50 protein-coding genes and 1 pseudogene (2 of these 51 cut by a window edge) are annotated in these 57,136 nt (G+C 72.6%); 31 read left to right on the top strand and 20 right to left on the bottom strand.

Features of this window, described 5'->3' with window-relative positions; all coding sequences use genetic code 11:
* A protein-coding gene (gene pepN / locus ACZ7KX_RS19040) for an aminopeptidase N (RefSeq protein ID WP_470327402.1) crosses the window boundary here: on the bottom strand, nt 1-311 show its 5' portion. The gene continues 2,269 nt to the left of window position 1, outside the view; only the first 311 of its 2,580 coding nucleotides appear in the window; its start codon is at nt 309-311; the stop codon falls past the left edge of the window.
* A 165-nt stretch (nt 312-476) separates the two neighbouring features.
* A complete protein-coding gene (locus ACZ7KX_RS19035; protein WP_470327401.1) occupies nt 477-2,141 on the bottom strand; it encodes an outer membrane protein assembly factor BamB family protein in 1,665 nt (554 codons plus the stop codon).
* A 623-nt stretch (nt 2,142-2,764) separates the two neighbouring features.
* Between ACZ7KX_RS19035 and ACZ7KX_RS19030 the strand changes: the two genes are divergently transcribed.
* The 3 genes from ACZ7KX_RS19030 to ACZ7KX_RS19020 all read left to right on the top strand — a co-directional run bounded on the left by ACZ7KX_RS19030 (nt 2,765) and on the right by ACZ7KX_RS19020 (nt 7,793).
* On the top strand, nt 2,765-3,943 hold the full coding sequence (locus tag ACZ7KX_RS19030; RefSeq protein WP_470327400.1) for an ROK family transcriptional regulator: 1,179 nt from the start codon (nt 2,765-2,767) through the stop codon (nt 3,941-3,943).
* A 267-nt stretch (nt 3,944-4,210) separates the two neighbouring features.
* Nucleotides 4,211-6,118 (top strand): 1-deoxy-D-xylulose-5-phosphate synthase, encoded by a 1,908-nt coding sequence (dxs, locus tag ACZ7KX_RS19025; protein ID WP_350521428.1) that lies wholly within the window; start codon nt 4,211-4,213, stop codon nt 6,116-6,118.
* Between the two features lie 148 nt (nt 6,119-6,266).
* On the top strand, nt 6,267-7,793 hold the full coding sequence (locus ACZ7KX_RS19020) for an ArnT family glycosyltransferase (RefSeq protein ID WP_470327399.1): 1,527 nt from the start codon (nt 6,267-6,269) through the stop codon (nt 7,791-7,793).
* Between the two features lie 156 nt (nt 7,794-7,949).
* Here ACZ7KX_RS19020 and ACZ7KX_RS19015 read toward each other — a convergent pair whose 3' ends face one another.
* From ACZ7KX_RS19015 to ACZ7KX_RS18995, 5 genes are all read right to left on the bottom strand, one after another.
* Nucleotides 7,950-10,097, bottom strand: a complete 2,148-nt coding sequence (locus tag ACZ7KX_RS19015; protein WP_470327398.1) for a 3-hydroxyacyl-CoA dehydrogenase NAD-binding domain-containing protein — start codon at nt 10,095-10,097, stop codon at nt 7,950-7,952.
* Nucleotides 10,098-10,099: 2 nt separating this feature from the next.
* A complete protein-coding gene (locus tag ACZ7KX_RS19010; protein ID WP_470327397.1) occupies nt 10,100-11,317 on the bottom strand; it encodes a thiolase family protein in 1,218 nt (405 codons plus the stop codon).
* Between the two features lie 232 nt (nt 11,318-11,549).
* The gene (locus ACZ7KX_RS19005; protein ID WP_402803984.1) at nt 11,550-12,794 is read right to left on the bottom strand and encodes an HRDC domain-containing protein; all 1,245 of its coding nucleotides are present in this window, start codon (nt 12,792-12,794) and stop codon (nt 11,550-11,552) included.
* A gap of 211 nt (nt 12,795-13,005) precedes the next feature.
* Nucleotides 13,006-13,722, bottom strand: coding sequence for a response regulator transcription factor (locus ACZ7KX_RS19000; RefSeq protein ID WP_030288221.1), 717 nt, complete (start codon nt 13,720-13,722; stop codon nt 13,006-13,008).
* A gap of 320 nt (nt 13,723-14,042) precedes the next feature.
* Nucleotides 14,043-14,705: a DUF3000 domain-containing protein gene (locus ACZ7KX_RS18995; RefSeq protein ID WP_350521423.1), complete on the bottom strand. Its 663-nt coding sequence runs from the start codon at nt 14,703-14,705 to the stop codon at nt 14,043-14,045.
* Between the two features lie 191 nt (nt 14,706-14,896).
* Between ACZ7KX_RS18995 and hemE the strand changes: the two genes are divergently transcribed.
* Complete coding sequence (hemE, locus tag ACZ7KX_RS18990) at nt 14,897-15,955, top strand: uroporphyrinogen decarboxylase (RefSeq protein ID WP_470327481.1); 1,059 nt, start codon at nt 14,897-14,899, stop codon at nt 15,953-15,955.
* A 49-nt stretch (nt 15,956-16,004) separates the two neighbouring features.
* Here hemE and ACZ7KX_RS18985 read toward each other — a convergent pair whose 3' ends face one another.
* Together ACZ7KX_RS18985 and ACZ7KX_RS18980 are read right to left on the bottom strand one after the other, a co-directional pair.
* A complete protein-coding gene (locus ACZ7KX_RS18985; protein WP_470327396.1) occupies nt 16,005-16,445 on the bottom strand; it encodes a 2-thiouracil desulfurase family protein in 441 nt (146 codons plus the stop codon).
* Between the two features lie 24 nt (nt 16,446-16,469).
* Nucleotides 16,470-16,796: a hypothetical protein gene (locus tag ACZ7KX_RS18980; RefSeq protein WP_470327395.1), complete on the bottom strand. Its 327-nt coding sequence runs from the start codon at nt 16,794-16,796 to the stop codon at nt 16,470-16,472.
* A 66-nt stretch (nt 16,797-16,862) separates the two neighbouring features.
* On the opposite strand from ACZ7KX_RS18980, the gene ACZ7KX_RS18975 reads away from it, so the two are divergent.
* The 3 genes from ACZ7KX_RS18975 to hemQ are packed head-to-tail and all read left to right on the top strand — an operon-like array spanning nt 16,863 to nt 19,640.
* Entirely contained in the window at nt 16,863-17,453 is a 591-nt protein-coding gene (locus tag ACZ7KX_RS18975; protein WP_470327394.1) for a Uma2 family endonuclease, read from the top strand.
* Nucleotides 17,454-17,487: 34 nt separating this feature from the next.
* Nucleotides 17,488-18,918: a protoporphyrinogen oxidase gene (gene hemG, locus ACZ7KX_RS18970; RefSeq protein WP_470327393.1), complete on the top strand. Its 1,431-nt coding sequence runs from the start codon at nt 17,488-17,490 to the stop codon at nt 18,916-18,918.
* On the top strand, nt 18,915-19,640 hold the full coding sequence (gene hemQ, locus ACZ7KX_RS18965; RefSeq protein WP_396546994.1) for a hydrogen peroxide-dependent heme synthase: 726 nt from the start codon (nt 18,915-18,917) through the stop codon (nt 19,638-19,640). The genes hemG and hemQ overlap by 4 nt, the downstream gene beginning before the upstream one ends.
* A 128-nt stretch (nt 19,641-19,768) precedes the next feature.
* On the opposite strand, the gene ACZ7KX_RS18960 is transcribed toward hemQ, so the two are convergent.
* The 3 genes and pseudogenes from ACZ7KX_RS18960 to ACZ7KX_RS18950 all read right to left on the bottom strand — a co-directional run bounded on the left by ACZ7KX_RS18960 (nt 19,769) and on the right by ACZ7KX_RS18950 (nt 23,072).
* Entirely contained in the window at nt 19,769-20,551 is a 783-nt protein-coding gene (locus tag ACZ7KX_RS18960) for a TIGR04222 domain-containing membrane protein (RefSeq protein ID WP_350521417.1), read from the bottom strand.
* Nucleotides 20,552-20,646: 95 nt separating this feature from the next.
* Nucleotides 20,647-21,732 carry a TIGR04222 domain-containing membrane protein gene (locus tag ACZ7KX_RS18955; RefSeq protein ID WP_470327392.1) on the bottom strand — a complete coding sequence of 362 codons (1,086 nt, stop codon included), beginning with the start codon at nt 21,730-21,732 and terminating at the stop codon, nt 20,647-20,649.
* Between the two features lie 30 nt (nt 21,733-21,762).
* A pseudogene (locus ACZ7KX_RS18950) lies at nt 21,763-23,072 on the bottom strand (MbnB/TglH/ChrH family RiPP precursor modification enzyme).
* 280 nt (nt 23,073-23,352) lie between these two features.
* Here ACZ7KX_RS18950 and ACZ7KX_RS18945 point away from each other — a divergent pair.
* The 8 genes from ACZ7KX_RS18945 (at nt 23,353) to ACZ7KX_RS18910 (ending at nt 31,145) form a co-directional block, all read left to right on the top strand.
* On the top strand, nt 23,353-24,273 hold the full coding sequence (locus ACZ7KX_RS18945; protein ID WP_470327391.1) for a GNAT family N-acetyltransferase: 921 nt from the start codon (nt 23,353-23,355) through the stop codon (nt 24,271-24,273).
* A gap of 117 nt (nt 24,274-24,390) precedes the next feature.
* Nucleotides 24,391-25,194 (top strand): hypothetical protein, encoded by an 804-nt coding sequence (locus ACZ7KX_RS18940; RefSeq protein ID WP_470327390.1) that lies wholly within the window; start codon nt 24,391-24,393, stop codon nt 25,192-25,194.
* Nucleotides 25,195-25,314: 120 nt separating this feature from the next.
* Nucleotides 25,315-26,328 (top strand): MBL fold metallo-hydrolase, encoded by a 1,014-nt coding sequence (locus tag ACZ7KX_RS18935; RefSeq protein ID WP_470327389.1) that lies wholly within the window; start codon nt 25,315-25,317, stop codon nt 26,326-26,328.
* A 151-nt stretch (nt 26,329-26,479) separates the two neighbouring features.
* Nucleotides 26,480-28,477, top strand: a complete 1,998-nt coding sequence (locus tag ACZ7KX_RS18930) for an ATP-binding protein (RefSeq protein WP_470327388.1) — start codon at nt 26,480-26,482, stop codon at nt 28,475-28,477.
* Nucleotides 28,474-28,905: a roadblock/LC7 domain-containing protein gene (locus tag ACZ7KX_RS18925; protein ID WP_350521411.1), complete on the top strand. Its 432-nt coding sequence runs from the start codon at nt 28,474-28,476 to the stop codon at nt 28,903-28,905. The genes ACZ7KX_RS18930 and ACZ7KX_RS18925 overlap by 4 nt, the downstream gene beginning before the upstream one ends.
* On the top strand, nt 28,902-29,255 hold the full coding sequence (locus tag ACZ7KX_RS18920; protein WP_350521410.1) for a DUF742 domain-containing protein: 354 nt from the start codon (nt 28,902-28,904) through the stop codon (nt 29,253-29,255). The genes ACZ7KX_RS18925 and ACZ7KX_RS18920 overlap by 4 nt, the downstream gene beginning before the upstream one ends.
* A gap of 139 nt (nt 29,256-29,394) precedes the next feature.
* A complete protein-coding gene (locus ACZ7KX_RS18915) occupies nt 29,395-29,955 on the top strand; it encodes a GTP-binding protein (protein WP_396547026.1) in 561 nt (186 codons plus the stop codon).
* A complete protein-coding gene (locus ACZ7KX_RS18910; RefSeq protein WP_350521409.1) occupies nt 29,952-31,145 on the top strand; it encodes a cytochrome P450 in 1,194 nt (397 codons plus the stop codon). The genes ACZ7KX_RS18915 and ACZ7KX_RS18910 overlap by 4 nt, the downstream gene beginning before the upstream one ends.
* 160 nt (nt 31,146-31,305) lie before the next feature.
* Here the strand turns inward: ACZ7KX_RS18910 and msrB are convergent, their stop codons facing one another.
* The 4 genes from msrB to ACZ7KX_RS18890 form a co-directional block, all read right to left on the bottom strand.
* Nucleotides 31,306-31,710 carry a peptide-methionine (R)-S-oxide reductase MsrB gene (gene msrB, locus ACZ7KX_RS18905; protein WP_350521408.1) on the bottom strand — a complete coding sequence of 135 codons (405 nt, stop codon included), beginning with the start codon at nt 31,708-31,710 and terminating at the stop codon, nt 31,306-31,308.
* A 39-nt stretch (nt 31,711-31,749) separates the two neighbouring features.
* The gene (murC, locus tag ACZ7KX_RS18900; protein ID WP_470327480.1) at nt 31,750-33,138 is read right to left on the bottom strand and encodes a UDP-N-acetylmuramate--L-alanine ligase; all 1,389 of its coding nucleotides are present in this window, start codon (nt 33,136-33,138) and stop codon (nt 31,750-31,752) included.
* Between the two features lie 152 nt (nt 33,139-33,290).
* Complete coding sequence (locus tag ACZ7KX_RS18895; RefSeq protein ID WP_350521407.1) at nt 33,291-33,752, bottom strand: indole-3-glycerol phosphate synthase; 462 nt, start codon at nt 33,750-33,752, stop codon at nt 33,291-33,293.
* A gap of 73 nt (nt 33,753-33,825) precedes the next feature.
* Nucleotides 33,826-34,596 carry a pyrimidine reductase family protein gene (locus tag ACZ7KX_RS18890; protein ID WP_470327387.1) on the bottom strand — a complete coding sequence of 257 codons (771 nt, stop codon included), beginning with the start codon at nt 34,594-34,596 and terminating at the stop codon, nt 33,826-33,828.
* 113 nt (nt 34,597-34,709) lie between these two features.
* Here ACZ7KX_RS18890 and zapE point away from each other — a divergent pair, with 113 nt between their 5' ends.
* The 5 genes from zapE (at nt 34,710) to ACZ7KX_RS18865 (ending at nt 40,236) form a co-directional block, all read left to right on the top strand.
* A complete protein-coding gene (gene zapE / locus ACZ7KX_RS18885) occupies nt 34,710-35,753 on the top strand; it encodes a cell division protein ZapE (RefSeq protein ID WP_350521523.1) in 1,044 nt (347 codons plus the stop codon).
* 93 nt (nt 35,754-35,846) lie between these two features.
* Nucleotides 35,847-36,074, top strand: coding sequence for a helix-turn-helix domain-containing protein (locus tag ACZ7KX_RS18880; protein ID WP_470327386.1), 228 nt, complete (start codon nt 35,847-35,849; stop codon nt 36,072-36,074).
* Between the two features lie 44 nt (nt 36,075-36,118).
* Complete coding sequence (gene uvrB, locus ACZ7KX_RS18875; protein WP_470327385.1) at nt 36,119-38,209, top strand: excinuclease ABC subunit UvrB; 2,091 nt, start codon at nt 36,119-36,121, stop codon at nt 38,207-38,209.
* Nucleotides 38,210-38,458: 249 nt separating this feature from the next.
* Nucleotides 38,459-39,037, top strand: a complete 579-nt coding sequence (locus ACZ7KX_RS18870; protein ID WP_470327384.1) for a TerD family protein — start codon at nt 38,459-38,461, stop codon at nt 39,035-39,037.
* Nucleotides 39,038-39,240: 203 nt separating this feature from the next.
* A complete protein-coding gene (locus tag ACZ7KX_RS18865; protein ID WP_470327383.1) occupies nt 39,241-40,236 on the top strand; it encodes a TerC family protein in 996 nt (331 codons plus the stop codon).
* Between the two features lie 63 nt (nt 40,237-40,299).
* Here the strand turns inward: ACZ7KX_RS18865 and ACZ7KX_RS18860 are convergent, their stop codons facing one another.
* The 3 genes from ACZ7KX_RS18860 to ACZ7KX_RS18850 form a co-directional block, all read right to left on the bottom strand.
* The gene (locus ACZ7KX_RS18860; protein ID WP_470327382.1) at nt 40,300-41,049 is read right to left on the bottom strand and encodes a GntR family transcriptional regulator; all 750 of its coding nucleotides are present in this window, start codon (nt 41,047-41,049) and stop codon (nt 40,300-40,302) included.
* A 627-nt stretch (nt 41,050-41,676) separates the two neighbouring features.
* Nucleotides 41,677-42,330, bottom strand: a complete 654-nt coding sequence (locus tag ACZ7KX_RS18855) for an MBL fold metallo-hydrolase (protein WP_470327381.1) — start codon at nt 42,328-42,330, stop codon at nt 41,677-41,679.
* A gap of 48 nt (nt 42,331-42,378) precedes the next feature.
* The gene (locus tag ACZ7KX_RS18850; protein ID WP_470327380.1) at nt 42,379-43,113 is read right to left on the bottom strand and encodes a maleylpyruvate isomerase family mycothiol-dependent enzyme; all 735 of its coding nucleotides are present in this window, start codon (nt 43,111-43,113) and stop codon (nt 42,379-42,381) included.
* Between the two features lie 280 nt (nt 43,114-43,393).
* Between ACZ7KX_RS18850 and uvrA the strand changes: the two genes are divergently transcribed.
* From uvrA to ACZ7KX_RS18795, 11 genes are all read left to right on the top strand, one after another.
* The gene (gene uvrA, locus ACZ7KX_RS18845) at nt 43,394-46,306 is read left to right on the top strand and encodes an excinuclease ABC subunit UvrA (RefSeq protein WP_470327379.1); all 2,913 of its coding nucleotides are present in this window, start codon (nt 43,394-43,396) and stop codon (nt 46,304-46,306) included.
* Between the two features lie 119 nt (nt 46,307-46,425).
* Nucleotides 46,426-46,872: a Rieske (2Fe-2S) protein gene (locus ACZ7KX_RS18840; protein WP_470327378.1), complete on the top strand. Its 447-nt coding sequence runs from the start codon at nt 46,426-46,428 to the stop codon at nt 46,870-46,872.
* A gap of 66 nt (nt 46,873-46,938) precedes the next feature.
* Nucleotides 46,939-48,972, top strand: coding sequence for an excinuclease ABC subunit UvrC (gene uvrC / locus ACZ7KX_RS18835; RefSeq protein ID WP_470327377.1), 2,034 nt, complete (start codon nt 46,939-46,941; stop codon nt 48,970-48,972).
* 118 nt (nt 48,973-49,090) lie between these two features.
* The gene (rapZ, locus tag ACZ7KX_RS18830; protein ID WP_470327376.1) at nt 49,091-49,975 is read left to right on the top strand and encodes an RNase adapter RapZ; all 885 of its coding nucleotides are present in this window, start codon (nt 49,091-49,093) and stop codon (nt 49,973-49,975) included.
* A 64-nt stretch (nt 49,976-50,039) separates the two neighbouring features.
* The gene (locus ACZ7KX_RS18825; protein ID WP_470327375.1) at nt 50,040-51,137 is read left to right on the top strand and encodes a gluconeogenesis factor YvcK family protein; all 1,098 of its coding nucleotides are present in this window, start codon (nt 50,040-50,042) and stop codon (nt 51,135-51,137) included.
* Entirely contained in the window at nt 51,128-52,108 is a 981-nt protein-coding gene (whiA, locus tag ACZ7KX_RS18820) for a DNA-binding protein WhiA (RefSeq protein WP_350521392.1), read from the top strand. The genes ACZ7KX_RS18825 and whiA overlap by 10 nt, the downstream gene beginning before the upstream one ends.
* 302 nt (nt 52,109-52,410) lie before the next feature.
* Complete coding sequence (gap, locus tag ACZ7KX_RS18815; protein ID WP_350521391.1) at nt 52,411-53,418, top strand: type I glyceraldehyde-3-phosphate dehydrogenase; 1,008 nt, start codon at nt 52,411-52,413, stop codon at nt 53,416-53,418.
* Between the two features lie 151 nt (nt 53,419-53,569).
* A complete protein-coding gene (locus tag ACZ7KX_RS18810; RefSeq protein ID WP_470327374.1) occupies nt 53,570-54,781 on the top strand; it encodes a phosphoglycerate kinase in 1,212 nt (403 codons plus the stop codon).
* Between the two features lie 6 nt (nt 54,782-54,787).
* Complete coding sequence (gene tpiA, locus ACZ7KX_RS18805; protein WP_470327373.1) at nt 54,788-55,573, top strand: triose-phosphate isomerase; 786 nt, start codon at nt 54,788-54,790, stop codon at nt 55,571-55,573.
* 87 nt (nt 55,574-55,660) lie between these two features.
* Nucleotides 55,661-55,897, top strand: a complete 237-nt coding sequence (gene secG / locus ACZ7KX_RS18800) for a preprotein translocase subunit SecG (protein ID WP_470327372.1) — start codon at nt 55,661-55,663, stop codon at nt 55,895-55,897.
* A gap of 205 nt (nt 55,898-56,102) precedes the next feature.
* Nucleotides 56,103-56,390 (top strand): RNA polymerase-binding protein RbpA, encoded by a 288-nt coding sequence (locus ACZ7KX_RS18795; RefSeq protein WP_030238413.1) that lies wholly within the window; start codon nt 56,103-56,105, stop codon nt 56,388-56,390.
* 67 nt (nt 56,391-56,457) lie between these two features.
* On the opposite strand, the gene pgl is transcribed toward ACZ7KX_RS18795, so the two are convergent.
* Nucleotides 56,458-57,136, bottom strand: the 3' portion of a protein-coding gene (gene pgl, locus ACZ7KX_RS18790; protein WP_350521387.1) for a 6-phosphogluconolactonase. 110 nt of this gene lie beyond the right edge of the window; only the last 679 of its 789 coding nucleotides appear in the window; the start codon falls outside the window, past its right edge; its stop codon occupies nt 56,458-56,460.

Here is a 57,136-nt window from a genome sequence, read left to right as displayed (position 1 = left end):
GTGTACGCGCAGTCGGCGACGATCCGCAGCTCGTTCTCGGCGGCCAGGTTCGGCAGCGGGACGCGGCTGTCGGCGAAGCTCGCCGGGTCGAGCGACGCCCCGTTGAGGGTGATCTCCTCCACGCTCGGGGCGACGAGGTCGATGAAGGTGTCCGCGCCGGGCGTGGTGGCGGTGAACCGGACCACGGTGGTGGACCGGAAGGTGCCTCCCTCGCGGGCCGAGCCGAGGTCGAGCTCGATGTCGTACGCGTCCACGCGGAGGAGATCGGCCCGGGTGCGGGCCTCCTCGCGGGTCAGGTTTGTGCCGGGCACTCGCTGCACTCCTTTGTCAGGCGGATGTTCCGAATCCTCGCATGTCCAACGCATGGGTCCGCCGAAAATTCACGGGCGGGGCGGGTACCGGCTGTTCGCCCGTACCCGCCCCGCCCGTGTGTCGTCGTGGCCCCGTCGGCCCCGACGGGGGTCATGCCCCCGGCGTCACTTCTTCCACTTGGTCAGCGGACCGTCGGTGGAGCTGTAGCGACGGAAGGCGTACACCGCGCTGCCGTCGTCGGAGATGACGTACTCGGAGGTGCTGCTGCCGATGTCCAGGCCGTTCGACATGGCGATGGTGCCGATGTCGGTCATCGAGCCGTCGGTCGGCGAGAGCGTCACCAGGCGGGCCGGCTTGTCGTAGCCCTGCTCGACGACGGCGCGGACCTTCCCGTCCTTGTCGGTGCCCGAGACCAGGCGGATGTCGTTGCTGGTCGAGGAGGTGGTGGCCGCCCACAGGCGCTTGCCGGTGTTCAGGTCGTAGGCGTTGATGCCCGGCTTGGTGCTGCTGACCTGGACGTACAGGGTGGAGCCGCTGACCACGTTCCGGGTGAGGGCCTCGTCCTGGCCGGACAGGCGCAGGCTGTCCGAACCGGCTTCCTTGACGGACATCTGGTTGCCGGGCTTGTTGTCCTTGTCGAACGGCAGGACGTAGTCGCCCTGCGGGCCGCTGGACATCAGGAGGACGAGCGGCTTGTCCGAGACGACCTGGTCGACCTGCTCGATCTGGCCGGTCAGGGTGATCGGCGTGCTGGCCGCCTTGCCCGTCTCGGCGTTGACGATGACCAGCTGCGACTTGGGACCGCTGCCGCCGTAGCAGCGGTCGCTGACGGCGATCTGGACGCCGGCCGCGCGGCCGCGCACGCTGCAGTCCTTGTCGCGGGGCTGGTACTGCCAGGCGGGCTGGCCGGTGGCGATGTTCAGCGCGCCGACCATGTTGCCGCCGATGGCGACGACGTTGTCGGTGACGCTCAGGGTCGGCGAGGACATCCGGTCGGCCGAGACCTTGGCACTCCAGAGCAGCTTGCCCTGGTTGAGGTCGACGGCGCCGACGGTGGAGCAGTCGCTGTCACCGGTGTTGAAGGAGATCGCGGCGACGCCCTTGGAGTTGGCGCCGTACGAGGCGGTGCACAGCTCCTTGACGCCGGAGGGGACCGGGATGGTCCAGGCCTCCTTGCCGTCGGTCAGGTTGTAGGCCTTGATGCCGTTGCTGTCGACGCGGACGGCGAGCTTGTCGGTGCCCCAGACGCCGAGCATCTGGTTCGAGGCGTCGGTGCTGGCGCCCTTGGGGGCGCTCCAGGCGACGTTGAAGGTGGCGCCCTTGGTGACGGGGCCGGGGGAGGAGGTGGTGTCCCCGGAAGTGCCGCCGTCGCCGGTGCTGCCGGTGGAGACGGGACCCGGGCCGGGCGTGGGCGTGGGGTCGTCCTTGAGCAGGACGACCAGGGCGACCACGATCGAGATCGCCAGCACGCCGCCGATGATCCCGCCCCACAGCATCACGGGGTTGCGCTGCTTGGGCGCGGTCGGCGCACCGGGGTAGCTGTACCCGGGCTGCTGCTGCGGGAAGTTGTAGCCGCCGGTGTTGTTGTAGCCCTGCCCGGCGTCGGGGGCGCCGTACGGGGAGCCGGGGACGGGGTCGTACGGGCCGACCGGGGCGCCGGGCGGGGGCGGTGGGGCCTGCGCGGGGAAGCCGCCGGCCGCGGTCGGCGCGTACGCCGCGTAGTCGGCGCCGCCGACGGGCGGCTGGGCGGGCGGTGCCGGCGGCTGCGCGGGCGGCGGCCCGGCGGGGGCGGCCTGGCCCGGCACGGCCGAGCCGTCGAGCTGCGTCATCTGGTCCGCGACGGCGGCCGGATCGACACCGCCGCCCGGCGGGCGTCCGAACGAGACGCCCCGGTTGTCCTGCGGACCGTTGCCGGGAGTTTCGCCTGCCCCCGGCGTAGGGTGATCCCCTGCCATCTGATTCCCCGTCATGTCTGGAAGTGCCCCCTGCCGGTACCGTCCGCGGTTCCGGTGGGACGGGTGAGAATTGGGCACCATGCTAGTGGTGTGTGGATTTCGGCCGCTGCCAGGACCGTCGAACCCCGTCCCCGCAGGTCCAGGCCGTGCAACACCTTCACCCCCCGATCACCCGGCCCCCACCCCCGACACCACGGCGTGACCCCGGCGGCCCGCCCGCCCGGCTCCCGGGCCGACCGCACCCGCCGCTGTCACCCGTCGGCATCACCCGTCCGGCTCACCCGCCCCAGGCGGCCGTCCTCGCCGCGCCCGCCGCTGCGCCGGTCCCGGACCGGCGCCCGCCGCCCGGTCGTCTCCACCTCCGGTCCACCTCCGGTCCACCTCCGATCCGCCTGCGAACCCTCCCCGTCGACATCCCCGCCCGGCCCCCGGGCCGTACCCTTCAGGAGTTGAAGGGGACACCCGGCGGAGGGGTCCCCGCCCTGGGAGGGTGGATCATGTCGACGGACACACCGGGCTCGCAGTCGTCCCTGCACCGGGCGAACCTGGAGCGGGTGCTGCGCGCGGTGCGGATGGCCGGCTCGCTGACCCAGGCCGAGATCGCCCGCGGCACCGGTCTCTCCGCGGCCACCGTGTCCAACATCGTGCGGGAGCTGAAGGAGAGCGGCACCGTCGTGGTCGCCGACACCTCCTCCGGCGGCCGCCGGGCCCGCAGCGTGTCGCTCAGCGGCGACGCCGGCATCGTGGTCGGCATCGACTTCGGCCACACCCACCTGCGGGTCGCGGTCGGCAACCTCGCCCACCGGGTGCTGGCCGAGGAGAGCGCCCCGATCGACGTGGACGTCTCCGCCCAGCAGGGTTTCGACCGCGCCGAGGCGATGGTCGAGCGGCTGCTGGCGCAGGCCGGGTTCCGTTCGGACAAGGTGATCGGCGTCGGCCTCGGCGTGCCCGGCCCGATCGACGTGGAGACCGGCGCGCTGGGCTCCACCGCGATCCTGCCCGGCTGGACGGGCATCGCCCCGGGGCGGGAGCTGGGCGAGCGGCTCGGCATGCCGGTGCACGTGGACAACGACGCCAACCTCGGTGCGCTCGGCGAGCTGGTCTGGGGTGCCGGCCGCGGCCTGAGCGACCTCGCCTACATCAAGATCGCCAGCGGTGTCGGTGCCGGCCTGGTCGTCAACGGCCAGATCTACCGCGGCCCGGGCGGCACGGCGGGTGAGATAGGGCACATCACGCTGGACGAGGCCGGGCCGGTGTGCCGCTGCGGCAACCGCGGCTGCCTGGAGACCTTCGTCGGCTCCCGCTACCTGCTCTCCCTGCTCAGCTCCACCCTCGGCCCGGACCTCACGCTGCCCCGGGTGGTCGAGCTGGCCCACCAGGGCGACCTCGGCTGCCGCCGGGTGATCGCCGACGCCGGCCGGCAGATCGGCACCGGTGTCGCGACCCTGTGCAACCTGCTCAACCCGCGCCGGGTGATCCTCGGCGGCGACCTCGCCGAGGCCGGTGAGCTGGTGCTCGCCCCGATCCGCGACTCGGTGGCCCGCTACGCGATCCCCAGCGCCGCCCGGCAGCTATCGGTGGTCCCCGGCACCCTCGGCGGCCGCGCCGAGGTGCTCGGCGCGCTGGCGCTGGTGATGAGCGAGATGGGCGAGTCCGGCGCGCTGGGCCGCGTCTAGCACCGCCGGAGCCGAGCCCGGCGGCGGCGTCCGTCGTAAAGGCGTCCGAACGCCCGTCCGTCAATCTGCGGTGACCCGCATCCCCCGGCCGACCTCCCGGAATGGCGGTAGCCGAACGGTGGCACCGGGCGCGCCGCTCGGTGTCCGGCAAGCGGACATTAGACTCGACCGGTCGGTACCGGCCGCGACCGTCGGCCTGCCGCCGGACCGGGCAGCGACGCCCGTCGGACCGCCAGCGGTCCGCGAACACTGAACGAGGAGGAACGGGTGGCCCTGCTGACCCGCATTCGGGGACCGCGCGATCTCGACCGGCTCACGCCCGGACAGCTGGCCGCACTGGCCCAGGAGATCCGGACCTTCCTGGTGACCGAGGTCTCCAAGACGGGCGGCCACCTCGGCCCCAACCTCGGCGTGGTGGAACTCACCATGGCGCTGCACCGGGTCTTCGACTCGCCGCGCGACCGCATCCTCTTCGACACCGGTCACCAGAGCTACGTCCACAAGCTGCTCACCGGCCGCCAGGACTTCTCGCGGCTGCGGATGAAGGGCGGCCTGTCCGGCTACCCGTCCCGCACCGAGTCCGAGCACGACGTGATCGAGAACTCGCACGCCTCCACCGTGCTCTCGTACGCCGACGGCCTGGCCAAGGCCAACCAGCTGCTGGGCAAGAACGACCCGGTGGTCGCCGTGATCGGCGACGGCGCGCTCACCGGCGGCATGGCCTGGGAGGCGCTCAACAACATCGCCGACGCCAAGGACCGTCCGGTCGTCATCGTCGTCAACGACAACGAGCGCTCCTACTCGCCGACCATCGGCGGTCTGGCCAACCACCTCGCCACCCTGCGCACCACCCAGGGCTACGAGCGCTTCCTGTCCTGGGGCAAGGACGCGCTGCAGCGCACCCCGGTGGTCGGCCAGCAGCTGTTCGAGACGCTGCACGGCGCCAAGAAGGGCCTCAAGGACTTCATCGCCCCGCAGGGCATGTTCGAGGACCTCGGTCTCAAGTACATCGGCCCGATCGACGGCCACGACCTGACCGCCCTGGAGTCCGCGCTGACCAAGGCGCGCGGCTTCGGCGGCCCGGTGATCGTGCACTGCCTCACCGAGAAGGGCCGCGGCTACCACGCCGCCGAGAACAACGACGAGGACCGCTTCCACGCGGTCGGCAAGATCCACCCGGAGACCGGCCTGCCGATCCAGAGCGGCGGCGGGCAGAGCTGGACCTCGGTCTTCGCCGAGGAGATGGTCGCGCTCGGCCACGAGCGCGAGGACATCGTCGGGATCACCGCGGCCATGCTGCACCCGGTCGGCCTGGCCCCGTTCGCCGAGGCCTTCCCGGACCGCATCTTCGACGTCGGCATCGCCGAGCAGCACGCCGTCACCAGCGCGGCCGGCCTGGCCACCAACGGGCTGCACCCGGTCTTCGCGGTCTACGCGACCTTCCTCAACCGGGCCTTCGACCAGGTCCTGATGGACGTCGCCCTGCACAAGCTGGGCGTCACCTTCGTGCTGGACCGGGCCGGTGTCACCGGTGACGACGGCGCCTCGCACAACGGCATGTGGGACATGTCGATGCTGCAGATCATCCCGACCCTGCGGCTGGCCGCCCCGCGCGACGCCGACCAGGTGCGGGCGCTGCTGCGCGAGGCCGTCGAGGTCAAGGACGCCCCGACCGTGGTCCGCTACTCCAAGGGCACGGTCGGCCCGGCCGTCGCCGCGGTCGGCAAGGTCGGCGGCATGGACGTGCTGCGCGCCGCCGAGGAGTCCTCCGGCGCCCACCGCGCCGACGTGCTGATCGTCTCGGTCGGCGCGATGGCCCCGACCAGCCTGGAGGTCGCCGACCTGCTGGCCGCCCAGGGCATCACCGCCACGGTGGTGGACCCGCGCTGGGTCAAGCCGGTGGACCGGGCCCTGCCCGGCCTGGCCGCCGAGCACCGGGTCGTCGTCACGATCGAGGACAACGGCCGGACGGGCGGCGTCGGCGCCGCCGTGGCGCAGGCGCTGCGGGACGCGGACGTGGACCTGCCGGTCCGCGACTTCGGCATCCCGCAGGAGTTCCTGGACCACGCGAGCCGGGCCGAGATCCTGGCCGAGATCGGCCTGAACGCCCCGGACATCGCCCGGAAGGTGACGGCCCTGGTCGCCCGCCTGGACACGGCGACGGTCGACGCCTGAGCGATGCGGGCCGACGGGGGCGTCACCCGTTCCGCCGACGACCGTTCGTCGTAACTCTGTAACAGTTCGTCACGGAACAAGCTGACAATCCTACTGAATGGCGGGACCGGCGCCACCGGCGCCGATCCCGCCCGGTAGGTTGTCAACCGTGCCGACCCCCACCCGCCTCCGCCCCGCCGGACTGGCCGAGCGCCTGCCCGAGCGTGTCCGTACCCATCTCCGGAACGGGTACTGGGCCAGGCTGGTGCCGGTCCTCGCACTGGTTGCGCTGCTCACCCACATCCCGTCCTTCGCCCGGCCCGTCTGGAGCCCGGACGAGGGCTTCCTGGCCACCCAGGCCCGGATGCTGGCGGACGGCGGGGTGCTGTACGACACCGTGGTGGACCGCAAGCCCCCGCTGCTGCCCTGGCTCTACCAGGCCTGCTTCGCGGTCTTCGGCTCCGCCTCGCTCTGGCCGCTGCGCACCCTGGCCGTGGTCGCCCACCTGGTGACCGCGATCCTGCTGGCCTCGATCGCCCGCGGCCGCTGGGGCAACCGGGCCGGGGCCGGCGCGGGACTGCTCTACCTGCTGGTCTCCATCGGGCTCTCCCCGGAGGACACCCAGGCGGCGACCTTCGAGGTCTTCATGCTGCCCGCCATGGTGGCCGCCTTCCGGTACGCCGAGCGGCGCCGCTGGCTGGCCGCGGGCATCGCGGTGGCGCTCTGCTCGCTGACCAAGCAGACCGGCGGCGCGGTGCTGCTGCCGGTGCTCTGGATGCTCTTCCAGGACGCCCGCCGCCGCGGGGTGCGCTGGCCGCCCGCGCTGTTCAAGATCGGCTTCGGCTTCACCCTGCCGATAGCGCTGGTCGCGGTGATCCTCACCAAGCCCAAGGGCTTCCTGTTCTGGGTGGTCACCGGCAGCGGCGACTACGCCTCCTTCGGCGGCGCCTGGCTGCAGATGCTCGGCCGTGCGCTCGGCAACTCCGCCATCCTGGCCGGGGCCGGCCTGGGCTTCCTGCTGCCGGTCGGGCGCCGGCTCTGGCTCAGGTACCGCCACCGCCCGCTGCCGGTGGCCGGCGAGGAGCACGGCTCGACCGCCGACCTGTGGGTCTGGCTGCTCTCCTCGGTCGTCGCGGTCAGCGTCGGTTTCCACTTCTTCGGCCACTACTACCTGCAGCTGATCCCGCCGCTGGTGCTGCTGGGCACCGGGGCGGTCGCCACGTCGGCGATCCGCTGGAAGCCCGTCCTGGCGTACACCACGGCCGCCGCCACGGTGTTCTGGGGCCTGGCGCTCGCCTGGCCGGGGGAGCGGCTCGACCGCACCACCGAGGTCGCCACCGCCGTCGCCGCCCAGACCACCCCCAAGGACACCGTGCTGGTCTGGGGCATGCACCCCGAGTTGTACTGGCTGGCCGACCGCAAGCCGGCCTCCCGCTACCTGACGGCGGGCTTCCTCACCAACTACAGCGGCGGCAAGGACGGCAGCGCCAACGTCGGCGAGCAGTTCAGCGTCTCCAACGCCTGGCAGACCTTCGACAAGGAACTGGCCAACGGCCTGCCCGAGGTCGTGGTGGACGACTCCGGCATCGCCCCGTACCAGCCGGTCATGGTCCCCCGGATCGAGAACCTGCTGGACACCCACTACGAGATGGTCGGCGTCTTCGCCGACACCGTGGTCTACCGCCTCAAGCACTGAGACGTCCGTACACGCCCCTCCGTGCCGAAGGACCCGTACACGCCGCGCCACGCCCGAAGGACCCGTACACGCCGCCCCACGCCCGAAGGGCCCGCACACGCGGAGGAGCCCCGGTGACCACCAGGTCACCGGGGCTCCTCCGTCAGGCGGCTACGCCTACGCGGGCACCGAGGCCACGCCGGGGGCCAGGAACGGCTTGCCGTTCACGCGCTCCGAGATGCCCTCACGGTCCAGGTACGGGGTGATCCCGCCCAGGTGGAAGGGCCAGCCGGCGCCGGTGATCATGCAGAGGTCGATGTCCTGCGCCTCGGCGACGACACCCTCCTCCAGCATCAGGCCGATCTCCTGCGCGACGGCCTCCAGGGCGCGGGCGCGGACCTGCTCCTCGGTGAGGACCGAGTCGCCGAAGGTCAGCAGCTCCAGCACCTCGGGGTCGAGGACCTGCTGGCCGTCCGTCCAGGTGTAGAAGCCGCGCTTGCCGGCCTTGACGACCTTGCCGAGGTTCTCGGAGACGGTGAACCGCTCCGGGAAGGCGCCGTGCAGGGTCTCCGAGACGTGCAGGGCGATGGCCGGACCGACCAGCTCCAGCAGCACGATCGGGGACATCGGCAGGCCGAGCGGCTCGACGGCCTTCTCGACGTCGGCGATCGGGGTGCCCTCGTCGATGATGTTCTGGATCTCGCCCATGAAGCGGGTCAGGATCCGGTTCACCACGAACGCCGGGGCGTCCTTGCACAGCACCGAGGTCTTCTTCAGCTTCTTCGACACGGCGAAGGCGGTGGCCAGCGACGCGTCGTCGGTCTGGTCGCCGCGGACGATCTCCAGCAGCGGCAGGATCGCGACGGGGTTGAAGAAGTGGAAGCCGACGACCCGCTCGGGGTGCTTCAGCTTCGAGGCCATCTCGGTGACCGACAGGGAGGAGGTGTTGGTCGCCAGCACACAGGTCGGCGAGACCACGTTCTCCAGGTCCGCGAAGACGGTCTGCTTGACGCCCATCTCCTCGAACACGGCCTCGATGACGAAGTCCGCGTCGCCGAAGGCGACGGCCTTGTCGAGCGAGCCGGTGACCAGGCCCTTGAGGCGGTTGGACTTGTCCTTGCCGATGCGGCCCTTGGCGAGCAGCTTGTCGATCTCGGCGTGGACGTAGCCGACGCCCTTGTCGACGCGCTCCTGGTCGATGTCGGTGAGGACCACCGGCACCTCCAGACGACGGGCGAACAGCAGCGCCAGCTGCGAGGCCATCAGGCCGGCGCCGACGACGCCGACCTTGGAGACCGGGCGGGCCAGCGACTTGTCCGGGGCGCCGACCGGGCGCTTGGCACGGCGCTGCACCAGGTTGAAGGCGTAGATGCCGCTGCGCAGCTCGCCGCTCATGATGAGGTCGGCCAGGGCCTCGTCCTCGGCGTCGAAGCCGCCCTGCAGGCTGCCCTTGTCGGCGAGGTCGGCGTCCTTGACGGCGGCGATGATGTCCAGCGCCTTGTAGGCGGCCGGCGCGGCGCCGTGCACCTTGCCGTCGGCGACCATGCGGCCCCAGAGGACGGCGTCGTCCCAAGCCTTGCCGCGGTCGATCGCCTCGCGCTCGACGACGACGTCGCCCTTGAGGACCTTGGCGGCCCACAGCAGCGACTGCTCCAGGAAGTCGGCCGGCTCGAAGATCGCGTCGGCGATCCCCAGCTCGAACACGTCCTTGCCCTTGAGCTGCTTGTTCTGGTTCATCGAGTTCTCGACGATGACCTTGACGGCCTTACCCGCACCGATCAGGTTCGGCAGGATGGTGCAGCCGCCCCAGCCGGGGACGAGGCCCAGGAAGACCTCGGGCAGCGAGAAGGCCGGGACGCCGGCCGACACCGTGCGGTAGTCGGCGTGCAGGCCGACCTCGACGCCGCCGCCCATCGCCGCGCCGTTGTAGAAGGCGAAGGTGGGGACGGGCAGCGCGGCGATCCGCTTGAAGACCTCGTGGCCGCCCTTGCCGATGGCCAGCGCGTCCGCGCGCTCCTTGAGCAGCTCGACGCCCTTGAGGTCGGCGCCGACCGCGAAGATGAACGGCTTGCCGGTGATCGCGGCGCCGACGATCTTGCCCTCGGCGGCCTCGGCCTCGACCTGGTCCAGCGCGACGGACAGCTTGAGCAGCGAGCCCGGGCCGAAGGTGGTCGGCTTGGTGTGGTCGAAGCCGTTGTCCAGGGTGATCAGGGCAAGCTTGCCGGTCTGCAGCGGCAGGTCCAGGTGGCGCACGTGGGCGGTCGTGACGACCTCGCCCGGGAACAGCTCGGCGCCGTGCTGGAGCAGCTCAGTCGTGGTGCTCATGGTCACTTACCACCCTCGAAGTGCGGGTTCTCCCAGATGATGGTGCCGCCCATGCCGAAGCCGATGCACATCGTGGTGAGGCCGTAGCGGACGTCCGGGCGCTGCTCGAAGCGGCGGGCCAGCTGGTTCATCAGGCGCACGCCCGAGGAAGCCAGCGGGTGGCCGAAGGCGATCGCGCCGCCGAACGGGTTGACCCGCTCGTCGTCGTCCGCGATGCCGTAGTGGTCCAGGAAGGCCAGCACCTGGACGGCGAAGGCCTCGTTGACCTCGAACGCCTGGATGTCGTCGATGGTCAGACCGGCCTTGGCCAGCGCCTTCTCGGTGGCCGGCACCGGGCCGATGCCCATGACCTCGGGCTCGACGCCCGCGAAGGCGTAGGAGACCAGGCGCATCTTGACCGGGAGGCCGAGCTCCTCGGCGACGTCCTCGGCGGCCAGCAGCGAGGCGGTGGCACCGTCGTTCAGGCCGGCCGAGTTGCCCGCGGTGATGTTGCCGTGCGGGCGGAAGGGGGTCTTGAGGTTGGCCAGCGACTCCATCGTGGTGCCCGGGCGCAGCGGCTCGTCCACGGTGGCCAGGCCCCAGCCGGTCTCGCCGACCTCGGGGTTGGTGTTGCGGATCGAGATCGGCACCAGGTCGGGCTGGATGTCGCCGTTGGCGTACGCCTTGGCGGCCTTCTCCTGGGAGCGCACGGCGTAGGCGTCGCAGCGCTCCTTGGTGATGTGCGGGAAGCGGTCGTGCAGGTTCTCCGCGGTCATGCCCATGAACAGGGCGGACTCGTCGACCAGCTTCTCGGAGACGAAGCGCGGGTTCGGGTCGACGCCCTCGCCCATCGGGTGGCGGCCCATGTGCTCGACGCCGCCGGCCACGACCACGTCGTACGCGCCGAAGGCGATGCCGCCGGCGGTGGCGGTCACGGCGGTCAGCGCACCGGCGCACATGCGGTCGATCGCGTAGCCGGGGACCGACTTCGGCAGGCCTGCCAGCAGGGCGGCGGTGCGCCCGATGGTCAGACCCTGGTCGCCGATCTGCGTGGTGGCCGCCACGGCGACCTCGTCGATGCGCTCGACGGGCAGGTTCGGGTTACGGCGCACGAGCTCCCGGATGCACTTGACGACGAGGTCGTCGGCGCGGGTCTCGTGGTAGATGCCCTTCGGGCCGGCCTTGCCGAACGGGGTGCGGACGCCATCGACGAAGACGACGTCCCTCGCGGTACGAGGCACGGGGGCTCTCCTCCCAGGGACCAACATTTGAGGTGGGCAGGCTGCCGCCGGCGAAGACCCGAGCGGCGCCGCATCACGGTCATGCTACCGGTCGGTAACCACCCTGCCCAGGCCTCTCGGACGGATCTGCCCGTGTGTCCCGCGACACGTCCGACCAGGAGAGCTGTTCCCGGGTACGACGAAGGGGATGCCGTCCGTACGGACGACATCCCCTTTCGAGGTCCTGCCGGGGTCAGCCCTGGACCGCGGCCGCGGCGGCGAACGCGGCGGCCACCGCGGGCGCGACCAGGTCCACCTGCCACTGCCGGGCGCCCAGTCGGCGCAGCGCGGCGGCCACGCCCTCCGGGCCGCGGTCGGCCGGGGGCTCCCAGGAGACGCGTCGGACCAGGTCCGGGGTGATCAGGTTCTCGGCCGGCAGGTGGTGCCGCTCGGCGAGCTCGCTGACCGCGCTGCGCGCGCCGGAGAGCCGGGCGGCGGCCACCGGGTCCTTCTCGGCCCAGGCCCGCGGCGGCGGGGGGCCGTCGTGCGGCGCGGCGGCCGGCGGCAGCTGGCCCTCCGGGATCTCCCGGCCGCGCTGCACGGCCGCCAGCCACTGCTCCAGCTGGCGTCGGTGCACCCGCGGCCCGAAGCCCTGGACGGCCTGCAGCGCGGGGACGTTCAGCGGCATGGCCAGCGCGGCGTTGACGATCGCGGCGTCCGAGAGGACCCGGCCGGGGGAGACGTCGCGCTCCTGCGCCATCCGGTCGCGGGCCAGCCACAGCTCGCGCACCACGGCCAGCTGGCGGCGCCGACGGACCTTGTGCAGCTGCGAGGTGCGCCGCCACGGGTCGGTGCGCGGCGCCGGGCGGGGCGCGGCGGCGATCGCGGCGAACTCCTCCAGGGCCCAGTCGAGCTTGCCCTGGGCGTCCAGCTCCTGTTCGAGTGCGTCGCGCAGCTCGACCAGCACCTCGACGTCCAGAGCTGCGTAGCGCAGCCACGGCTCGGGCAGCGGGCGGGTCGACCAGTCGACCGCCGAGTGCTCCTTGGCCAGGCTCAGGCCCAGCACGTTCTCGGTCATCGGCCCGAGGCCGACCCGGGCGAAGCCGGCGATCCGCCCGGCCAGCTCGGTGTCGAACAGCCGCCGGGGTCTCATGCCGACCTCGGCCAGACAGGGCAGGTCCTGGGTGGCCGCGTGCACCACCCATTCGGCGTCCGCGAGGACGGCGTCGAGCGCGCTGAGGTCGGGGCAGGCGATCGGGTCGATCAGGGCGGAGCCGGAGCCCGCGCGGCGCAGCTGGATGAGGTAGGCGCGCTGCCCGTAGCGGTAGCCGGAGGCGCGCTCGGCGTCGACGGCGACCGGCCCGGTGCCCGCGGCGAAGGCCGCGACCGTGGCGGCCAGCGCCTGCTCGTCCGCCACGACGGGCGGGATCCCCTCCTTCGGCTCCAGGAGCGGGACCGGGGCTGCTTCTTCTGGGATGGCTGCTACGGCGTCGGTCACCCACCAAGGGTACGACGGTCCTCGGGGCCGGGAGTGTTGTCGGACTGGTCAGACCGTCACTCGCGGGGTCGCCCGCCCGTTCTCCTCCCGGCTCCGGCTCCGGCTCCGGCTCCGGCTCCGGCTCCGGCTCCGGCCGGGCCGTGGACGCCGGCGCGGCGGCCGAGGAGGAAACGTTCCTCCTCGGCCGCCGCGGCGGTCCGGAGCGCTCGGCTCAGTGAATGATCCCGGTGCGCAGGGCGACGGCGACCATTCCGGCGCGGTCACCGGTGCCCAGCTTGCGGGCGATCCGGGCGAGGTGGCTCTTCACGGTGAGCGCCGACAGGCCCATCGCCACGCCGATCGCCTTGTTCGACTGACCCTCGGCGACCAGCCGCAGCACCTCGACCTCGCGGCCGGACAGCTCGCGGTAGGCGGCCTGCTGCGGGCCCGGCGCACCGGGTGCTCCGGGGGCGCCCGGTGCGCCGGCGGCGCCCGGCATGCCCGGCATCCCCGGGCGGCGCATCCGGCCGGCCAGCCCGGCGGCGCCGAGCGGCAGGCCCGGTCGGCCCGGCATCGCGACGTTCGTCCGGGTGCCGGTGACCACGTAGCCCTTGACGCCGCCGGCCAGTGCGCTGCGGACCGCGCCGATGTCGTCGGCGGCGGACAGTGCCAGGCCGTTGGGCCAGCCCGCGGCGCGGGTCTCGGCGAGGATGGTCAGTCCGGAGCCGTCCGGAAGGTGGACGTCGGCGACGCAGATGTCGCGCGGGGTGGAGACCCGGGGGCGGGCCTCGGCGATCGAGGACACCTCGATCACGTCGCGGACGCCGAGCGCCCACAGGTGACGGGTGACGGTGTTTCGGACGCGGGGATCGGCGATGACCACCATGGCGGTGGGCTTGGTCGGGCGGTAGGCGACCACGTTTGCGGGGTGCTCAAGAAGGACCGACACCAGGCCTCCTGCGGGGAGTGGCGGACGGAACCCCGATGGGGGCGGTCGGAGTGTTCCGCGTTCGGAAAGGGTCACAGTCTGCTTCGGCAGCTACCGTGCCCGGCTTTAGCGAAAGATCACGATCTAGTGAGTAACAATACGGACAAATCGCGCAAATGATTGATGCGACATGCCTCGCATTCGCACAAAATCGATCAGATTCGATGCAAACAAGTCGGTATCGACCGCGTTGTTGACGCAGAGCGGGTCCGAGTTCACACTCCGTCAGCCCTGGGGGTGGCGTCCGGCCGTCCGGTGCCGCCGGGCCCCGACACCACTCGTCAGTGCGACCTGGGGCGTCGCCGGGCGGGCATCGGGACCACTCCACCGAGTGACGGCACCTCGGGCGGCCCCTGCGGCGTCGGCGCGGCCGGCGGCAGGCCGGCGCTGATGCAGAGCAGGTCCGCCCAGGCCGCCAGGTGCCGTTCGAAACGGCCGTCGGCCGGCGTCCAGGAGGCCCGGATCTCGATCTCGGTCGACGACGGGCGGTCCGCCAGACCGCCGAAGTACTGGGACGCGCACCTGGTCACCGTGCCGGACGGCTCCGCGTACCCGGCGCCGTGCGCCTGCAGCGCGTCCAGCAGCCAGGCCCAGCCGACCTCGCACAGCATCGGGTCGCCGGCCATCTCCGGCTCCAGCTCGGCCCGGGTCATCGTGACCACCCGGAACTCCCCGTTCCAGGACTCCTGCCCGGCCGGGTCGTACAGCAGCACCAGCCGGCCGTCCGCCAGCTCCTCGCCGTCCACCTCGACCGCGGCGGTCACCGCGAAGGAGTGCGGGGCGAGCCGACGCGGCGCCGGCGCGGGGGAGAGCTGCACCTCGGGCCGCAGCCGGGCCCCGTCCAGGGCCGCCACGGCAGCCCGGAACTCGCTCGGCGCCCCCTCGCGACCCGTTCCGCCACCTGCTCCGCCACCCTGCGCGGGGTGCCCTCCGACCGCTGCCATGACCCGAAGACTAGGTCGAAAGCACGGGTTATCGCCGCAACTTCTCTCCCAGCGGCGTGCCGGAACGGCAAACCCCGGCAGATCTTGGAGGAACCGACGAGACCGGCCGGGAAGAGGCCCCCGGGACGCGTGCGAAGATTTGACGCGTGAGCGAGACTACGGCAGACACGACGGCGGCCAGCAACGACGGCCTGACCACCCCCGCGCGCCGCGGCGCCGCGTACGACTCCGCGTTCCTGCGCGCCTGCCGGCACGAGCCGGTGCCGCACACGCCCGTCTGGTTCATGCGCCAGGCCGGCCGCTCGCTGCCCGAGTACCTGAAGGTCCGCGAGGGCATCCCCATGCTGGAGTCCTGCATGCGGCCCGAGCTGGTCAAGGAGATCACCCTGCAGCCGGTGCGCCGGCACAAGGTGGACGCGGCGATCTTCTTCAGCGACATCGTGGTGCCGCTCAAGGCGGTCGGCATCGACGTCGACATCAAGGCCGGCGTCGGCCCGGTCATCGCCGACCCGATCCGCACCTTCGAGGACCTGCAGCGGCTGCGCCCCCTGGAGCCGGACGACGTCCCCTACATCACCGAGGCCATCGGCCTGCTGGTGGACGAGCTCGGCGAGACCCCGCTGATCGGCTTCGCCGGCGCGCCGTACACGCTGGCCAGCTACCTGGTCGAGGGCGGGCCGTCCAAGAACCACGAGAACACCAAGGCCATGATGTACGGGCAGCCCGAGCTGTGGGCCGCCCTGGTGGACCGGCTCGCCGACATCACCTCGGCCTTCCTGAAGGTGCAGATCGAGGCGGGCGCCTCGGCGATCCAGCTGTTCGACTCCTGGGTCGGCTCGCTCGCGCCGGACGACTACCGCCGCTCGGTGCTGCCGGCCAGCACCAAGGTCTTCGACGCCGTCGCCGAGTACGGCGTGCCGAAGATCCACTTCGGCGTCGGCACCGGCGAGCTGCTCGGGTTGATGGGCCAGGCCGGTGCGGACATCGTCGGCGTCGACTGGCGGGTGCCGCTGAACGTCGCCGCCGAGCGGGTCGGCCCCGGCAAGGGCCTGCAGGGCAACCTCGACCCGGCGGTGCTCTTCGCGCCCACCAAGGTCGTCGAGACCAAGGCCCGCGAGGTGCTGCACGCCGCCCAGGCGCTCGGCACCAGCGGCCACATCTTCAACCTCGGCCACGGCGTGCTGCCGTCCATGGACCCGGACGCGCTCAGCCGCCTCGTCGCCTTCGTCCACGAGGCCAGCGCGCGCTGACCCACCCGCGCTGACCCACCCGCGGTGGCGGGCCCCGTCCCGGGGCCCGCTACCCGGCGGCGACCTCGATCCCCGCGCGCCGCAGCAGCGCGGCCGTCACCCCGTCGCCGGGGCGCAGCTCCCCGGAGAACGTCCCGTCGTACACCTTCCCGCAGCCGCAGGACGGGCTGCGCGCCATCAGCACCGCCCGCCGCGCCCCCGCCGACTCGGCGGCGGCGAGCGCCGCCCGGGCGCCGGCCAGGAACTCCCCGGTGCAGTCCGCCCCGGTCGCGTCCACCACCCGCGCCCGCCCGTCCAGGACGTCCGCGCCGTCCCCGCCCACGATCTCCGCCGGCGGCCGCGGCGTCGGCAACCCGCCCGCCCCCTCCGGGCACACCACCACGGCCCGCCCCTCCTCGACCAGCCGCACGGCGTCCGCCGAGGTCTTCGCCCGCCCGTCGTACCGGCAGGGGATCCCGGCCAGGCACGCACTCACCACGATCGGTTCCATGCGGTCGAGCCTACGGAGGTGCGGTCAGTCCTCGACGAGCCCGTCCCGGCGGACCCTGAACTCCTGCTGCCCGCACACGGTTTCGAGGCCGTGCGGCCGGTGGATGGACACCGTGGCCACCCCGTCCGGGCCCGTCTCCAGCACCGTGCAGTCGATCTCGACCGGCACCGGGTACGGCGAGTCCACGTCGAGCCAGACGTCCGGCCCGAGCACCTGCTCCGTCCCGAACATCGCGGTCTTGGCGATCACGGACCACCGCCGCCCGTCCGCGTCCGCGAAGCAGACCTCCACCACACCCGGCTGCGGCTCGTCGTCCACCCACCGCACCGCCTCGCCCCACAGATACGTCATGGGAATCCACTGGCACACCGCGCGCATGGGCGGATGCCGGAGAGCCGAAGTGGCTATCTTGGGGGCATGAGTGAGCTGCCGGACTGGATGTACGCGCCCAGAGACGAGGGCTGGTTCGCCGATGACCTCGACCACCTGCCGCAGGCGCCGCGGCACACCGAACTGATCGATGGAGCACTGGTCTTCATGATGTCTCCGCAGCGCTGGTGGCACGGTGACGTTGTGACGGACCTGGTGTACGTACTTCGTCGCCAGGTGCCGGAGGGACACAGGGTCGGGCGTGAGATGTCGATCAAGCTCGACAAGCGGAACCGCCCTGAGCCGGACGTGCTCGTCGTCAAGGCCGAATTCGAGCCCGACCGCACCCAGTTCGCTCCGGACGAGGTGGTGCTTGTCGTCGAGGTCGTCTCCCCGGAGTCCGCGCACCGCGACCGCACGGTCAAGGTCCGCAAGTACGCCGAGGCGGGCATCCCGCACTACTGGATCGTCGAGGACGAGGACGATCTGCCGGTCGTGCACGTCTACGAGCTGGATGAGGCGACGAGCGCCTACGCCCCGGCCGGGATCTTCCGGGGCACGCTCGAACGTCCGGTGCCGTTCCCGATCACGATCGATCTGGACGGGCTGGTACCGGGTGCGGGGCGTGCAGCGGATTGAGGAGTCCGTGTAAAGACCTGCGAGACTGCGGAGCATGTCGGATGCACAGGTCGTCGTCGTCGGTGGTGGGATCGCGGGGCTGGCTGCGGCCGCTTTCCTGAGTGGGGCGGCCGGGGGGCCCGCGCGGGCGCGGGTGACGCTGCTGGAGGCGTCCGGGCGGGTCGGCGGGAAGCTGTGGGGCGGTGAGGTCGGCGGAGTCCGGGTGGACCTCGGGGCCGAGTCGGTGCTGGCCCGGCGGCCGGAGGCGGTGGAGCTGGCGCGGGCGGTCGGGCTGGCGGAGCAGCTGGAGCCGCCGACCACCGCGAAGGCGGCGATCTGGACCCGCGGGGCGCTGCGGCCGCTGCCGGGCGGGCAGGTGATGGGGGTGCCGGGCGACCTGGAGGCACTGGCGGCCTCCGGCGTGCTCACCGCCGAGGGGCTGGAGCGGGCCCGGCACGAGCAGCCCACCGACGTGGGGGAGGACGTCGCGATCGGCCGCTACGTCGCCGACCGGCTGGGCCGGGAGGTGGTGGACCGGCTGGTCGAGCCGCTGCTGGGCGGGGTCTACGCCGGGCGTGCGGACGAGATCTCGCTGCGCGCAGCGGTGCCGCAGCTGCTGGGGATCGCCCGGGGCGGCGGTTCGCTGGTCGAGGGGGTGCACGAGCTGGCCTCCCGGCCGCAGGTGGTCGGCACCCCGGTCTTCAACGGTCTGCGCGGCGGCCTCGGCACCCTGCCGGAGGCGGTCGCCGCGGCGTGCGCCGAGGCGGGCGTGGACCTGCGCACGGACGCCCCGGTGGACGAGCTCCGCCGCACCCCCGACGGCTGGCGGGTGCGGACCGGCGGCGAGGTGCTGCACGCGGACGCCGTGGTGCTGGCCGTCCCGGCCCCGGCCGCGGCCCGGCTGCTGCGCACGGACGCCCCGGCGGCGGCCGCCGAACTGGACACCGTCGAGTACGCGGGCATGGCACTGGTGACCCTGGCGTTCCGCCGCTCCGACCTGGCCGAGCTGCCGGGCGGCAGCGGTTTCCTGGTGCCGCCGGTGGACGGCCGGCGGATCAAGGCGTCCACCTTCTCGTCCAACAAGTGGGGCTGGCTGGAGCGTTCCGCGCCGGACGCGTTCCTGCTGCGCACCTCGCTGGGCCGGCACCGCGAGGACGAGGCGCTGGGCCTGCCGGACGAGGAGCTGGTGGCCCGCTCGCTGGCGGACCTGGGGGAGGCGATCGGGCTGACCGCCCGGCCGTACGACACCTTCGTCTCGCGCTTCGAGGCCGGTCTGCCGCAGTACCCGGTGGGCCACCCGGAGAAGGTGGCCAGGGTCCGGGCGGCGGCCGAGCGGGTGGGCGGGCTGGCGCTGTGCGGCGCCGCGTACGACGGCGTGGGCATTCCGGCGTGCATCGGCTCGGCGGCCGCCGCGGTGGCCGCCGTCGACAGACTGTTGACCCCGGAGACCGGGGAACGTTCCACGGAGAGGACAATGGGCGCATGACTGAGAGCGTTGAGCGGGAGCCGGAGCAGCGACCCGAGAAGAAGAAGGCGCGCGACCTGAACCAGGTCATCCGCTACACCATGTGGTCGGTGTTCAAGCTCAAGGACGCCCTGCCCGAGGACCGTGCCGCCCTGGCCGCCGAGGTGGACGAGCTGTTCGAGCAGCTGGCCGCGAAGGACGTGACCGTGCGCGGCACGTACGACGTCTCCGGTCTGCGCGCGGACGCCGACATCATGGTCTGGTGGCACGCCGCCGACTCGGACGACCTGCAGGAGGCGTACAACCGCTTCCGCCGCACCGGCCTGGGCCGCCGGCTGGAGCCGGTCTGGTCGAACATGGCGCTGCACCGTCCGGCCGAGTTCAACAAGTCGCACATCCCGGCCTTCCTCGCCGACGAGCGCGCGCGCGACTACGTCTGCGTGTACCCGTTCGTGCGCTCCTACGAGTGGTACCTGCTGCCGGACGAGGAGCGGCGCGCGATGCTCGCCGAGCACGGCAAGATGGCGCGCGGCTACCCGGACGTGCGGGCCAACACGGTGGCCTCGTTCGCGCTCGGCGACTACGAGTGGCTGCTCGCCTTCGAGGCGGACGAGCTGCACCGGATCGTGGACCTGATGCGCGACCTGCGCCCCTCCCGGGCCCGGCTGCACGTCCGCGAGGAGGTGCCGTTCTTCACCGGCCGCCGCAAGCCGGTCAGCGAGCTGCTGGGCGGCCTGGCCTGAGCCACCCGCACTCCGTCCGGAGGCCGGCTCCCCGCACGAGGGGAGCCGGCCTCCGGCGTTCCCGGGGGCGTCGGCTCCGTACGCGGCGCAGTCTGCCCTGATCAGGGGTGGGCGCAGCCGGATCCGGGTCAGGTGCGGTGCGGGCGCAGGGCGGCGCGGAGGCGGGCGTCGGGGAGGACGGCCGGGCCGTTCATGGCGACGGCGGTGAGCAGTTCGCGCTCCTCGTCGTCGGCGAGGCCGCGCTGGCGGGCTGGGCGGACCTCCCGCAGCACCTCCTGGCCGATCGGGGAGGCCCAGCGGGTGTAGGGGTAGACGTCCACCCGGGCCATCAGCAGGGTGCCCGAGGTGAGCACCAGCGGCAGGGAGAACCAGGCGAGCGGGGTGAGGGTGTCACCGCCGGTGAAGCCGCTGACCGCCAGCGAGGCAGCCAGCAGGACCAGCGAGAGCAGCAGCGCGTGCCGGACCTGCCGGACGACCACGACGGTGCTGCGCTGCACCAGGGCCGGGGTGGCCAGGCCGGCCAGTGCGAGCCGGGCGCCGATCTCCAGCACGGTGGGGTGCTCGGCCATCGCCCGGCGCAGCTCGTCCGTGCGGCACTGGCCTTCCGGGCCGACGGTGGCGATGATCGCCCGCTCCAGGCGGCTGCGGCCCTTGGGGTCGACCACGGTGGTCCAGCCGGTGTGCGCCAGGTGCAGCCGGCCCCGGCCGGCCATCAGGACGAGGGCCAGTTCGACCACCCGGTCCGGGCCGCCGGCCAGGTAGGCGGTCTCGTAGAGCCCGATGCCGACGGCTTCCGGTGGGCGCAGCCCGTCCTGTTCGGCCAGGGCGTCGGCGGTGGCGGTCATCCGGACCAGCCGGAGGCAGGAGAGGACCGCCGCGACACAGGCCGGTATGAGGAAGAGCAACCACATGGGCTTGTTGTATGCCTGGCCCGATGGCGCGGGGAACGCCTTCCCGGTCCGCGATACCGAACTGTGACGTCGGTCGTGGGACGAACCGGGGCCGGTCAGGAGCCGCAGCCGCCCCCGCCGCAGCTCGATCCGCAGCTGGAGGACGAGGAACCGCAGCTGGAGGAGGAGCCGCAGCTGGAGGACGACGAGCCGCAACTGCCGGAGGAGGAGCCGCAGCTGGACGAGCCGCAGCCGCTGCCCCCGCCGGAGGAACCGGAGTCGGAGGAGCCGCACCAGGCGGCGGGGCTGCCGGACGAGCACGAGGAGGACGAGGACGACGAGGACGACGAGGACGACGAGGACGAGGAGTTCGTGAACCAGGACGAGCTGGTGGAAGCCTGTCGCATCATTTCCTCCTCCTCGGCCGTCGCGCCGAGCATCGCGGCCTCCAGCTCCTGGTCCTCCAGCCCGGCGGCGGCCAGCCCGCCCAGGGCGAGCGCGCCCAGCAGCGCGCCGCCCGCCAGCATGGGCGGCACCCCCGAGCCGGGCGTCCACGGCGAGCCGCCCATCAGGGTCAGCTGGCGTGCCCCGGCCGGGGTGATCCGGCCCCTGACCGGCCAGGTGGCCAGCAGCGTGACGGCGCCCACGAACAGCAGGAGGCCCGGGATCCAGAGGTCGGGGCGGTCGTGGCCGGGGGCGCCGTCGTCGAGCAGCGCGGCGGCGACGGCGAAGGCCACGACGACGAGCATCGCGAGCCAGAGCAGCCGGCGGGCGGTGCGGGCCCGCCGCAGTCGCTCGGGGCGGCGCAGCAGGCCGCGGTCGGCGAGCCGGCCACCGATCTCCTGGACGGCGTCCGAGCGCATCACCATCCGGCGCAGCGGGCCGATCTCCCGGCTGCCGGTGGGGCCGACGGCCTCGTGGACCGCCTGGTCGACGGCGTCGTACGGCTTGCCGCCGGTGAGCGTGACCAGGCCGGAGCGGCTGATCACGACCTGCTCGGCCAGGTGCATCCGGACCAGCGCGGTGTCGAACACCCGGCCCGGCCCGCCGGACAGGAACGCGGTGTCCAGCAGCGGCAGACCGCGGCCGGGCAGGCCCTTGGCGTACCGGACGCGGCCGATGTGCTGCCGGGTCCGGGAGGCGTACAGGGCGGCGGCCGCCAGCAGGACGGCCGGGACGACGAAGTAGCTGTTGTGCCACATGGGCGGTTCCCCCGGGATGACGATGGGTCGCTAGCCGCGCAGGGCCCGGCGAAGGCGGGCGAGCGGGCCGGGCGGCCGTACGGGTGCCGGGTGGAGCCACTGCTCCAGGGCCCGGCGGTGGTGGGCGGCGGTCGGTCCGCCGTCGGTGAGCACCCACTGGGCGAAGGCCCGGGCGTCGGCGCGGTAGCCGCCGGTCTGCGGGTGGGTGCGGGCGTAGTCGAGGAAGAGCGGCCCGTACCGGTCGCCGAGCAGGCGGGGCAGGTCCGGGGCCACCTTCGCGGTGGTGTCGCGCCGCTTGGCGGCGAGGCCGGTGGACTGGACGCGGACCTGGACCGGGTCGAAGCCGGGCGGGACGGGCCCGCCGGCCACCAGGGCGGCCAGCAGCTCCTCCTGGCGCCGGGCCAGCCGCTCCCGGGCACCGGCGGTGCCGGTGGCCTCCGGGGCTGCGGTCGGGCCGGTCGCCGTGGTCGGGTCGCTCGTCACCGGGTGCTCCCCTCCAGCACCCGGCGGATGGCGTCCAGTTCACCGGCCAGCTCACTGGGCGGCGGGAAGTTCGCGTCCCGCTCCAGCAGGACGCCGGGCGGTGCCACCCGCGCGCAGAGCTCGGCCAGCACCTCCAGCACCGGCTCGGTGACGGGGTGGGCGTGCGTGTCGTGCCAGGTTCCGTCGACCAGGGTGCCGCCGGCGACGTGGACGTAGGCGAGCGCTTCCAGCGGGAGGCGGTCGAGTTCGGCGGCCGGGTCGACGCCGAGGTTGACCCGGTTGGTGTGCAGGTTGGCGACGTCGATCAGCAGCCGGACGCCGGTGCGGCCGACCAGCTCGGCGAGGAACTGCCCTTCGGTGAACTCGTCGTCCGGCCAAGCGAGTTGGGCGGCGATGTTCTCCAGGGCGAGTGGCACCGGGAGCTGGTCCTGGGCGATCCGGACGTTCTCGGCGATCACCCGCAGCGAGTCCCGGGTGCGGGGGACGGGCAACAGGTGACCGGCCTCCAGACCGCCGGCCCGGACGAAGGCCAGGTGCTCGGTCACCAGCGGGGATCCGAGCGCCAGCGCGGTGTCGGCGAGCCGGGCGAGACGGCCGGTGTCGGGCAGCTCGGCGCCGCCGAGACCGAGGCCGACGCCGTGCGGGACGACGGTGACGCCGCGCTCGCGCAGCGCCGTCAGAGAGTCGGGCAGGTGGCCGGCGCAGACGTTCTCGGCGACGACCTCGACCCAGTCCAGGCCGGGTTGGCGCTCGACCACGGTGTCGATCTCCGGGCGCCAGCCGAGGCCGACACCCAGGCGGGTGGGGACGGCGGGGCCGGTGGCCGGTACGGGCCGGTCCAGGGCAGCGGAAGTCATGGGGTCGCCCCCTTCGGAGGGCTGGGGTGGGAGGGCCGTCGGGTGGTGCGGGCGTCGTCGCCGGGCTTTCCGCGGCCGTGTTGCTGAGGATGTCCCCGGGCGGGGTGGCTGCCAAGCCTCACCCGGTCTTCTCAGAGCATTATTTGAGCTTGCCGCTTCGGAAGGCCCGGCTCCGGCCCGGCTCCGGCCTTGCGCCGCGGCCGTTCCCGCAGCTGGGGCTCCCTTTCGCGGGCGGTAATTCGGAGGCGGTGCGCGGGCGGCGCGGCTAGCGTGGGAATCCATGACTTCTTTGACGATCCGTGAATTCCACCCCGACGACGCCGCCGCCGTGGCGGCCGCCCACCGGGCCGGGCGCGAGCACCTGGTGCTGAGCGCCGAGGCCCTGCTGTGGCTGAACGACCGGCCGAATCCCGACGCGCACTTCCGCACCTTCGTCGCCGAGTGCGACGGCCGGGTGGTCGGTGCGGTGCGCTGCGGGCTGGTGCGCGGGACGACGACCGTCGGCGTCGGGTACGCCAACGGCAGCGTGCTGCCGGAGTTCCGGCGCCGCGGCGCCGCGACCGCACTGCTGGCCGCGGCCGAACGGCACCTGGTCGAGCACGGGGTGACGGAGCTGCACACCTGGCTGGACGACGAGCCCGCCTCGCTGGCCTTCGCCGCCGCCCGGGGCTACGAGCCGGGGCGCCCCGCGCAGTTCGGCGGACGGGACCTGACGCTGCCGCTGCCGCAGGCACCGGTCCGGCCGGCCGGCGTCGAGCTGCGCCCGGCCACCGACTGGGCGGACGACCCCCGCCCGCTGTTCCTGGTCGAGGCGGACGCCGTCCGGGACGAGCCCGGCGAGGTGCCGATGGACGCCCTGGAGTACGAGGAGTGGCTGCGGGGCGACTGGGCCCGGCCGGACCTGGACCTGACGCTGACCGTGGTCGCCGTGGTGGACGGCGAGCCCGCCGCGTTCACCCTGGCGCAGACCGACGGGGTGGACCGCTACTGGTCCGCGTTCACCGCCTGCCGCCGGGACTTCCGCGGGCGCGGCCTGAGCAAGCTGGCCAAGCTGGAGTCACTGCGCCTGGCGGCCGCGGCGGGCTACCGGCGCGCGTACACCTCCAACGACGAGACCAACGCGCCGATGCTCGCGGTCAACGCGTGGCTGGGGTACGAGCGCTGCGCGGGGGAGCGCAAGGGGATCAAGCGCCTGAAGTGACCCTCGGAGCGGTGATTCTGACACCCGGAATCGCCGTCAGGGGGGTATTTCAGGCCACGGGCGGGGACTTAACCAGGGCGTACGGTTCGTGGTCGAGTCTTCCTCCGGGGGGATGATATGGACATCCTGCTCCAGGTGCTGATCGCATCGGTTCCGGCCGTGATCGGCTTCCTCGCGGCCCGCTCCCTCGCCCGGACGAGACTGTTCCTGCGCTACGGGTTCCTGAGGGCGCTGCTCGCGCCGTACAACCGGGTGCAGATCATCACGCCGAGCATCGAGGTCGCGGAGTTCGCCCTCACCTCGGACGGCTGCCAGCTGACCAGCCGCGGGCCGAAGAACGTGCTGTTCATGCCGATGGCCGAGGCGAGGGCGATAGCGGAACTCACCGACCTGCTGCGCAAGGTCAACCGGAAGGCGACGATCGAGCTGGTGGTGGCGGGCGCGCAGGACCCGCGGATGCCGACCTTCTCGATCGGCGGCCCGAGCGTCAACGCCTACTCCGGCGGCGTGCTGGACGCGGTGTTCCCGGACTTCGCGATCGAGTACCCGGAGGCGGCCCGCGCCCGCTGGGGCGGGATGACCTTCGAGGCGCTGTTCAACCCGGCCGGGGAGCTGATCCGCGACCACGGCTTCGTCTTCGTCACCCGCACGCCCCGGCAAGCGCCCTGTGTCGTGCTCTGCGGGGTGTTCGCCTTCGGCTCCGCGATGGCGGTGGAGGCGCTGACGGCGGCGAGCCGGAACTCCCCGCTGGCGGCGCTCTTCCGCTCGGGGGAGAAAGGATTCGCCGCGGTGGAGGGCCGGGTGATCGGGCTGGACACGGTGGACGTCACGGTCGAGGTCTGCCGGGTCCTGCCCGCGCCCCGGTCGGACGTCCCGTCGGGCTTCCGGGGCGAGGTGTCCGTCAGTCGTCCCGACCAATGAGACAATTGGTCTCGGACCTGCGGTGCGAATCCGGACAGACGGGCGAGAGCACGCCATGAACTCCGGCTATTCGTACAGGTTTTGCCCCGCCCTTGACGCATCATGGGCATAATCGCGCACATGACGATCAACCGTGCGAACGTGAGCGCGATTGCCGAGGACCTGTACGTGTGGCTCCCCCCGAAGCGGGGCTGGGGCCTGGCCAACTGCGGACTGCTGGCCTCCGACACGACCGCGCTCTGGATCGACACGCCCTACGACCCCTCGATGGCGGGGGAGTTCCTCGCCGCGAGCCGCCGACTGCTGCCGGCCGGGGTCGAGATCGACCGGGTGGTCGTCACCCACGCCAACGGCGACCACCTGTGGGGCGCCGGCGTGGTGCCGGACGCCGAGGTGATCGCCACCCGCGAGGCGCTGGAGCACATCCACTGGGAGCCCACCCCGAAGCAGCAGCACGCCCTGGTCACCGACAGCGACCCGGACTCGCTGCTCGGCGGCTACCTCAGGGAGCACTTCGGGCGCTTCGACTGGTCCGCCACGGACCCGGTGCACCCGGACACCGTCTTCACCGGCGAGCTGGAGCTGCGGGTCGGACGCCACCCCGTGCAGATCACCAGCCTGCCCGCCGCCCACACCGGCGGCGACCTGATCGTCCACCTCCCGCACCAGCGTGCGGTGTTCACCGGCGACGTCATCTTCTCCTCGACGCCGGAGCAGCCCGGCGACCATCCCTCGCACTGGGCGGGCCCGTTGGAGAACGTCATCGGCGCCTGCGAGCAGGCCCTGGCCACCGGCGCGGAGATCTTCGTCCCCGGCCACGGCCCGGTGCTCGACCGCGACGGCGTCCGGGGGCACATCGGCTACCTCGCGTACGTCCGCGAGCGCGCCCACGCCCTGCACGCCGCCGGCATACCCGCGCTGGACGCCGCCCGGCGGGTGATCGCCGAACAGCGCCACCCCGAACTCGGCCTGCCCGAGCGGCTGGTGCTCACCGTCGCCGCCGAGTACCGGCACCTGGACGGCTCGGCGGCGCCGGGCGCGCTGGAAGCCATGGGGCAGGTCGCCCTGGTCGCCCGGGAGCTGGCCGAGGGCCCCGCCGCCCGGATCCCGCGCCCGCGCACCGCCCGGAACTGACACCCGGCTCCGCGCCCGGCGGCTCCGCGCCCCGGTTCCGTGCCCCGCCCGGAACCGGGCCGGCCGGGAAGCCGCCTCCCATGCCCCGCCCGGAACCGGGCCCGCCCGCCCGCCTGCCCGGCCCGCCCCGCAAGCACTCCCGAGGACTCCGATGACGCAGATCGCGCTGATCGCCCTGGCGCTGGTCGCCGCCGTGGCCGCGGCCGTGCTCGCCCGCGGCCGGGCCGGGGCCGTCGCCCGCGCGGCGGCCGCCGAGACCGCGCTCACCCGGGGCGAGGAGCGCGCCCGCGTCGCCGAGGGCCGCCTCGCCCGCACCGAGCAGCAACTGCGCGAGGCCCAGGAGACCGCCCGGCGCTCCACCGACGAGGCCCGGCGGGCGGAGGGCCGCACCCGCGTCGCCGAGGACGCCGTCCACGAGGCGCAGGACGCGGCCCGGGAGGCGCAGGAGGCCGTCCGGGACGCCCTGCGGCAGGGCGCCGCCGCGACCACCCGCGCCGAGGAGGCCGACCACCGCCTGGCCGCCGCCGAGGCGCGCGCCGCCGCGCTGCTCGCCGAGATCGGTCACCTCGCCCAGGAGCGGGTCGCCGCCACCGCCGTACGGCTCAGCCACGCCAACGCCCCGGTGGTCGGCCCGCTGGACCCGCAGATCGTCGGCCCGGAGGCCGTCCGGGCGCTGCAGTCCGTGCTGGACGCCACCACCGCCGCCCTCGCCGACGAACGCGAACGGGTGGACGCCGCCGCCCGCGCCGCGATGCGCGGTGCCACCTCCCGGATCCAGACCCTGCTCTACCAGATCCAGAGCCTGGTCCAGCAGCTCCAGCACGACAACGACGACCCCCGGCTGCTGGAGGTCGACTTCCGCAACGAGGTCGCGCTGCGCCGGATCCAGACCGTCGCGGTGCTCTGCGAGGCCTGGCCGGGCCTGGCCCGCACCGACTCGCCGCTCGCCGAGGTCGTCGTCGGCGCCCTCTCCCGGGTGCCCGGCTACGCCCGGGTCAAGGTCGCCAACCACCTGCGGGAGCACCGGCTCGCGGTGGTCGCCCGGGCCGCCGAGCCGATCGCCGTCACCATCGCCGAGCTGCTCGCCAACGCCACCGCCTACTCCCACCCGGAGACCGACGTCCCGGTCACCGTCCAGCAGGGCGGCCGCGGCGCGCTGGTGATCATCGACGACAGCGGCATCGGCATGGACGAGGACCAGCTGCGCCGCGCCCGCCGACTGCTCTCCGGCCCGCCGGACCTCCTGCTCACCGAGCTCGGGAACCCGCCCAAGACCGGCTTCGCGGTGATCGGCAAGCTCGCCCGCCAGTACGGCTTCTCCTGCCACATCGAGCCCTCGCCGTACGGCGGCATGCGGACCATCCTGCGCATCCCGGCCGGACTGGTGACCGTCGTCGACGACGAGCAGCCGCTGTCGGTGCTCACCCCGCTGCCGTTGCGGGCCGGGTCCGGCCCCGCGCCCGCGCCCACCGTCGTCGGCGTCCCGCCGATGCGCGACGCCGACGAGCAGAACGGCCCGCAGCTCGCCGACCGCCACCACCAGCCCGGACCGCACCCGGCACCGGCCATCCGCGTGGTGCCCGACCCGGGCACCGGCGGCCCGTCGGGGGACGCGGCGGTCCCGGACGGCCGGACCTCCCCCGCGCCCGAGGCCGCCCCGGCTTCCCCGGCTTGCGACGGCGCCCCGGCCTCCCGGGCTCTCGACGGTGCCCCCGCTTCCGACGGCGCCTCCGCCGCCCGGGCCTCCGGCGACGCCCCGGCCGACGACGGCACCGGCCTGCCCACCCGGCGCCGCCGCCGTCCGCTGGCCCCCGAGGAGGCCGGTGCGCCCGCCGCCACCACGGGCTCGGCCGTCGGGTCGGCTGTGGGATCCGTCGGCGGATCCGACGCCCCCGGTCGGTCCCCCGAGCGGGCCGCCGCCCGCTGGCAGGCGCTGCAGCAGGGCACCGACTCCGGCCGGGCCGCCGTGGCGCAGGCCGAACGCGAGAGTGCCGAACGCGAGAGTGCCGAACGCGAGGCCGCCGAACGCGCACGCGCCGCGACCCAGGACAGCACCACCACCGCCGGCACCCCCGGCGACACCACCACCGCCCGCCCCACCGGTGACCACACCACCGGCCCGACGACCTTAGAAGGAGCCGAGCAGTGAGCAGCTCGCCCAGCCCGACCGCCACCGACGAGATCTCGTGGGTGCTGACCCCGCTGCTGGAGCTGCCGGGGGTGCTGCACGCGGTCATCGCCACCGGGGACGGCCTGGTCGAAGGGGCCTCGGAGAGCCTGGGACGGGCCTCCGCCGAGCGGGTTGCCGCGATGACCGCCACCGTGCACGCCGCCGCCCGCGCCTTCACCGGCGCGTTCACCGACGCCGAACGGCCGCGGCTGGCCCAGACCGTGGTGGAGTCCGACCTCGGCTACGCCATCGTCGTCCCCGCCGGGGAGAACACCTCGCTCGCCGTGTTCACCACCCCGGACGCCCAGCTCGGCAACGTGTCGTACCAGATGCAGGTGCAGGTCGCCGCCCTGGGCCGCGCGCTCGCGAGCCCGTGCCGGCGGCAGGGCGACACCGGCCGGTCATGACCGCCGTCCCCCGCAGGCGGATGGTGCCCGCCTACCTGGCCACCGGCGGCCGCAGCCGCCCCGGCACCGAGGGCTTCGAGCGACTGACCGTCCTGTTCGCCGACCGTGCCGAACCGCCGACCGGGCTCGAACCCGAACACCGCCGGCTCTGGGAACTGCTGTGCCCCGGCGCGCTGACCGTGGTGGAGGCCGCCGCGCACCTGCGCCTGCCGGTCAGCGCCACCGTCTTCCTCGCGGCCGACCTGGTCGAGGCGGGCTGCCTGCACGCCCGCGCACCGATCCCGCGCGCCCAGCAGACCGACCGCTCCATCGTCGAGAGGCTCCTCGTTGGACTCCGTGCGCTCCGGTGACCGGGCCGCCGACCCGGTCGGCCGGTCCGTCGATCCACCCGTCGACCCGCCCGACGGCCACCACGACGCCAACCCCGACGGCCACCCCGCGGGGCCGCCGGACCGGGTGGGCTACCTGCCCGACCGGGACCAGACGCTGATGAAGCTGGTGGTCGCCGGCCCCTTCGGCGTCGGCAAGACCACCCTCATCCGCACCCTCTCCGAGATCGCCACCCTGCACACCGAGGAGGCGATGACCGAGACCGGACGCCCGGTGGACGACCTGGCCGGCCTGCCCGAGAAGACCACCACCACCGTCGCCGTGGACTTCGGCCGGCTCACCCTGCCCGGCAACGTGGTGCTCTACATGTTCGGCACCCCCGGCCAGCGCCGGTTCTTCCCGCTCTGGCAGGACATCGCCCGCGGCGCCCTGGGCGCGCTGGTGCTCGCCGACACCCGCCGGCTGGCCGACTCCTTCGAGATCATGGACATGGTCGAGGAACAGGGCCTGCCGTACGCCGTCGCGGTCAACTGCTTCCCGGACGCGCCGGTCCACCCGGTCGAGGTGCTCCGCGCCCACCTGGACCTGCACCCCGCGACCCCCCTCCTGCTCTGCGACGCCCGCGAACGCGAGGGCAGCCTGGACGCGCTGATCGCGCTGGCCGAGCACGTCCTCGACGCCCTGCCCACCGCCTCCACCGTCACCCAGGAGTGCCCGTGACCGTCGAGACCCGCCCGATCCCGATCCACGGCCCGGTCTTCGCCGCCGACCCGCAACTCGTCTACGAGCGGCTGCGCCGGCACGGACCGGTCGCCCCGGTGGAGATCGCGCCCGGCGTCGAGGCCCTGCTCGTCACCGACTACCAGGCCGCGCTGGACCTGCTGCGCGACAGCGACACCTTCTCCAAGGACTCCCGTGCCTGGCAGCGGACCGTCCCGCCGGACTCCCCGCTGCTGCCGGTGCTCGGCTACCGCCCGACCGCCCTGTTCAGCGACGGCGAGACGCACGCGCGCTACCGCGCGGTGATCACCGACGCCCTCGCGCTGTTCGAACCGCACCGGCTCCAGCGCCAGGTCGCCGAGACCGCCCACCGGCTGATCGACCGCTTCGCCGCGGTCGGCCGCGCCGACCTGATCGCCGAGTACGCCCGCCAGGTGCCAGCCTCCGTGCTCACCACGTGGTTCGGCGTGCCGGAGGCGCAGCACGCCGAGGTGGTCGCCGCGATCACCGGGCTGATCGAGGGCACCGCGCAGGCGGGCGCCGCGTACGGGAAGCTCCTCGCGGTGGTCACCGCCATGGTCGCCGAACGCCGAGAGCGCCCCCGGCACGACCTCGCTTCCTGGTTCGTCACCCACCCGCGCGGGTTGGACGACGACGAGGCGATCCGGCAGATCAGCCTGACCATGATCGCCGGGCACGAGCCGACCACCAACCTGATCGGCAACGCCCTGCTGCGCCTGCTCACCGACGCCCGCTACGCCGGCTCGTTGTTCGGCGGCGCGATGACCGCCCACCAGGCGATCGACGAGGTGCTCTGGCACGAGCCGCCGCTGGCCAACCTCTCCGCGCACTACCCGCGTTACGACATCGTGTTCCACGGCCGTGAGATCAAGGCCGGCACCCTCCTGCTGGTCTCCTACGCGGCCGCCAACTCCCAGGCCGCACCGCCCACCGACGGCGGCGGGCTGCGCAGCGGCGAGAGCGCCCACCTGGCCTGGGCGGCCGGCCCGCACGCCTGCCCGGCCCGCGACCCCGCCCTGCTGATCGCGATCACCGCGATCGAGCAGCTGGGCAGCCGCCTCAGCGACCTCGAACTGTCCACCCCTGCCGAGGAGTTGCTCTGGCGGCCGGGCCCGTTCCACCGCGCCCTGGTGCACCTGCCGGTCCGCTTCGAGCCGGTCGCCGGGTAACGCCCGCGCGGCCCGCCGGGTACGAAGGCCCGCCGGGTACGAAGGCCCGGCGGTGCAACGCACGAAGGCCCGGCGGTACGAGGACCCGGACGCCCCGGAGGCCGCGGACAGCACGGAGGCCCGGACACCGCAGGGTGTCCGGGCCTCCTCGCCGCGCGGCCTACTCGGCCGGCCGCAGCGTCAGCGAGACGCTGTTGATGCAGTAGCGCTGGTCGGTCGGCGTGCCGTAGCCCTCGCCCTCGAAGACGTGCCCGAGGTGCCCGCCGCAGCGCGCGCAGCGCACCTCGACCCGGCGCATGCCGAGCGTGGTGTCCTCGATGTACTGGACCCGGTCCTCGGCCAGCGGCGCGTAGTACGAGGGCCAGCCGCAGTGGCTGTCGAACTTGGTCTCGGAGCTGAACAGCTCCGCGCCGCAGGCCCGGCAGCCGTAGACGCCGACCGTCTTGGTGTCGGTGTACTCACCGGTGAACGGCCGCTCGGTGCCCGCCTCGCGGAGCACGTGGTACTCCTCGGGGCTGAGCTCGGCGCGCCACTCGGCCTCGGACTTCTCGATCTCGTAGCTCATCACGGCTCCCGTTCGCGGTGGACGTCGGACGGACGTACGTCAGACGTTGGAAGCAACGTTCGCGAGGTGCTCCAGGATTTCCGGCCCGAGGTTGGTGACGTCGCCCGCGCCCATGGTGAGCAGCAGGTCGCCCGGGCGGGCGAGGCCGGCCAGCACGGCGGGGGCGGCCGCGAAGGAGTGCTCGGCGGTGACCTCGGCGCCGGCCCGGCGGGCGGCGTCGATGATCAGCTCGCTGGTCACGCCGGGGATCGGGTCCTCGCGGGCCGGGTAGATGTCCAGCACCACGGAGGCGTCGGCCAGCGCCAGGGCCTGGCCCATCTCCTCGGCGAGCTGCTGGGTGCGGCTGAACAGGTGCGGCTGGAAGACCACCAGCACCCGGCCCTCGCCGTCCAGGCCCTCGCGGATCGCCTCCAGGTCGGCGGTCATCTCGGTCGGGTGGTGGGCGTAGGAGTCGATCACCTGGACGCCGGCGGCCTCGCCCTTGAGCTGCAGGCGGCGGCGCACGCCGGTGTAGGCGCCGAGCGCCTTGGCCAGGTCGGCGGCCGGGACGTCCAGCGCGACGCCCGCGGCCAGCGCGGCGACGGCGTTGTGGGCGTAGTGGCGGCCGGGCACCGAGACGGTGAAGGTCAGCTCGGTGCCGTCCAGCAGGACGGTGACCTCGCTGGTCATGCCGCGGGCGACCACCGAGAGCACCCGGACGTCGGCGTCCTCGGCGGAGCCGACGGTGACCACGTTCAGGCCCTCGCGGCCGGCCACCCGGGAGGTCAGCTCGCGGGCGCCGTCGTGGTCGGCGGAGACCACCAGGGTGCCGCCGGGGACGATCCGGCCGACGAAGGTCTCGAAGGACTCGTAGATCTCGTCGATCGAGGCGTAGTTGGCGTGGTGGTCCAGTTCCACGTTGAGCACGATCGCCACCTCGGGCGCGTACTTGTGGAAGCTGCGGTCGCTCTCGTCGGCCTCGGCGACGAAGATCTCCCCGGTGCCGTGGTGGGCGTTGGAGCCGGGCGCGTCGAGGTCGCCGCCGATCGCGTAGGACGGGTCGAGGCCCAGTTCGCCGAGGGCGACGGCGAGCATGCTGGTGGTGGTGGTCTTGCCGTGGGTGCCGGCCACCGCGAGTGCGCGGCGGCCGCCCATCAGCGCGGCCAGCGCGTCGGAGCGGTGCACCACCGGGATGCCGCGCTCGCGGGCGGCGGCCAGCTCCGGGTTGTCGGCGCGGATCGCGCTGGAGACGACCACGCTGCTGGTGCCGTCCGGCACGTGCTCGGCGGCGTGGCCGACGTGCACGGTGGCGCCGAGGGCGCGCAGCGCGAGGACGGTCTCGGACTCCTTGGAGTCGCTGCCGGAGACGCTGGCACCGCGCACTGCGAGGATCTTCGCCAGGCCGGACATCCCGGCGCCGCCGATGCCGATGAAGTGCGGGGCGTGCAGGTCGTGCGCGGCGTCGTTCAAGGCGTGGCTCCGTACGGGCGGGGGCAGACAGGTCGGGCGGACGGCTCGGCGCCCGTCGGCGTGGGAGCCGACGTGGGAACCGTCCTCGCGGGCGGACCGCAAGGACGATTCTGCACCACCGGCGCCCGCAGCTAGGAGTCGCTGGCGAACAGCCTCAGCACCGGGACCCCCACCTTGTGCCGGGCCTGCGAGGCCCAGTCGCGGTGGAAGAACTCCTCCACGAAGTGCGGTGAGGTGAGCACCACCACCTCGTCCGCCCGGTGCTCCTCGACGACCGCGCGCAGCCGTTCCAGGGGCTTGTCCTCGACCAGCTCGCCCACCGCCTCGGCCCCGGCCGCGCGCAGGTGGCGCAGGCTGTGCTCCAGCGACTCGGTGGCCACGGTCGGCCCGCTCTCGGACTCGTCGTGCTCGTGCCTCACCTTGTCGAGGTGGCCGAGGGCCACGTCGTCGAGCGCCCGCAGCAGTTCGTCCTGCTTGCCGCGCGGCTGCATCAGGACGACGAAGGAGACCTTCTCGTCGCTGTGGAGCGTGGTGACGAGTTCCACGTCCGCGTCCGAGAGAGCCTTTTCGATCATCAGTACCGTCTTGAACACGTGAGTCCCTTCCAGTGGCCGGCCCCCGGGCCCCGGCATCGCATAACGGGATCACGAGCGGGGGGTCACGGGGTCATTCCGAACCCAGGTGACGCAGGTAGCGGGTGAAGAGGAATCCTTTCTGCTCGATCAATGAGACCAGCCGCATCCGCTGCACGTCAGGCATTTCCGCATCGCGGAGGATGCGCGGCGCGTCGCCGCCGGTGAGCAGCGGGGCGAGCGACAGGCACAGCTCGTCCAGCAGGTCCGCCGCCGCGAGCTGCCCCAGCAGGCGCGGGCCGCCCTCGGTGAGCAGCCGGGTCCAGCCCCGCTCGGCCAGCGCGGCCACGCCCGCCCGCAGGTCCACCGAGCCGGTGCCGGCGAGTACCACGTCGGCCACCTCGGCGGCCGCCCGGCGGCGCTCCTCGGGGGCGTCCTCGGTGGTGATCACCACCGTCCTGACCAGCGGTTCCGTGAACAGCGGCGCGGTCAGGTCCAAATCCAGCGAGCGCGTCACGATCGCGATCACCGGCGCCGGGGCCTGTCCGGCCGCGGCCCGGGCCGCCGCGAACTCCCTGCGGGCCCGGGCCGGCCGGTAGCCCTCCGCGCGGACCGTCTCCGCACCCACCAGCACCACGTCCGACAGCGCCCGCAGCACCCCGAAGATCCGCTTGTCGGCGTCGCCGGAGAGCCCCTCGGACAGGCCGTCGAGCCGTGCCCCGCCGTCCAGGCCGGCCACCATGTTGGCGCGCAGCCACGGGCGGCCCCGATTCACCTGTTCGGGGTACGCGTACACGGCGGCGAGCGACTCCAGTGCGGCCGGATCGGCGACCGGCTCACCCAGCGGGCTGATCAACTGTTGCATGCCCTCAGTGTTCCACCGCAGGTCGTCCGGAGGCGGTTCGGAGGCCACCGGGACCAGGCGTACCCTCTACTGATGTGCCCGCAGCCTCCCGCCCCGACACCGCGACCGAGTCCATAGCCACCGCGAGCGCGGCCGGCTCCCCGATCGCGCTCACCGACCGCCGTCCCGTCGTGCCCGCCGAGCGGCTGGTCGCCGAGATGGTCCCGCCGCCCCGGTTCGCCGAGGTGAGCTTCGGGTCGTACATCCCGGACCAGAGCCAGCCCAGCCAGTACGAGGCCGTCCAGGTCCTGGAGCAGTTCGCGGCCACCCTGGCGGGAGGAAACGGTTCCGCACCCAAGCGCAGCTGGTTCCGCCGCTCCGCCCCCGCGCCCACCGGCCCGGCCGGCGTCTACCTCGACGGCGGCTACGGCGTCGGCAAGACCCACCTGCTCGCCTCGCTGTGGCACTCCGCCCCGGGGCCGAAGGCCTTCGGCACCTTCGTCGAGCTGACCAACCTGGTCGGCGCGCTCGGCTTCCAGCAGGCCGTGCAGACCCTGTCCGGGCACACGCTGCTCTGCATCGACGAGTTCGAGCTGGACGACCCGGGCGACACCGTGCTGGTCTCCACCCTGCTCGGCCGCCTGGTCGACAACGGCGTCAAGCTGTGCGCCACCTCGAACACCCTGCCCGAGAAGCTGGGCGAGGGCCGCTTCGCCGCCGCCGACTTCCTGCGCGAGATCCAGGGCCTGTCCGCGCACTTCCGCCCGCTGCGGATCGACGGCCAGGACTACCGCCACCGCGGCCTGCCCGACGCCCCGCCGCCGTACTCCGACGAGGCCGTCGAGGCCGCCGCCGCCCGCACCCCCGGTGCCTCGCTGGACGACTTCGACGCCCTGCTCGCCCACCTCTCCGCCGTCCACCCCAGCCGCTACGGCGCGCTGCTGGACGACGTCACCGCGGTCTGCCTGCGCGGCGTGCACCAGGTCGACGACCAGTCCACCGCCCTGCGCCTGGTCGTCCTGGCCGACCGCATGTACGACCGCGAACTGCCCGTCACCGCCTCCGGGATCCCCTTCGACCGGGTCTTCCCCGAGGACATGCTCCGCGGCGGCTACCGCAAGAAGTACCTGCGCGCGATCTCCCGCCTCGTCGCCCTGGCCCGCGACAGCGCGAAGTAGACCGTGACCTCCCCCCTTGCCCGGCAGTTCCCACTGCCGAGCAGGGGGGAGAGGCGTGACCGCGGTGAGGGGTCCCGGGCGGCCGGGCGGCGGATGGCGCCGGCCGAAGCGGTGTACGCCCGCCGCTCCGCGCTCGGCTGGAGCCCGGCAGAGCTCGGCGAGCGGGCCGGGCTGGCCGAGGAGACGGTCGAGAGCATCGAGGAGAGCGGCGTCGACCCCACGCTGCCGCTGATCGAGCAGCTGGCCGCCGCCTTCGATTCCGTCGTGCGGATCGGTCCTGCCCGGGAGCCGGCCATGAGCTTCGAGGCCCACGCGGCCTGAGCGAAGCGACCCCGCCTGTCAGTGGTGGGTCGTACGGTGGAGTCGTGCGTCCCATCACGAGTATTGAGCGGTCCGTGGCGCCCTTCGAGGTCGTCAGTCCCTTCCAACCGAACGGTGACCAGCCGGCGGCGATCGCCGAGCTGGAGCGGCGGATCAGGGGAGGGGAGAAGGACGTCGTGCTGCTCGGTGCCACCGGTACCGGCAAGTCGGCCACCACGGCCTGGATGATCGAGAAGCTGCAGCGGCCCACCCTGGTGATGGCGCCGAACAAGACGCTGGCCGCGCAGCTGGCGAACGAGTTCCGCGAGCTGCTGCCGAACAACGCGGTCGAGTACTTCGTCTCGTACTACGACTACTACCAGCCCGAGGCGTACGTCCCGCAGACGGACACCTACATCGAGAAGGACTCCTCGATCAACGAGGAGGTCGAGCGGCTGCGCCACTCGGCGACCAACTCGCTGCTCACCCGCCGGGACGTGGTCGTGGTCGCGTCCGTCTCCTGCATCTACGGCCTCGGCACCCCGCAGGAGTACGTGGACCGCATGGTGCCGCTCAAGGTCGGCCAGGAGATCGACCGGGACGACCTGCTGCGCCGCTTCGTGGACATCCAGTACGCCCGCAACGACGTCGCCTTCACCCGCGGCACCTTCCGGGTGCGCGGCGACACCATCGAGATCTTCCCGGTCTACGAGGAGCTCGCCGTCCGGATCGAGATGTTCGGCGACGAGATCGAGGCGCTCTACACGCTGCACCCGCTCACCGGCGAGATCATCAGCCAGGACGACTCGGTCTACGTCTTCCCCGCCTCGCACTACGTGGCCGGCCCCGAGCGCATGGAGCGCGCGATCACCGGCATCGAGCAGGAGCTGGAGCAGACGCTCGCCCGGATGGAGAAGCAGGGCAAGCTGCTGGAGGCCCAGCGGCTGCGGATGCGCACCACCTACGACATCGAGATGCTCCGCCAGATCGGCACCTGCTCGGGCGTCGAGAACTACTCGATGCACTTCGACGGCCGCGAGCCCGGCTCCCCGCCGAACACCCTGCTCGACTACTTCCCGGAGGACTTCCTCCTGGTCATCGACGAGTCGCACGTGACCGTCCCGCAGATCGGCGCGATGTACGAGGGCGACGCCTCGCGCAAGCGCACGCTGGTCGAGCACGGCTTCCGGCTGCCGTCCGCGATGGACAACCGCCCGCTGAAGTGGGAGGAGTTCCTGGGGCGGGTCGGCCAGACGGTGTACCTGTCGGCGACGCCCGGCCAGTACGAGCTGTCGCGGGGCGACGGCCAGGTCGAGCAGATCATCCGCCCGACCGGCCTGATCGACCCCGAGGTGATCGTCAAGCCGACCGAGGGCCAGATCGACGACCTGGTGCACGAGGTCCGCACGCGGGTCGAGCGGGACGAGCGCGTGCTGGTCACCACGCTGACCAAGAAGATGGCCGAGGACCTCACCGACTACATGCTCGGCCTGGACATCCGGGTCCGGTACCTGCACAGCGACGTGGACACCCTGCGCCGGGTGGAGCTGCTGCGCGAGCTGCGGGCGGGCCGCTTCGACGTGCTGGTCGGCATCAACCTGCTGCGCGAGGGCCTGGACCTGCCCGAGGTCTCGCTGGTGGCGATCCTGGACGCCGACAAGGAGGGCTTCCTGCGCTCCGGCACCTCCCTGATCCAGACGATCGGCCGCGCGGCCCGCAACGTCTCCGGCCAGGTCCACATGTACGCGGACAGGATCACCGCGGCGATGGAGAAGGCCATCGACGAGACCAACCGCCGCCGGGCCGTGCAGCAGGCCTACAACAAGGAGCACGGCATCGATCCGCAGCCGCTGCGGAAGAAGATCGGCGACATCCTGGACACCCTCGCCCGGGAGGACGTGGACACCGACGAGCTGCTGTCCACCGGCTACCGCAGCCCGGGGAAGGGCAAGGCCCCGGTGCCGGCGCTGGGCGCGGAGCGCAAGCCCGCCAAGTCCCTGCCGGCCGCCGAGCTGGCGGACCTCATCCAGGAGATGACCGACCGGATGCACACGGCCGCCGCCGACCTGCAGTTCGAGGTCGCGGCCCGGCTGCGCGACGAGGTCAAGGAGCTGAAGAAGGAGCTGCGGCAGATGCGCGAGGCCGGCGTGGCGTAGCCGCTCGACCGGCGCGCCCGGGCTTGGCCGGAATGGCACCGGTCAAGCCCGGCGGTGTCTCAGCCTTGCCACAAACGGGGAAACCCTGAGGAGGCGGGGGTGTCGCAGGGCCTAGGCTGGCCTGCGGCATCGCGCTCACTGGACGGGCGCGGGCCGTATGCAGAGGGGGCCTCAGCCGGGGGACGGCGACGGGGTGTTCCAGGGGAGCCGGGCGGCAGCGACCGCGTGGCCGGCAGAGAGGACAACGTCGTGTCGGTGAACCTTGCCAAGGGGCAGCGGGTCAGCCTCCAGAAGGGGCAGGGCGGCGCCCTGACCGTGGTCCGGATGGGCCTCGGCTGGCAGGCCGCCCCCAAGCGGGGCCTGTTCGGCAGCCGCACCAGGACGATCGACCTGGACGCCTCGGCCCTGCTGTACGCCGAGCGGACCCCGTCCGACGTGGTGTTCTTCCAGCACCTGGAGAGCAATGACGGCTCCGTCCGGCACACCGGGGACAACCTGCAGGGCGGCTCGGGCCACGAGGACGACGAAGCGATCCTGGTCGACCTGATGCACGTGCCCGCGCACATCACCCAGGTGGTGTTCACGGTGAGCTCGTACACCGGGCAGACCTTCGCCGAGGTGCAGCGGGCGCACTGCCGACTGGTGGACGAGACCACCGGGCTGGAGCTGGCCCGGTACGAGCTGGCGGGCGGCGGGCCGCACACCGGGCAGATCATGGCCAAGGTGGTCCGGGACGGCAACGGCGGCTGGGAGATGCAGGCGATCGGCGCCCCGGCGAAGGGGCGCACCTTCCAGGACCTGCTGCCGGCGATCGAGCCCTACCTCTGATGCCGGCCTCCTGACGACTCTTTACCTTCTTTACCTTTCTTTGCCTCTCCTGTTACTCTCGATGGCAGCGGAGGGGAGTATTCCTCGACAGCCGACCCCGTCATCACGGGTGCCCGTCGCGGCACCCCGGGGCGCTGGCCCGATGGGCGGAAGAGACCTCCGGCAGTGACGACCTGTCTCGCCTAGCTGCCGGAGGAGCAGTAATGGACGTTTCCGTGACCATGTGGGGCGCGACGATCGGTGTGCTGATCGCACTGATCGTGGCGGACTTCTTCATCGGCGGGCGCAAGCCGCACGAGGTCTCGCTCAAGGAGGCCGGGATCTGGACGGCCGTCTGGGTCGTGCTGGCGCTGCTCTTCGGCGGTTTCCTGTGGTGGCACTCCGGCGGGCAGCCGGCGGGTGAGTTCTTCGCCGGCTACATCACCGAGAAGTCGCTCAGCGTCGACAACCTCTTCGTGTTCATCCTGATCATGGGCAAGTTCGCGGTGCCGAGGATCTACCAGCAGCGCGTGCTGATGTTCGGCGTGATCATCGCGCTGGTGCTCCGGGCGGCGTTCATCGCCGGCGGCGCGGCCCTGGTCACCCAGTTCTCCTGGGTGTTCTTCATCTTCGGCGCCTTCCTGATCTGGACCGCCTGGAAGCTGATCAAGGAGGCGCGGGCCGAGGAGGAGGACGAGGAGTTCGAGGAGAACCGCCTGCTCAAGTCGATCACCCGGCGCTTCCCGTCCACCGACGGCTACCGCGGCACCAAGCTGCTGGTCCGGGAGCACGGCCGCCGGCTGATCACCCCGATGCTGATCGTCATGCTGGCCATCGGCACCACGGACGTGCTGTTCGCCCTGGACTCGATCCCGGCCATCTTCGGCCTCACCCAGGACCCGTACATCGTGTTCACGGCCAACGCCTTCGCCCTGATGGGTCTGCGCCAGCTGTACTTCCTGATCGGCGGCCTGCTGAAGAAGCTGGTCCACCTGAGCTACGGCCTGTCGGTGATCCTCGGCTTCATCGGCGTGAAACTGGTGCTGCACGCCGCCCACGAGGCGGGCGCGACCTGGGCCCCGGAGATCGGCATCCCGTTCTCGCTCGGCTTCATCGTGGTGGTGCTGGCCGTCACCACGTTCACCAGCCTGCGGGCCTCGAAGAAGGCCGAGCAGGCCGAGCGCGCCGAGCAGGCCGAGCCCGCGAAGCTCGACGCCTGACCGAGAAGTCGAACGGATTGGGGCCCCGCCGCCGGATGCGTCATCCGGCGGCGGGGCCCCGTTCTATGGGCGTCGGCCGTACTCGGCGACCCAACGCGAGCCGAGGAGCACGATGTCGGCCGTCTCGACCGGCCGGCCGGTGGCCTGGTCGTAGTAGGTGCGCTCGATCGCCATCACGGGGACGGCGGGTGCCGCGCCGAGGGCTTGGGCCTCGGCGCGGCTGGCCTGGCGGGTGGTGACGCGTTCGACCGGCGTGCCGACCTCGATGCCAATGAGGGCCATCCGGTCAGCGACACCGATGCCCGCGTGCGGACCAGCCTCCGGTAGAACGATCAGGCTGCCGCCGGTGATCGCCATGGGTTCCCAGCTCTCGGCGAGCTGGGCCGGGTCGCCGTCTGCCAGATACACATAGCTGGTGTGCATCACCGGATCGCCTGGCTGGATCTCCAGCCGGGCCGCGATCCGGGTGTCGGCAGCACGAGGCTGCGACTCGTGCCTCCAGGTGCCGATCACGCCTTGCCGGGCGAGGGCGGCCTCGGTCGGCGAACCGTCTCCCGGCGCCGCGCGCTGGCGCCGGACGAGAACCGCCGGCGGCTCCTGGGATTTCACGTAGTAGCCCGCCCCGGGGCGGGCGAGCACGAGCCCTTCGTCGATCAGCAGGGCGTAGGCCCGCTGGATCACGCCCGTCGAGACATCGTGCTCGCGCTGGAGCGCGCTGATGGACGGCATTCGATCGCCTGGCTGAAGCCGCCGGGAGGTCAATTGACCGCGCAGGGCATCCGCGACCTGCAGGTAGGCGGGCGTGTCGCTCATGCCTCGGACCTCCTCGCTCGAATCGTTCGCTGCGGCTGACACCGTAACGCTGACAGCGCTACTCTATCGATACGATTCCACTGTATCGATATGGGGAACGTCGATGGAGATCAGCATGCGCACAAGCTTGCTCAAAGCGTCTCTCTGCCAGGCGGCAGGGGCTCCCGTGAGAATCACCATGGGGAGAGCGGGCCGCGTTCGGCTCTCGACGACCGCGCCCACTGACACCTCGTCCACCCGGTGGACCGAAGTGCTCGACATCCTCCGGTCGGGCTGCGAGTGGGGTTCCACCGATGCCACCGGCCGGGTAGTCGTCTGGGTGGAACTGGAGGACTTCAACATGACGGACCTGAGGGCCTGGTCGTGACCGCCGCCGCCCGTCGGTCGGCGACGTCGACCGGCATCGTGATCCGCTTCGAGGTGGGCCGGGCCGGGCGCTACGTCAGCGCCGAATGTCAGCTGGACGCGCACTGGGCTTGCCCCGGTGGCATTCGCGAGGTGTCCGGTGCCTTCACATTGGTGTGCCTCTGCATGGAGCCGGCATGTGCCTGCGCCCGGCATCTCTCTGGAGGCGGGCAATGATTCGGGCTGGTCGGCTCCGCCCGGAGCCGACCAGCCCGGAAAGCGTCACCAGCCGCGCTCGCGCCACTCGTCGAGGTGGGGGCGCTCGGCGCCGAGGGTGGTGTCGTTGCCGTGGCCGGGGTAGACCCAGGCCTCGTCCGGCAGGGCGTCGAAGATCTTCTCGTTGACGTCCCGGAAGAGGCTCTTGAAGGCCTCCGGGTCCCCCCAGGTGTTGCCGACGCCGCCGGGGAAGAGGCAGTCGCCGGTGAAGACGTGCGGGTGCCCCTGCGGGTCGTCGTAGACCAGCACGATCGCGCCCGGGGTGTGCCCGACCAGGTGGCGGACGGTGAGTTCGACGTCGCCGACCCGCAGCCGGTCGCCGTCGGCGAGGCGCAGCTCGGTGGGGACGTCGATGCCCTCGGCGTCGTGCTCGCCGGCGGCGGTGCGGGCGCCGGTGGTGGCGACCACCTCGGCGAGGGCACCCCAGTGGTCGTGGTGCCGGTGGGTGGTGACCACGGTCTCCAGGTCGTCGCCGACGGTCTCCAGCAGCACCGGGGCGTCCGCGGCCGCGTCGATCAGCAGCTGCTCGTCGGTGGCCCGGCAGCGCAGCAGGTAGGCGTTGTTGTCGTACGGGCCGACCGCCACCTTGGTGATGATCAGGTGTGCGAGTTCCCGCACGTCCGGCGGTCCACCGACCTTGACCGCTCCGTGGTACGTCATGCGTCCGCTCCTCGTCCGGCTACAGGGTTCAGGATCATCCTCGCGCCGTCAGCCCATCGGGGGAAGCTGGGGGAGGGCGGTGTCGGGGGTGCGGCGCAGGCCGGTGCCGGCGGAGCGGCCGGAGAGCCAGGCGGTCAGCGCGCGGACGGGGCCCTCGACGGTCAGGGCGGGCTCGCCGGTGCCGATCGCGGCGCGGTCCCCGGTGTCCTCGGCGGCCAGCCGGACGGCGGGCAGGTCGGTGTCGGCCAGGCCCTTGGCCAGCTTGTGGAACTGGGCGACGGCGAAGGACTCCGGCCACTGCGCGGGGGTGTGCCCGGCGTCCAGGTCGACGTGGTGGTACTCCAGCTCCAGCAGGCGCTTGTGCGGGATGTCGAAGGCCGGGAAGAGGTAGCCGGTGCGGTGCCGGATCTCGGCCGTCCAGGCCTCGGGGGTCAGCAGCGCGGCGGCCTCGGCGAAGCGGGCGTGCGACTCGCGCAGGTCGGCGAGGTGGGCCTCCAGCGGGCGGGGCGCGTCGCGCTCGATGTCCTGGTCCCGGGCCTCGTTGCTGGCGTACTGCGGGATGTCGGCGCCGGTGCGGGCGCCGGTCAGCAGGTTGACCAGGGAGTCGGCGTTGCGGGCGAGGTGGGCCAGCACGTGGCCACGGGTCCAGCCCGGGAGCGCGGAGGGCTCGGCGACGGCCCCGGGCCCCAGCCCGGAGACGGTCTGCAGCAGGCGCTGGGTGCTCGCCTCGACCTGGCCGAGCCAGGAGGCGGCGGAGGCGGCGGCGGACTGCGGGTCGGTCATCGAATCTGCCTTCTGTCGGGAGACTGCGCGTTGCCCGCAGGGGGCTTCGCTCGTTGACCAGTCGACGCTACCGCCGGATCCGGGCCCTGAGCAGGGAGTTTTTCGGTACGCGCACGGTGTGGGTACGGACCGTCCCGGCCCCGCCCTCACTCGTTCGGGTGGTCTCCACTGGACAGAGTCGAGATTCGAACGTCTGAGCTATAGGCTGGCTGCCGCATCCTGGAAGAAGTACCGAATCTCACCGCAAGCCGTCTCGCCCCGGAGAAAGGCGCCAGAAGCAGTGGCCGACCGCCTCATCGTCCGCGGTGCTCGCGAGCACAACCTCAAGAACGTCTCGCTCGACCTGCCCCGCGACTCCCTCATCGTCTTCACGGGCCTCTCCGGCTCCGGCAAGTCCTCGCTCGCCTTCGACACGATCTTCGCCGAGGGCCAGCGCCGGTACGTCGAGTCGCTGTCGTCCTACGCCCGTCAGTTCCTCGGGCAGATGGACAAGCCCGACGTGGACTTCATCGAAGGCCTCTCCCCGGCCGTCTCGATCGACCAGAAGTCCACCAACCGCAACCCCCGTTCGACCGTCGGCACCATCACCGAGGTCTACGACTACCTGCGCCTGCTGTTCGCCCGGATCGGCAAGCCCCACTGTCCGCACTGCGGCCGCCCGATCGCCAAGCAGTCGCCGCAGGCGATCGTGGACAAGGTGCTGGAGCTCGCCGAGGGCACCCGGTTCCAGGTGCTCAGCCCCGTGGTGCGCGAGCGCAAGGGCGAGTTCGTCGACCTCTTCGCCGACCTCCAGTCCAAGGGCTACTCCCGCGCCCGCGTCGACGGCGGGACGATCCAGCTCGCCGAGCCGCCGAAGCTGAAGAAGCAGGAGAAGCACACCGTCGAGGTGGTCATCGACCGCCTCACCGTCAAGGAGAGCGCCAAGCGGCGGCTCACCGACTCGGTGGAGACGGCCCTGCGGCTGTCCGGCGGCATGGTCGTGCTCGACTTCGTCGACCTCCCCGAGGACGACCCGGAGCGCGAGCGGATGTACTCCGAGCACCTCTACTGCCCGTACGACGACGTGTCGTTCGAGGAGCTGGAGCCGCGCTCGTTCTCCTTCAACTCGCCGTTCGGCGCCTGCCCGGACTGCTCGGGCCTGGGCAACCGGATGGAGGTCGACCCGGAGCTGGTCGTACCGGACCCGGAGCGCTCGCTGGACGAGGGCGCGATCCACCCGTGGTCGGCCGGGCACGCCAAGGAGTACTTCCAGCGCCTGATCGACGCGCTCGCCGAGGAGCTCGGCTTCCGCACCGACATCCCGTGGGCCGGGCTGCCCGCCCGCGCCAAGAAGGCGCTGCTGTACGGGCATAAGCACCAGGTGCAGGTCCGCTACCGCAACCGCTTCGGCCGCGAGCGCTCGTACAGCACCGGCTTCGAGGGCGCCGTCCCGTTCATCCAGCGCCGGCACACCGAGGCGGAGAGCGACAGCAGCCGCGAGCGCTTCGAGGGCTACATGCGCGAGGTGCCCTGCCCGACGTGCCGGGGCACCCGGCTCAAGCCGGTGGTCCTCGCGGTCACCGTCGAGGACAGGTCGATCGCCGACGTCTCCTCGATGTCGATCAGCGACTGCGCCGAGTTCCTGGGCGCGATGAAGCTCAACGCCCGGGACAAGCAGATCGCCGAGCGGGTCCTCAAGGAGGTCAACGAGCGGCTGCGCTTCCTGGTCGACGTCGGCCTGGACTACCTCTCGCTCGACCGCGCGGCCGGCACCCTGTCCGGCGGCGAGGCCCAGCGCATCCGGCTGGCCACCCAGATCGGTTCCGGCCTGGTCGGCGTGCTCTACGTGCTGGACGAGCCGTCCATCGGCCTGCACCAGCGGGACAACCACCGGCTGATCGAGACGCTGGTGCGGCTGCGCGACATCGGCAACACCCTGATCGTGGTCGAGCACGACGAGGACACCATCAAGACCGCGGACTGGGTGGTCGACATCGGCCCGGGCGCGGGCGAGCACGGCGGCAAGGTGGTGCACTCCGGTTCGCTGAAGCAGCTGCTCGGCAACAAGGAGTCGCTGACCGGCCAGTACCTCTCGGGCAAGCGGTCCATCCCGATCCCGGCCTCCCGCCGCGAGCGGGACAAGAAGCGGCAGTTGACCGTCCACGGTGCCCGCGAGCACAACCTCAAGGACGTCACGGTCGGCTTCCCGCTCGGCACCTTCACCGCGATCACCGGGGTCTCCGGCTCCGGCAAGTCGACGCTGGTCAACGACATCCTCTACACCCACCTCGCCCGGGAGCTGAACGGCGCCCGCAGCGTGCCCGGCCGGCACACCCGGATCACCGGCACCGACCAGGTGGACAAGGTGGTGCACGTCGACCAGTCGCCGATCGGTCGCACGCCGCGCTCCAACCCGGCCACCTACACCGGGGTGTTCGACCACGTCCGCCGGCTCTTCGCGGAGACCCAGGAGGCCAAGGTCCGCGGCTACCTGCCGGGCCGGTTCTCGTTCAACGTCAAGGGCGGTCGCTGCGAGAACTGCTCGGGCGACGGCACGATCAAGATCGAGATGAACTTCCTGCCGGACGTCTACGTCCCGTGCGAGGTCTGCCACGGCGCCCGGTACAACCGGGAGACGCTGGAGGTGCACTACAAGGGCAAGTCCATCGCCGAGGTGCTGGACATGCCGATCGAGGAGGCGCTGGCCTTCTTCGAGGCCGTCCCGGCGATCGCCCGGCACCTCAGGACGCTCAACGACGTCGGCCTCGGCTACGTCCGGCTCGGCCAGTCCGCGCCCACCCTCTCCGGCGGCGAGGCGCAGCGCGTCAAGCTCGCCTCGGAGCTGCAGAAGCGCTCCACCGGGCGGACGGTGTACGTGCTGGACGAGCCGACCACCGGTCTGCACTTCGAGGACATCAGCAAGCTGATCAAGGTGCTCAGCGGGCTGGTCGACAAGGGCAACACGGTGATCGTCATCGAGCACAACCTCGATGTGATCAAGACCGCCGACTGGGTCGTCGACATGGGCCCCGAGGGCGGCTCCGGCGGCGGCACGGTCGTCGCCGAGGGCACCCCCGAGCAGATCGCCGCCGTCCCGGAGAGCCACACCGGCAAGTTCCTGCGGGACATCCTGCCGAGCGACTTCGCGGACGCCCCGGTCGCCGCGGCGGCGAAGAAGGCGGCACCGCGCAAGCGCGCCGCGGCGAAGAAGTAACCGCGCCCGCACCGCCGCTCCCGGACCGCCCGAACAGCGGGAGGCCCGGGAGCGGCGGGGCGCGTGCGGCATAGACTTCCGTGGTCCCTCGCAGCAGCAGCAACCGTAGGAGCACACCGATGTCCGAGGCCCCCGAGACCAGCCCCACCGCCTCCCGCCGCGCCCTGCTCTGCGGGGCCGCGGCCGTCCTGGCGGCCGGCGGCACCGTGGCCGTCACCGGCTGCAGCTCGTCCTCCTCGGGCTCCTCCGGTTCCGGCGGCACCGCCAAGGGCCCGGTGGACCTCGGCGCGGCCTCGGCCGTACCGGAGGGCGGCGGCAAGGTGTACCGCGAGCAGAAGATCGTGGTGACCCAGCCGACCGCCGGCCAGTACAAGGCCTTCAGCGCCAAGTGCACCCACGCCGGCTGCATCGTGGACCAGGTGAAGAACCAGCAGATCCAGTGCCCCTGCCACGGCAGCCGCTTCGGCATCGCCGACGGCGCCGTGCAGGACGGCCCGGCCCCCTCCCCGCTGCCCGCCTACACCGTCACGGTCGAGGGCGGGAACCTCAAGGTGACCCCGAGCTGAAGCAGTTGACCCCCGTCGAGTTGATCTCCTCCCCGCGGCCCCGTCCCCACTCGGTACGGTGGACCCATGGCTGACCCGAGCACCTACCGCCCGGCGCCCGGCGCGATCCCGACCTCCCCGGGCGTCTACAAGTTCCGTGACGCCCACGGCCGGGTCATCTACGTCGGCAAGGCCAAGAGCCTGCGGCCGCGCCTGTCGTCCTACTTCCAGGACCTGGCCGGCCTGCACCCGCGCACCGCGACCATGGTCACCACCGCCGCCTCGGTGGAGTGGACCGTGGTCGGCACCGAGGTCGAGGCGCTCCAGCTGGAGTACTCCTGGATCAAGGAGTTCGACCCGCGGTTCAACGTCAAGTACCGCGACGACAAGAGCTATCCGGAACTCGCCGTCACCCTCAACGAGGAGTACCCGCGGGTCCAGGTGATGCGCGGGGCGCACAAGAAGGGCGTGCGCTACTTCGGCCCCTACGGGCACGCCTGGGCCATCCGCGAGACGGTCGACCTGCTGCTGCGCGTCTTCCCCGTCCGCACCTGCTCCAACGGCGTCTTCAAGCGCGCCCGGCAGGTCGGCCGGCCCTGCCTGCTCGGCTACATCGGCAAGTGCGCCGCACCCTGCGTCGGCAAGGTCTCGGCGGACGAACACCGGGAGCTGGCCGAGGACTTCTGCGACTTCATGGCCGGGCGCACCGGCAACTACCTGCACCGGCTGGAAGAGCAGATGCAGGAGGCCGCGGCCGAGCTGGAGTACGAGAAGGCGGCCCGGCTGCGCGACGACATCGGCGCCCTCAAGCGCGCGATGGAGAAGAACGCCATCGTGCTCGCCGACGCCACCGACGCCGACCTGCTGGCCCTCGCCGAGGACGAACTCGAAGCCGCCGTGCAGATCTTCCACGTCCGCGGCGGCCGGGTGCGCGGCCAGCGGGGCTGGGTCACCGACAAGGTCGAGGACGTCGACACCGCAGGCCTGGTCGAGCACGCCCTCCAGCAGCTCTACGGCGGCGGCGAGTCCGTCCCGCGCGAGGTGCTCGTCCCCGCCCTGCCCGAGCCGGCCGAACCGGTGCGGGAGTGGCTGGCCGGCCTGCGCGGCAGCCAGGTCGACCTGCGCATCCCGCAGCGCGGCGACAAGAAGGACCTGATGGCCACCGTGCAGCGCAACGCCCAGCAGGCGCTCGCGCTGCACAAGACCAAGCGCGCCTCCGACCTCACCACCCGCAGCCGCGCCCTGCAGGAGATCGCCGACGCGCTGGAGCTGGACTCCGTCCCGCTGCGCATCGAGTGCTACGACATCTCCCACCTCCAGGGCGAGGACGTGGTCGCCTCCATGGTCGTCTTCGAGGACGGCCTGGCCCGCAAGAGCGAGTACCGGCGGTTCCAGATCAAGGGCTTCGAGGGCCAGGACGACGTCCGCTCCATGCACGAGGTGATCGGCCGCCGCTTCCGCCGCTACCTCCAGGAGCGCGAGCAGACCGGCGAGTGGGCCGTCCCCGAGGAGGACGAGCAGCCCGAGGACGGCCCGCGCACCGAGGAGGGTCGCCCCAGGCGCTTCGCCTACCCGCCCCAGCTGCTGGTGGTCGACGGCGGTCAGCCGCAGGTCGCCGCCGCCAAGCGCGCCCTGGACGAACTCGGGATCGACGACGTCGCGCTGTGCGGCCTGGCCAAGCGCCTGGAGGAGGTGTGGCTGCCCGGCGAGGACGACCCGGTGGTGCTGCCCCGCTCCAGCGAGGGCCTCTACCTGCTCCAGCGGGTCCGCGACGAGGCCCACCGCTTCGCGATCGGCTACCAGCGCAACAAGCGTTCCAAGCGACTCACCGCCGGGGAACTGGACTCCGTCCCGGGCCTCGGCGAGACTCGCCGCCAGGCGCTGCTCAAGCACTTCGGCTCGCTGAAGAAGCTCCGGGCCGCCACCGTGGACGAACTCTGCGCGGTACCCGGCATCGGACGCCGCACCGCGGAGACTGTTGCGGCGGCGTTGTCGTCCCGTACACCCGCCGCACCCGCGGTCAACACCGCGACCGGCGAGATCATCGAGGACGGGGCCGACCAGGCCGCCGAGCCGGCGGCAGCAGCACCCCAGACCGCACCATCCCAGGAGACGCCATGACGGCCGACGCCGCCCGTCAGCCGGTGTGCCCCGACCCCGCCCGCCTGCCCGGGCCGGGGAAGGGCGGCCGTGCCGTGCGCGTTCTCCCCAGCAGAAAGACCGAGAGCGGGGAACCGAAGTGACCGTGTCAGACGTGGCCGAGAACGCGCCGGAGCTGGTGATCATCTCTGGCATGTCCGGAGCCGGCCGCTCCACCGCCGCCAAGTGCCTGGAGGACCTCGGCTGGTTCGTGGTGGACAACCTGCCGCCGGCCCTGATCCCGACCATGGTCGACCTGGGCGCCCGGTCCCAGGGCAACGTCGCCCGGATCGGCGTCGTCGTGGACGTCCGCGGCCGCCAGTTCTTCGACGACCTGCTCACCTCGCTGGACGAGCTGGAGAAGCGCGGCGTCCGGCTGCGGGTCGTCTTCCTGGACTCCTCCGACGAGGCGCTGGTGCGCCGCTTCGAGAACGTCCGCCGCCCGCACCCGCTGCAGGGCGACGGCCGGATCGTCGACGGCATCGCCCAGGAGCGCGACCTGCTGCGCGACCTGCGCGGCGAGGCCGACCTGGTGATCGACACCTCCAACCTCAACGTGCACCAGCTGCGCGCCAAGCTGGACGCCCAGTTCGCCGACCACGACGAGCCCGAGCTGCGCGCCACCGTGATGTCCTTCGGCTTCAAGTACGGCCTGCCGGTCGACGCCGATCTCGTGGTGGACTGCCGCTTCCTGCCGAACCCGCACTGGGTGCCCGAGCTGCGCGCCCGCACCGGCACCGACGCGGACGTCGCCGACTACGTGTTCCGGCAGCCCGGAGCCAACGAGTTCCTGGACGGCTACGCCGCGCTGTTGCGGATCGTGACCGAGGGCTACCGACGCGAGGGGAAGCGCTACATGACGCTTGCCGTAGGCTGCACCGGTGGCAAGCACCGCAGCGTCGCCATGTCCGAGCGTCTGACCAAGCGTCTCATCGCCGACGGAGTCGAGACGGTGCTCGTCCACCGTGACATGGGACGGGAGTAACCGCCGCCTTCCCTGCCGGCCCCCGGCGGAGCCGGTGGCGGGGCCGAGGAACGCGAGGTGATGTGTGGCGGGATACGTGCCCGGGCGGGCGCCGCAGAGCAGGACCGGTGACCGGGCGGGCAGCCCGGCCCGGCCCCCGGCGCCGAGCCGTCCGCGCAGCAGTCCCGCCAGGGCCAACCCGGCCCCCAGGATCACCGCGCTCGGCGGCGGCCAGGGCCTGTCCGCCTCGCTGTCCGCGCTGCGCCGCCTGACCAGCGACCTCACCGCCGTGGTCACCGTCGCCGACGACGGTGGCTCCAGCGGACGGCTGCGCAGCGAGCTGGGCGTGCTGCCCCCGGGCGACCTGCGCAAGGCGCTGGCCGCGCTGTGCGGGGACGACGACTGGGGTCGCACCTGGTCCGAGGTGATCCAGCAGCGCTTCACCGGCAACGGCGAGCTCGGCGGCCACGCCGTCGGCAACCTGCTGATCGTCGCGCTGTGGGAGAAGCTGGGCGACCCGGTGGAGGCCCTGGACTGGGTCGGCCGGCTGCTCAACGTCCAGGGCCGGGTGCTGCCGATGTCGGCGGTGCCGCTGGACATCGAGGCGACCGTGCGCGGCCACGACCCGGCGCTGCCCGGCGAGGTGTCGGCGGTCCGGGGCCAGGCGAACGTCGCGGTCACCCCGGGCACGGTGCAGTCGATCCGGCTGCTCCCGGACGGGCCGCCCGCCGTCCCGGAGGCGGTCACCGCCGTCCGCGAGGCGGACTGGGTGGTGCTCGGCCCCGGCTCCTGGTTCACCAGCGTGCTGCCGCACCTGCTGGTGCCCGAGCTGGCGAAGGCGCTCACCGAGACCCGCGCCCGCCGCCTGCTCACCCTGAACCTCGCCCCCCAGCCCGGCGAGACCGAGGGCTTCACCCCGCAGCGCCACCTGGAGGTCATCGCCGACCACGCCCCGGAGCTCGCGGTGGATGCGATCCTGGTGGACGAGCGCGCCGTCACCGGCGGCGCCTTCGGCCAGGCGGACCTCGACGGACTGGAGAAGGCGGCCGAGCGGATGGGCGCCGCCCTGGTGCTCGGTTCGGTGGCCCGCACCGACGGCACGCCGCGACACGACCCCGAGCTGTTGGCGGCAGCGTACGACCGGATTTTCCGGACACATGGAAGGATCGGGCCATGGCGATGACTCCAGCGGTGAAGGACGAGATCAGCCGGCTCCCGGTCACCCGGGCCTGCTGTCGCAAGGCGGAGGTGTCGGCGATCCTGCGGTTCGCGGGCGGGCTGCACATCGTGAGCGGCCGCATCGTGATCGAGGCGGAGCTGGACACCGGGGCGGCGGCACGGCGGCTGCGCAAGGACCTCCTGGAGATCTTCGGGCACTCCTCCGACCTCGTCGTGATGGCCCCCGGCGGGCTGCGCCGCGGCAGCCGCTTCGTGGTCCGCGTGGTGAAGGACGGCGAGCTGCTCGCGCGCCAGACCGGGCTGGTCGACGGGCGCGGGCGCCCGATCCGCGGCCTGCCGCCGGCGGTCGTCTCCGGTGCCACCTGCGACGCCGAGGCGGCCTGGCGCGGGGCCTTCCTGGCGCACGGCTCGCTCACCGAGCCGGGCCGCTCCTCCTCGCTGGAGATCACCTGCCCCGGCTCCGAGGCGGCGCTGGCGCTGGTCGGCGCCGCCCGCCGGCTCGGCATCCCGGCCAAGGCCCGCGAGGTCCGCGGCGTGGACCGGGTGGTGATCCGCGACGGCGACGCGATCGGCGCGCTGCTGACCCGCCTCGGCGCGCACGAGTCGGTGCTCGCCTGGGAGGAGCGCCGGATGCGGCGCGAGGTGCGGGCCACCGCGAACCGCCTCGCCAACTTCGACGACGCCAACCTGCGCCGCTCGGCCCGCGCCGCGGTGGCGGCCGGCGCCCGGGTCGCCCGCGCACTGGAGATCCTCGGCGAGGAGGTGCCCGAGCACCTGGCCGCGGCCGGCCAGCTGAGGATGCAGCACAAGCAGGCCTCGCTGGAGGAGCTGGGCGCGCTCGCCGACCCGCCGCTGACCAAGGACGCGGTGGCCGGCCGGATCCGCCGCCTGCTGGCGATGGCGGACAAGCGCGCCTCCGAGCTCGGCCTGCCGAGCACCGAGGCCAGCCTGACCGACGAGATGGCGATGAACTGACGCCCGCGGTCCGTGATCACGACACGGCCGGCGCCCGGCTCCCCGGGTGCCGGCCGACGTCGTTTCCGGGCCCCCGCCGGACTCCCGAATTGGTAGAGACCACTGGCCTCGGGACCAACTGCCCGCGGGACCAAGGGCGGACGGCCCGGAGCCGGGTTCGGGGCACGCCACGCCACGTCTCACGAGGTGGCGCGATGTGCCCCAAAAGGCCCCGGAGGGGTAGGGTCATAGGCGGTCGGGGACTTCCCAAATCTCACCCCCGTCGGGCTCCGGCCCGGCGTACCTAACGAGGAGATCGGTTCGTGACGATCCGGGTAGGCATCAACGGCTTCGGCCGCATCGGCCGCAACTTCTTCCGTGCGGTCAAGGCCCAGGGCGCGGACATCGAGATCGTCGGTGTCAACGACCTCACCGACACGAAGACCCTGGCTCACCTGCTCAAGTACGACACCACCCTGGGTACCCTCCAGGCCGAGGTCTCGCACACCGAGGACAGCATCACCGTCGACGGCCACACCTTCAAGGTGACCGCCGAGCGTGACCCGGCCAACCTGCCGTGGGCCGCCCTGGGCGCCGACATCGTCGTCGAGTCCACCGGCATCTTCACCAAGGCCGAGGCTGCGAAGAAGCACCTCGCCGCCGGCGCGAAGAAGGTCATCATCTCGGCGCCCGCGACCGACGAGGACGTCACCATCGTCCTGGGCGTCAACGACGACAAGTACGACGCGGCCAACCACCACGTCATCTCCAACGCCTCCTGCACCACCAACTGCGTGGCGCCGATGGCCAAGGTGCTGAACGAGGCCTTCGGCATCGTCAAGGGTCTGATGACCACCGTCCACGCGTTCACCAACGACCAGGTCACCCTGGACTTCCCGCACAAGGACCTGCGCCGTGCTCGTGCGGCGAGCCAGAACATCATCCCGACCTCGACCGGTGCCGCCAAGGCGACCGCCCTGGTCCTGCCGGAGCTGAAGGGCAAGCTGGACGGCACCTCGCTGCGCGTCCCGGTCCCGACCGGCTCCATCACGGACCTGGTCGTCACCCTGGAGCGCGAGGTCACCAAGGACGAGGTCAACGCGGCCTTCCAGAAGGCCGCGCAGGAGGGCCCGCTCAAGGGCATCCTGGCCTACACCGAGGACCCGATCGTCTCCTCGGACATCGTCAACGACCCGGCCTCCTGCATCTTCGACAGCCAGCTCACCATGGTCCAGGGCAACCAGGTCAAGGTGCTCGGCTGGTACGACAACGAGTGGGGCTACTCGAACCGCGTCGTCGACCTGGTCACCCTCGTCGGTGGCCAGCTCTGACGCGTGGGAGCTGACGTGATGTAGGGGCGAGGGCCCGGACGGCGCACCGTGCCGACCGGGCCCTCGCTCCGCGCTCAAGGACTTCTCAGGCGGCCCCTGCGCCGTGCCGCCTCTGCGCATCGACCATCTCCCCAGGAGCAACCGAATCCCCGTGAAGACCATCGAAGAGCTCATCGAAGCCGGTGTCGCAGGAAAGCGCGTGTTCGTGCGCGCCGACCTGAACGTCCCGCTGGACGGCGAGACGATCACCGACGACGGCCGGATCCGCGCCGTCGCCCCGACCATCGCCAAGCTGGCCGCCGTCGGCGCGAAGGTCGTCGTGGCCTCGCACCTCGGCCGTCCCAAGGGCGAGCCGGACCCGAAGTTCTCGCTCGCGCCCGCGGCCAAGCGGCTCGGCGAGATCCTCGGCAAGGACGTCGCCTTCGCCACCGACACCGTCGGCGACAGCGCCGCGGCCACCGTCGCCGCGCTGGCGGACGGCGAGGTCGCGCTGCTGGAGAACCTGCGCTTCAACGCCGGCGAGACCAGCAAGGACGACGCCGAGCGCGGCGCCTTCGCCGAGCAGCTGGCCGCCCTGGCCGACCTGTACGTCGGTGACGGCTTCGGCGCCGTGCACCGCAAGCACGCCTCGGTGTTCGACCTGCCGAAGCTCCTGCCGCACGCCGCCGGCGACCTGATCGCCACCGAGGTCGGCGTGCTGAAGAAGCTCACCGACGAGGTTCGGCGCCCGTACGTGGTGGTGCTCGGCGGCGCCAAGGTCTCCGACAAGCTCGGCGTGATCGACAACCTGCTGAAGAAGGCCGACCGGATCCTGATCGGCGGCGGCATGGCGTACACCTTCCTCAAGGCCAAGGGCCACGAGGTCGGCATCTCGCTGCTGCAGGCGGACCAGATCCCGGTCTGCCTGGAGTACCTGGCCGAGGCCGAGAAGCGGGGCGTCGAGTTCGTCCTGCCGGTCGACGTGCTGGTCTCCGCCGAGTTCCCGGACCTCAAGGGCAAGACCCCGGCGAACCCGGACCTCGTCGCCGCGGACGCGATCCCGGCCGACAAGGAGGGCCTGGACATCGGCCCGAAGACCCGCGAGCTGTACGCGGCCAAGCTGGCCGACGCCGGCACGGTGTTCTGGAACGGCCCGATGGGCGTCTTCGAGCACCCGGACTACGCGAACGGCACCAAGGCCGTCGCGCAGGGCCTGCTGGACAGCGACGCGTTCACCGTCGTCGGCGGCGGCGACTCCGCCGCGGCCGTCCGCATCCTGGGCTTCGACGAGAACGCCTTCGGACACATCTCGACCGGCGGCGGCGCCAGCCTCGAATACCTGGAGGGCAAGACCCTCCCCGGCCTCGCCGCTCTGGAGGACTGAAAGCACATGACCGACCGTCTCCCGCTCATGGCGGGCAACTGGAAGATGAACCTCAACCACCTTGAGGCCATCCAGCACACCCAGAAGCTGGCGTTCGCGCTGGCCGACAAGGACTACGAGGCCGTCGAGGTCGCCGTCCTGGTGCCGTTCACCGACCTGCGCTCGGTGCAGACCCTGGTCTTCGGTGACAAGCTGAAGATCAAGTACGGCTCGCAGGACATCTCGCAGCACGACGGCGGCGCCTACACCGGCGAGGTCTCGGGGCCGATGCTGGCCAAGCTCCAGTGCACCTACGCGGTGATCGGCCACTCGGAGCGCCGCCAGTACCACGGCGAGGACGAGCAGATCGTCAACGCCAAGGTGAAGGCCGCCTACCGCGCCGGGATCACCCCGATCCTGTGCATCGGCGAGCCGCTGGACATCCGCAAGGCCGGTACCCACGTCGAGTACACCCTGGCCCAGCTGGACGGCGGCCTGGCGGACGTCCCGGCCCACCAGGCCGAGACCGTCGTGGTCGCCTACGAGCCGGTCTGGGCGATCGGCACCGGCGAGGTGGCCACCCCGGAGGACGCGCAGGAGGTCTGCGCCGCCATCCGCAAGCGGATCGCCGAGCTGTACGACGCCGAGCTGGCCGGCAAGGTCCGCGTGCTGTACGGCGGTTCGGTGAAGTCGTCGAGCGCGGCCGGTCTGATGGCCAAGCCCGACATCGACGGCGGCCTGATCGGCGGTGCCTCGCTGGACGCCGACGAGTTCGTCAAGATCGTGCGCTACCGTGAGCAGGCAGTAGGCTAACGCCGCTGCAGCAACGTAGGCTTTGGGGTCGGACCGCCGTACGCGGCCCGGCCCCTTCGCCGAAGATACGAGAGAGTTGGTCCCGTCGTGGTTCTCGGGTTCTCGATTGCCCTGATCATCTTCAGCCTGCTGATGATCCTCCTGGTGCTGCTGCACAAGGGGAAGGGCGGCGGCCTGTCGGACATGTTCGGCGGTGGCGCGATGTCCACCGGCGGCGGCTCGGCGGTGGCCGAGCGCAACCTCGACCGCATCACCATCGTGGTCGGCGTGGGCTGGTTCGCCTGCATCATCGTCCTGGGCCTGGTGCTGAAGTACCAGAGCTGACACAAGCCTGACGCCCCGTCGCCCGAGCGCCTATCCTGGAGCGGTCGGGGGCGGAGGCGATGGTGGCGGATCCTTAACTCCTGCTTACACTAGGACGACTTTCGCCACCGACGCGCACCGCGGCGGGTCGGCGCACCAGTACGCAGGGAGTCAGACCGTGGCAAGTGGCAATGCCATCCGTGGCAGCAGGGTTGGGGCCGGCCCGATGGGCGAGGCGGAGCGCGGCGAGTCCGCCCCGCGCAACCGGATCTCCTTCTGGTGCGCCAACAAGCACGAGACCCGGCCCAGCTTCGCGGCCGAAGCGGCGATCCCGGACACCTGGGACTGCCCGCGCTGCGGCTTCCCGGCCGGGCAGGACCAGCACAACCCGCCGGCTCCCTCGCGCAACGAGCCGTACAAGACCCACCTCGCCTACGTCCGTGAGCGGCGCACCGACGCCGACGGCGAGGCGATCCTCGCCGAGGCGCTGGCGAAGCTCCGCGGCGAGATCTGAGGCGACCGGAACGGCGAAGGGCGCCACCGTCATCGACGGTGGCGCCCTTCGCCGTTGCCTTCCGGCCCTACGCCGAAGCCGGCGGGTAGAGCTGCGGCGGGATCCGCTCGGCGGCGGCGCGGTCCAGCAGCATCAGGGTGCGGCTGCGACCGTACGCGCCGGAGGCGGGCGCCTGGATCTCGCCGGGTCCGGACAGGGCCAGCGCGACCGCGCCCGCCTTGTCCTCGCCGGCGGCCAGCAGCCAGACCTCACGGGCGGCCCGGATGGCCGGGAGGGTGAGCGAGATCCGGGTCGGCGGGGGCTTGGGGGCCCCGCGCACGCCGATCACGGTCAGCTCGGTCTCCCGCACGCCCGGGTGCTCGGGGAAGAGCGAGGCGACGTGGGTGTCCGGGCCGACGCCGAGCAGCAGCACGTCGAAGGCGGGGACGCCCAGTCGGTCGCCGGGCCCGGCCGCCTTCGCCAGCTCCTCCGCGTAGCGGGCGGCGGCGGCCTCCACGTCCGAGCCGTCCGGCCCGTCCGAGGCGGGCATCTCGTGCACCCGTGCCGGGTCGAGCGGGACGGCGTCCAGCAGCTCGGCCCGGGCCTGGACCGCATTGCGGTCCGGGTCCGCGGCGGACACGAACCGCTCGTCGCCCCACCAGAGGTCCAGCCGGCCCCAGTCGACCGCGTCGCGCGCCGGGGAGGCGGCGATCGCGGCGAGCAGGGCGTTGCCGTTGCGACCGCCGGTGAGGACCACCGAGGCGGTG

The sequence above is a fragment of the Kitasatospora sp. NPDC038210 genome (assembly GCF_055600605.1).
This window is presented reverse-complemented; position numbering and strand designations above follow the sequence as displayed.

Bases quoted from the DNA above. Each gene is read 5' to 3' on its own strand.
- ACZ7KX_RS19035 (WP_470327401.1), bottom strand. From the start codon at position 2,141: ATGACGCAGCTCGACGGCTCGGCCGTGCCGGGCCAGGCCGCCCCCGCC.
- ACZ7KX_RS19030 (WP_470327400.1), top strand. From the start codon at position 2,765: ATGTCGACGGACACACCGGGCTCGCAGTCGTCCCTGCACCGGGCGAAC.
- ACZ7KX_RS19015 (WP_470327398.1), bottom strand. From the start codon at position 10,097: ATGAGCACCACGACTGAGCTGCTCCAGCACGGCGCCGAGCTGTTCCCG.
- ACZ7KX_RS18995 (WP_350521423.1), bottom strand. From the start codon at position 14,705: ATGGCAGCGGTCGGAGGGCACCCCGCGCAGGGTGGCGGAGCAGGTGGC.
- ACZ7KX_RS18985 (WP_470327396.1), bottom strand. From the start codon at position 16,445: ATGGAACCGATCGTGGTGAGTGCGTGCCTGGCCGGGATCCCCTGCCGG.
- ACZ7KX_RS18980 (WP_470327395.1), bottom strand. From the start codon at position 16,796: ATGACGTATCTGTGGGGCGAGGCGGTGCGGTGGGTGGACGACGAGCCG.
- ACZ7KX_RS18975 (WP_470327394.1), top strand. From the start codon at position 16,863: ATGAGTGAGCTGCCGGACTGGATGTACGCGCCCAGAGACGAGGGCTGG.
- hemG (WP_470327393.1), top strand. From the start codon at position 17,488: ATGTCGGATGCACAGGTCGTCGTCGTCGGTGGTGGGATCGCGGGGCTG.
- hemQ (WP_396546994.1), top strand. From the start codon at position 18,915: ATGACTGAGAGCGTTGAGCGGGAGCCGGAGCAGCGACCCGAGAAGAAG.
- ACZ7KX_RS18960 (WP_350521417.1), bottom strand. From the start codon at position 20,551: ATGTGGTTGCTCTTCCTCATACCGGCCTGTGTCGCGGCGGTCCTCTCC.
- ACZ7KX_RS18955 (WP_470327392.1), bottom strand. From the start codon at position 21,732: ATGTGGCACAACAGCTACTTCGTCGTCCCGGCCGTCCTGCTGGCGGCC.
- ACZ7KX_RS18945 (WP_470327391.1), top strand. From the start codon at position 23,353: ATGACTTCTTTGACGATCCGTGAATTCCACCCCGACGACGCCGCCGCC.
- ACZ7KX_RS18940 (WP_470327390.1), top strand. From the start codon at position 24,391: ATGGACATCCTGCTCCAGGTGCTGATCGCATCGGTTCCGGCCGTGATC.
- ACZ7KX_RS18935 (WP_470327389.1), top strand. From the start codon at position 25,315: ATGACGATCAACCGTGCGAACGTGAGCGCGATTGCCGAGGACCTGTAC.
- ACZ7KX_RS18930 (WP_470327388.1), top strand. From the start codon at position 26,480: ATGACGCAGATCGCGCTGATCGCCCTGGCGCTGGTCGCCGCCGTGGCC.
- ACZ7KX_RS18920 (WP_350521410.1), top strand. From the start codon at position 28,902: ATGACCGCCGTCCCCCGCAGGCGGATGGTGCCCGCCTACCTGGCCACC.
- ACZ7KX_RS18915 (WP_396547026.1), top strand. From the start codon at position 29,395: ATGAAGCTGGTGGTCGCCGGCCCCTTCGGCGTCGGCAAGACCACCCTC.
- msrB (WP_350521408.1), bottom strand. From the start codon at position 31,710: ATGAGCTACGAGATCGAGAAGTCCGAGGCCGAGTGGCGCGCCGAGCTC.
- ACZ7KX_RS18890 (WP_470327387.1), bottom strand. From the start codon at position 34,596: ATGCAACAGTTGATCAGCCCGCTGGGTGAGCCGGTCGCCGATCCGGCC.
- ACZ7KX_RS18880 (WP_470327386.1), top strand. From the start codon at position 35,847: ATGGCGCCGGCCGAAGCGGTGTACGCCCGCCGCTCCGCGCTCGGCTGG.
- ACZ7KX_RS18865 (WP_470327383.1), top strand. From the start codon at position 39,241: ATGGACGTTTCCGTGACCATGTGGGGCGCGACGATCGGTGTGCTGATC.
- ACZ7KX_RS18860 (WP_470327382.1), bottom strand. From the start codon at position 41,049: ATGAGCGACACGCCCGCCTACCTGCAGGTCGCGGATGCCCTGCGCGGT.
- ACZ7KX_RS18855 (WP_470327381.1), bottom strand. From the start codon at position 42,330: ATGACGTACCACGGAGCGGTCAAGGTCGGTGGACCGCCGGACGTGCGG.
- ACZ7KX_RS18850 (WP_470327380.1), bottom strand. From the start codon at position 43,113: ATGACCGACCCGCAGTCCGCCGCCGCCTCCGCCGCCTCCTGGCTCGGC.
- ACZ7KX_RS18840 (WP_470327378.1), top strand. From the start codon at position 46,426: ATGTCCGAGGCCCCCGAGACCAGCCCCACCGCCTCCCGCCGCGCCCTG.
- uvrC (WP_470327377.1), top strand. From the start codon at position 46,939: ATGGCTGACCCGAGCACCTACCGCCCGGCGCCCGGCGCGATCCCGACC.
- whiA (WP_350521392.1), top strand. From the start codon at position 51,128: ATGGCGATGACTCCAGCGGTGAAGGACGAGATCAGCCGGCTCCCGGTC.
- tpiA (WP_470327373.1), top strand. From the start codon at position 54,788: ATGACCGACCGTCTCCCGCTCATGGCGGGCAACTGGAAGATGAACCTC.
- ACZ7KX_RS18795 (WP_030238413.1), top strand. From the start codon at position 56,103: ATGGGCGAGGCGGAGCGCGGCGAGTCCGCCCCGCGCAACCGGATCTCC.